Origin of the sequence: Streptococcus peroris ATCC 700780 (genome assembly GCF_000187585.1) — a bacterium.
GTDB lineage: Bacteria > Bacillota > Bacilli > Lactobacillales > Streptococcaceae > Streptococcus > Streptococcus peroris.
The window spans coordinates 890,625-946,447 of sequence record NZ_GL732463.1 but is presented as its reverse complement, the minus strand read 5'-3'; the positions used below and the strand labels follow the sequence as shown (position 1 = coordinate 946,447).

General features: G+C 38.1%; 65 protein-coding genes, 1 tRNA gene and 2 pseudogenes. 61 read left to right on the top strand and 7 right to left on the bottom strand.

Annotation, left to right across the window (positions count from 1 at the left end; genetic code table 11):
- Positions 1–21: 21 nt before the first annotated feature.
- From sufC to HMPREF9180_RS06585, 6 genes are read left to right on the top strand one after another with little or no spacing between them, the layout of a single operon-like run.
- Positions 22–792, top strand: a complete 771-nt coding sequence (sufC, locus tag HMPREF9180_RS06610) for a Fe-S cluster assembly ATPase SufC (protein ID WP_006145735.1) — start codon at positions 22–24, stop codon at positions 790–792.
- Positions 793–819: 27 nt separating this feature from the next.
- A complete protein-coding gene (gene sufD / locus HMPREF9180_RS06605) occupies positions 820–2,082 on the top strand; it encodes a Fe-S cluster assembly protein SufD (RefSeq protein ID WP_006145734.1) in 1,263 nt (420 codons plus the stop codon).
- A gap of 10 nt (positions 2,083–2,092) precedes the next feature.
- Positions 2,093–3,319, top strand: a complete 1,227-nt coding sequence (locus tag HMPREF9180_RS06600; RefSeq protein ID WP_006145733.1) for a cysteine desulfurase — start codon at positions 2,093–2,095, stop codon at positions 3,317–3,319.
- Complete coding sequence (sufU, locus tag HMPREF9180_RS06595) at positions 3,306–3,746, top strand: Fe-S cluster assembly sulfur transfer protein SufU (protein WP_006145731.1); 441 nt, start codon at positions 3,306–3,308, stop codon at positions 3,744–3,746. The genes HMPREF9180_RS06600 and sufU overlap by 14 nt, the downstream gene beginning before the upstream one ends.
- A gap of 57 nt (positions 3,747–3,803) precedes the next feature.
- Complete coding sequence (gene sufB, locus HMPREF9180_RS06590; RefSeq protein ID WP_000797046.1) at positions 3,804–5,216, top strand: Fe-S cluster assembly protein SufB; 1,413 nt, start codon at positions 3,804–3,806, stop codon at positions 5,214–5,216.
- Between the two features lie 19 nt (positions 5,217–5,235).
- On the top strand, positions 5,236–5,805 hold the full coding sequence (locus HMPREF9180_RS06585) for a hypothetical protein (RefSeq protein WP_006145728.1): 570 nt from the start codon (positions 5,236–5,238) through the stop codon (positions 5,803–5,805).
- 34 nt (positions 5,806–5,839) lie between these two features.
- Here the strand turns inward: HMPREF9180_RS06585 and pbp3 are convergent, their stop codons facing one another.
- Entirely contained in the window at positions 5,840–7,081 is a 1,242-nt protein-coding gene (gene pbp3, locus HMPREF9180_RS06580) for a D-alanyl-D-alanine carboxypeptidase PBP3 (protein WP_006145727.1), read from the bottom strand.
- Positions 7,082–7,186: 105 nt separating this feature from the next.
- Here pbp3 and HMPREF9180_RS06575 point away from each other — a divergent pair, with 105 nt between their 5' ends.
- From HMPREF9180_RS06575 to HMPREF9180_RS06515, 13 genes are all read left to right on the top strand, one after another.
- The gene (locus HMPREF9180_RS06575; protein WP_006145726.1) at positions 7,187–8,296 is read left to right on the top strand and encodes an AI-2E family transporter; all 1,110 of its coding nucleotides are present in this window, start codon (positions 7,187–7,189) and stop codon (positions 8,294–8,296) included.
- A 204-nt stretch (positions 8,297–8,500) separates the two neighbouring features.
- On the top strand, positions 8,501–9,697 hold the full coding sequence (gene tuf / locus HMPREF9180_RS06570) for an elongation factor Tu (RefSeq protein WP_006145725.1): 1,197 nt from the start codon (positions 8,501–8,503) through the stop codon (positions 9,695–9,697).
- A gap of 270 nt (positions 9,698–9,967) precedes the next feature.
- Positions 9,968–10,606, top strand: coding sequence for a dTMP kinase (tmk, locus tag HMPREF9180_RS06565; RefSeq protein ID WP_006145724.1), 639 nt, complete (start codon positions 9,968–9,970; stop codon positions 10,604–10,606).
- Complete coding sequence (locus HMPREF9180_RS06560) at positions 10,603–11,487, top strand: DNA polymerase III subunit delta' (protein ID WP_006145723.1); 885 nt, start codon at positions 10,603–10,605, stop codon at positions 11,485–11,487. The genes tmk and HMPREF9180_RS06560 overlap by 4 nt, the downstream gene beginning before the upstream one ends.
- Before the next feature lie 34 nt (positions 11,488–11,521).
- Entirely contained in the window at positions 11,522–11,839 is a 318-nt protein-coding gene (yabA, locus tag HMPREF9180_RS06555; RefSeq protein WP_006145722.1) for a DNA replication initiation control protein YabA, read from the top strand.
- A gap of 2 nt (positions 11,840–11,841) precedes the next feature.
- The gene (rsmI, locus tag HMPREF9180_RS06550) at positions 11,842–12,720 is read left to right on the top strand and encodes a 16S rRNA (cytidine(1402)-2'-O)-methyltransferase (protein WP_006145721.1); all 879 of its coding nucleotides are present in this window, start codon (positions 11,842–11,844) and stop codon (positions 12,718–12,720) included.
- Positions 12,721–12,798: 78 nt separating this feature from the next.
- Positions 12,799–13,755 carry a hypothetical protein gene (locus HMPREF9180_RS06545; RefSeq protein ID WP_006145720.1) on the top strand — a complete coding sequence of 319 codons (957 nt, stop codon included), beginning with the start codon at positions 12,799–12,801 and terminating at the stop codon, positions 13,753–13,755.
- A 156-nt stretch (positions 13,756–13,911) separates the two neighbouring features.
- Positions 13,912–15,246, top strand: a complete 1,335-nt coding sequence (gene trmFO, locus HMPREF9180_RS06540) for a methylenetetrahydrofolate--tRNA-(uracil(54)-C(5))-methyltransferase (FADH(2)-oxidizing) TrmFO (RefSeq protein ID WP_025168698.1) — start codon at positions 13,912–13,914, stop codon at positions 15,244–15,246.
- Positions 15,247–15,329: 83 nt separating this feature from the next.
- Positions 15,330–16,067 carry a UMP kinase gene (gene pyrH, locus HMPREF9180_RS06535; RefSeq protein ID WP_006145718.1) on the top strand — a complete coding sequence of 246 codons (738 nt, stop codon included), beginning with the start codon at positions 15,330–15,332 and terminating at the stop codon, positions 16,065–16,067.
- Between the two features lie 8 nt (positions 16,068–16,075).
- Positions 16,076–16,633: a ribosome recycling factor gene (gene frr / locus HMPREF9180_RS06530; protein WP_006145717.1), complete on the top strand. Its 558-nt coding sequence runs from the start codon at positions 16,076–16,078 to the stop codon at positions 16,631–16,633.
- Between the two features lie 60 nt (positions 16,634–16,693).
- A complete protein-coding gene (cvfB, locus tag HMPREF9180_RS06525) occupies positions 16,694–17,548 on the top strand; it encodes an RNA-binding virulence regulatory protein CvfB (protein WP_016465706.1) in 855 nt (284 codons plus the stop codon).
- 8 nt (positions 17,549–17,556) lie between these two features.
- Complete coding sequence (locus HMPREF9180_RS06520) at positions 17,557–17,772, top strand: YozE family protein (RefSeq protein WP_006145715.1); 216 nt, start codon at positions 17,557–17,559, stop codon at positions 17,770–17,772.
- Positions 17,773–17,856: 84 nt separating this feature from the next.
- A complete protein-coding gene (locus HMPREF9180_RS06515) occupies positions 17,857–18,843 on the top strand; it encodes a PhoH family protein (protein ID WP_025168697.1) in 987 nt (328 codons plus the stop codon).
- Positions 18,844–18,901: 58 nt separating this feature from the next.
- Here the strand turns inward: HMPREF9180_RS06515 and ald are convergent, their stop codons facing one another.
- A complete protein-coding gene (gene ald, locus HMPREF9180_RS10005) occupies positions 18,902–19,963 on the bottom strand; it encodes an alanine dehydrogenase (RefSeq protein WP_006145713.1) in 1,062 nt (353 codons plus the stop codon).
- Positions 19,964–20,240: 277 nt separating this feature from the next.
- Here ald and HMPREF9180_RS06505 point away from each other — a divergent pair, with 277 nt between their 5' ends.
- The 12 genes from HMPREF9180_RS06505 (at position 20,241) to HMPREF9180_RS06455 (ending at position 31,366) form a co-directional block, all read left to right on the top strand.
- Positions 20,241–20,882 (top strand): helix-hairpin-helix domain-containing protein, encoded by a 642-nt coding sequence (locus tag HMPREF9180_RS06505; RefSeq protein WP_006145712.1) that lies wholly within the window; start codon positions 20,241–20,243, stop codon positions 20,880–20,882.
- On the top strand, positions 20,866–23,076 hold the full coding sequence (locus HMPREF9180_RS06500) for a ComEC/Rec2 family competence protein (protein WP_006145711.1): 2,211 nt from the start codon (positions 20,866–20,868) through the stop codon (positions 23,074–23,076). Before HMPREF9180_RS06505 ends, HMPREF9180_RS06500 begins: the two co-directional genes overlap by 17 nt.
- Positions 23,077–23,199: 123 nt before the next feature.
- Complete coding sequence (locus HMPREF9180_RS06495) at positions 23,200–24,486, top strand: peptidase U32 family protein (protein WP_006145710.1); 1,287 nt, start codon at positions 23,200–23,202, stop codon at positions 24,484–24,486.
- Between the two features lie 13 nt (positions 24,487–24,499).
- On the top strand, positions 24,500–24,811 hold the full coding sequence (locus HMPREF9180_RS10165) for a CHY zinc finger protein (protein WP_006145709.1): 312 nt from the start codon (positions 24,500–24,502) through the stop codon (positions 24,809–24,811).
- A 227-nt stretch (positions 24,812–25,038) separates the two neighbouring features.
- Positions 25,039–25,239 carry a F0F1 ATP synthase subunit C gene (locus HMPREF9180_RS06490; protein WP_001054552.1) on the top strand — a complete coding sequence of 67 codons (201 nt, stop codon included), beginning with the start codon at positions 25,039–25,041 and terminating at the stop codon, positions 25,237–25,239.
- A 34-nt stretch (positions 25,240–25,273) separates the two neighbouring features.
- Positions 25,274–25,990: a F0F1 ATP synthase subunit A gene (atpB, locus tag HMPREF9180_RS06485; protein WP_006145708.1), complete on the top strand. Its 717-nt coding sequence runs from the start codon at positions 25,274–25,276 to the stop codon at positions 25,988–25,990.
- Positions 25,991–26,003: 13 nt separating this feature from the next.
- The gene (gene atpF, locus HMPREF9180_RS06480) at positions 26,004–26,498 is read left to right on the top strand and encodes a F0F1 ATP synthase subunit B (protein WP_006145707.1); all 495 of its coding nucleotides are present in this window, start codon (positions 26,004–26,006) and stop codon (positions 26,496–26,498) included.
- Entirely contained in the window at positions 26,498–27,034 is a 537-nt protein-coding gene (locus HMPREF9180_RS06475; RefSeq protein ID WP_006145706.1) for a F0F1 ATP synthase subunit delta, read from the top strand. Before atpF ends, HMPREF9180_RS06475 begins: the two co-directional genes overlap by 1 nt.
- Positions 27,035–27,048: 14 nt before the next feature.
- On the top strand, positions 27,049–28,554 hold the full coding sequence (gene atpA / locus HMPREF9180_RS06470) for a F0F1 ATP synthase subunit alpha (RefSeq protein WP_000996628.1): 1,506 nt from the start codon (positions 27,049–27,051) through the stop codon (positions 28,552–28,554).
- A gap of 15 nt (positions 28,555–28,569) precedes the next feature.
- Entirely contained in the window at positions 28,570–29,448 is an 879-nt protein-coding gene (locus HMPREF9180_RS06465; protein WP_006145705.1) for a F0F1 ATP synthase subunit gamma, read from the top strand.
- Between the two features lie 81 nt (positions 29,449–29,529).
- The gene (gene atpD, locus HMPREF9180_RS06460) at positions 29,530–30,936 is read left to right on the top strand and encodes a F0F1 ATP synthase subunit beta (protein WP_006145704.1); all 1,407 of its coding nucleotides are present in this window, start codon (positions 29,530–29,532) and stop codon (positions 30,934–30,936) included.
- Between the two features lie 10 nt (positions 30,937–30,946).
- Positions 30,947–31,366 (top strand): F0F1 ATP synthase subunit epsilon, encoded by a 420-nt coding sequence (locus HMPREF9180_RS06455; RefSeq protein ID WP_006145703.1) that lies wholly within the window; start codon positions 30,947–30,949, stop codon positions 31,364–31,366.
- A 46-nt stretch (positions 31,367–31,412) separates the two neighbouring features.
- Here HMPREF9180_RS06455 and HMPREF9180_RS06450 read toward each other — a convergent pair whose 3' ends face one another.
- Complete coding sequence (locus HMPREF9180_RS06450) at positions 31,413–32,426, bottom strand: lactonase family protein (protein WP_025168696.1); 1,014 nt, start codon at positions 32,424–32,426, stop codon at positions 31,413–31,415.
- A 188-nt stretch (positions 32,427–32,614) separates the two neighbouring features.
- Between HMPREF9180_RS06450 and HMPREF9180_RS06445 the strand changes: the two genes are divergently transcribed.
- From HMPREF9180_RS06445 to HMPREF9180_RS06430, 4 genes are all read left to right on the top strand, one after another.
- Positions 32,615–33,778, top strand: coding sequence for an AI-2E family transporter (locus tag HMPREF9180_RS06445; RefSeq protein WP_006145701.1), 1,164 nt, complete (start codon positions 32,615–32,617; stop codon positions 33,776–33,778).
- Positions 33,771–35,003 (top strand): tetratricopeptide repeat protein, encoded by a 1,233-nt coding sequence (locus HMPREF9180_RS06440; protein ID WP_006145700.1) that lies wholly within the window; start codon positions 33,771–33,773, stop codon positions 35,001–35,003. Before HMPREF9180_RS06445 ends, HMPREF9180_RS06440 begins: the two co-directional genes overlap by 8 nt.
- Before the next feature lie 180 nt (positions 35,004–35,183).
- Positions 35,184–36,020, top strand: coding sequence for a DegV family protein (locus HMPREF9180_RS06435; RefSeq protein ID WP_025168695.1), 837 nt, complete (start codon positions 35,184–35,186; stop codon positions 36,018–36,020).
- A gap of 108 nt (positions 36,021–36,128) precedes the next feature.
- On the top strand, positions 36,129–36,404 hold the full coding sequence (locus HMPREF9180_RS06430; protein ID WP_004253345.1) for an HU family DNA-binding protein: 276 nt from the start codon (positions 36,129–36,131) through the stop codon (positions 36,402–36,404).
- Between the two features lie 214 nt (positions 36,405–36,618).
- Here the strand turns inward: HMPREF9180_RS06430 and HMPREF9180_RS06425 are convergent, their stop codons facing one another.
- Positions 36,619–36,861 carry a type B 50S ribosomal protein L31 gene (locus tag HMPREF9180_RS06425; RefSeq protein WP_004253349.1) on the bottom strand — a complete coding sequence of 81 codons (243 nt, stop codon included), beginning with the start codon at positions 36,859–36,861 and terminating at the stop codon, positions 36,619–36,621.
- Between the two features lie 92 nt (positions 36,862–36,953).
- The gene (locus tag HMPREF9180_RS06420; RefSeq protein WP_006145697.1) at positions 36,954–37,892 is read right to left on the bottom strand and encodes a DHH family phosphoesterase; all 939 of its coding nucleotides are present in this window, start codon (positions 37,890–37,892) and stop codon (positions 36,954–36,956) included.
- A gap of 103 nt (positions 37,893–37,995) precedes the next feature.
- Here HMPREF9180_RS06420 and HMPREF9180_RS06415 point away from each other — a divergent pair, with 103 nt between their 5' ends.
- From HMPREF9180_RS06415 to HMPREF9180_RS06295, 25 genes and pseudogenes are all read left to right on the top strand, one after another.
- Entirely contained in the window at positions 37,996–38,439 is a 444-nt protein-coding gene (locus tag HMPREF9180_RS06415; protein ID WP_001162133.1) for a flavodoxin, read from the top strand.
- A gap of 116 nt (positions 38,440–38,555) precedes the next feature.
- On the top strand, positions 38,556–38,822 hold the full coding sequence (locus HMPREF9180_RS06410) for a chorismate mutase (RefSeq protein WP_006145696.1): 267 nt from the start codon (positions 38,556–38,558) through the stop codon (positions 38,820–38,822).
- Positions 38,819–39,193: a fluoride efflux transporter CrcB gene (gene crcB, locus HMPREF9180_RS06405; RefSeq protein ID WP_006145695.1), complete on the top strand. Its 375-nt coding sequence runs from the start codon at positions 38,819–38,821 to the stop codon at positions 39,191–39,193. Before HMPREF9180_RS06410 ends, crcB (HMPREF9180_RS06405) begins: the two co-directional genes overlap by 4 nt.
- Positions 39,187–39,516 (top strand): fluoride efflux transporter CrcB, encoded by a 330-nt coding sequence (gene crcB, locus HMPREF9180_RS06400; protein ID WP_006145694.1) that lies wholly within the window; start codon positions 39,187–39,189, stop codon positions 39,514–39,516. Before crcB (HMPREF9180_RS06405) ends, crcB (HMPREF9180_RS06400) begins: the two co-directional genes overlap by 7 nt.
- A 118-nt stretch (positions 39,517–39,634) precedes the next feature.
- Positions 39,635–39,982 (top strand): 50S ribosomal protein L19, encoded by a 348-nt coding sequence (rplS, locus tag HMPREF9180_RS06395; protein WP_001068670.1) that lies wholly within the window; start codon positions 39,635–39,637, stop codon positions 39,980–39,982.
- 42 nt (positions 39,983–40,024) lie between these two features.
- Positions 40,025–40,096 (top strand) — tRNA-Arg (locus HMPREF9180_RS06390).
- Between the two features lie 231 nt (positions 40,097–40,327).
- On the top strand, positions 40,328–40,561 hold the full coding sequence (locus HMPREF9180_RS06385; protein ID WP_006145693.1) for an Imm74 family immunity protein: 234 nt from the start codon (positions 40,328–40,330) through the stop codon (positions 40,559–40,561).
- A gap of 19 nt (positions 40,562–40,580) precedes the next feature.
- Entirely contained in the window at positions 40,581–41,027 is a 447-nt protein-coding gene (locus HMPREF9180_RS06380; RefSeq protein WP_006145692.1) for a hypothetical protein, read from the top strand.
- Between the two features lie 9 nt (positions 41,028–41,036).
- Positions 41,037–41,480 (top strand): hypothetical protein, encoded by a 444-nt coding sequence (locus HMPREF9180_RS06375; RefSeq protein ID WP_006145691.1) that lies wholly within the window; start codon positions 41,037–41,039, stop codon positions 41,478–41,480.
- Positions 41,481–41,489: 9 nt separating this feature from the next.
- Complete coding sequence (locus tag HMPREF9180_RS06370; RefSeq protein WP_025168694.1) at positions 41,490–41,936, top strand: hypothetical protein; 447 nt, start codon at positions 41,490–41,492, stop codon at positions 41,934–41,936.
- Between the two features lie 11 nt (positions 41,937–41,947).
- Positions 41,948–42,421: an SMI1/KNR4 family protein gene (locus HMPREF9180_RS06365; protein WP_006145689.1), complete on the top strand. Its 474-nt coding sequence runs from the start codon at positions 41,948–41,950 to the stop codon at positions 42,419–42,421.
- Between the two features lie 424 nt (positions 42,422–42,845).
- Positions 42,846–43,841 carry an ADP-ribosylglycohydrolase family protein gene (locus HMPREF9180_RS06360; RefSeq protein WP_006145688.1) on the top strand — a complete coding sequence of 332 codons (996 nt, stop codon included), beginning with the start codon at positions 42,846–42,848 and terminating at the stop codon, positions 43,839–43,841.
- Positions 43,842–44,152: 311 nt separating this feature from the next.
- Positions 44,153–44,812, top strand: a complete 660-nt coding sequence (locus HMPREF9180_RS06355) for a DUF6572 domain-containing protein (RefSeq protein ID WP_006145687.1) — start codon at positions 44,153–44,155, stop codon at positions 44,810–44,812.
- A 134-nt stretch (positions 44,813–44,946) separates the two neighbouring features.
- Positions 44,947–45,618 (top strand): DUF443 domain-containing protein, encoded by a 672-nt coding sequence (locus HMPREF9180_RS06350; protein ID WP_006145686.1) that lies wholly within the window; start codon positions 44,947–44,949, stop codon positions 45,616–45,618.
- 34 nt (positions 45,619–45,652) lie between these two features.
- Positions 45,653–46,309: a DUF443 domain-containing protein gene (locus HMPREF9180_RS06345; protein WP_006145685.1), complete on the top strand. Its 657-nt coding sequence runs from the start codon at positions 45,653–45,655 to the stop codon at positions 46,307–46,309.
- Between the two features lie 2 nt (positions 46,310–46,311).
- Positions 46,312–46,974 (top strand): DUF443 domain-containing protein, encoded by a 663-nt coding sequence (locus HMPREF9180_RS06340; protein ID WP_006145684.1) that lies wholly within the window; start codon positions 46,312–46,314, stop codon positions 46,972–46,974.
- Positions 46,975–47,034: 60 nt separating this feature from the next.
- Entirely contained in the window at positions 47,035–48,015 is a 981-nt protein-coding gene (locus tag HMPREF9180_RS06335; protein WP_006145683.1) for a hypothetical protein, read from the top strand.
- Between the two features lie 156 nt (positions 48,016–48,171).
- Positions 48,172–48,693 carry a hypothetical protein gene (locus HMPREF9180_RS06330; RefSeq protein ID WP_006145682.1) on the top strand — a complete coding sequence of 174 codons (522 nt, stop codon included), beginning with the start codon at positions 48,172–48,174 and terminating at the stop codon, positions 48,691–48,693.
- Positions 48,694–48,707: 14 nt separating this feature from the next.
- Positions 48,708–49,250, top strand: coding sequence for a hypothetical protein (locus HMPREF9180_RS06325; protein ID WP_006145681.1), 543 nt, complete (start codon positions 48,708–48,710; stop codon positions 49,248–49,250).
- A gap of 44 nt (positions 49,251–49,294) precedes the next feature.
- Positions 49,295–49,834 carry a DUF3592 domain-containing protein gene (locus HMPREF9180_RS06320; RefSeq protein ID WP_006145680.1) on the top strand — a complete coding sequence of 180 codons (540 nt, stop codon included), beginning with the start codon at positions 49,295–49,297 and terminating at the stop codon, positions 49,832–49,834.
- 215 nt (positions 49,835–50,049) lie between these two features.
- Complete coding sequence (locus HMPREF9180_RS06315; RefSeq protein ID WP_006145679.1) at positions 50,050–50,712, top strand: hypothetical protein; 663 nt, start codon at positions 50,050–50,052, stop codon at positions 50,710–50,712.
- Positions 50,709–51,131: a hypothetical protein gene (locus HMPREF9180_RS06310; RefSeq protein WP_006145678.1), complete on the top strand. Its 423-nt coding sequence runs from the start codon at positions 50,709–50,711 to the stop codon at positions 51,129–51,131. Before HMPREF9180_RS06315 ends, HMPREF9180_RS06310 begins: the two co-directional genes overlap by 4 nt.
- Positions 51,132–51,164: 33 nt before the next feature.
- Positions 51,165–51,809, top strand: a complete 645-nt coding sequence (locus HMPREF9180_RS06305) for a DUF6572 domain-containing protein (protein ID WP_006145677.1) — start codon at positions 51,165–51,167, stop codon at positions 51,807–51,809.
- A 64-nt stretch (positions 51,810–51,873) separates the two neighbouring features.
- Positions 51,874–52,760 (top strand): annotated as a pseudogene (locus tag HMPREF9180_RS10000) (hypothetical protein).
- A gap of 81 nt (positions 52,761–52,841) precedes the next feature.
- A complete protein-coding gene (locus HMPREF9180_RS06295) occupies positions 52,842–53,168 on the top strand; it encodes a hypothetical protein (protein WP_006145674.1) in 327 nt (108 codons plus the stop codon).
- A gap of 73 nt (positions 53,169–53,241) precedes the next feature.
- Here HMPREF9180_RS06295 and yidA read toward each other — a convergent pair whose 3' ends face one another.
- Together yidA and HMPREF9180_RS09995 are read right to left on the bottom strand one after the other, a co-directional pair.
- A complete protein-coding gene (gene yidA / locus HMPREF9180_RS06290; RefSeq protein WP_006145673.1) occupies positions 53,242–54,048 on the bottom strand; it encodes a sugar-phosphatase in 807 nt (268 codons plus the stop codon).
- A 12-nt stretch (positions 54,049–54,060) separates the two neighbouring features.
- A pseudogene (locus HMPREF9180_RS09995) lies at positions 54,061–55,366 on the bottom strand (HD domain-containing protein).
- A 72-nt stretch (positions 55,367–55,438) separates the two neighbouring features.
- Here HMPREF9180_RS09995 and HMPREF9180_RS06280 point away from each other — a divergent pair.
- Entirely contained in the window at positions 55,439–55,816 is a 378-nt protein-coding gene (locus tag HMPREF9180_RS06280) for a YwiB family protein (protein ID WP_006145670.1), read from the top strand.
- The last annotated feature ends 7 nt before the right edge of the window (positions 55,817–55,823 follow it).

Here is a 55,823-nt window from a genome sequence, read left to right as displayed (position 1 = left end):
ATTGAAAAGAAAGGAATTATCATGTCAGTATTAGAAATCAGAAATCTTCATGTTGCGATTGAAGATAAGGAAATTTTAAAAGGGGTTAATTTAACTCTTAAAACTGGAGAAATTGCTGCGATTATGGGGCCAAACGGAACGGGTAAGTCAACACTTTCTGCAGCGATTATGGGAAATCCAAACTATGAAGTCACTGAGGGTGAAATCCTATTTGATGGTGTCAATATTTTGGAATTAGAAGTAGACGAACGTGCGCGCATGGGGCTTTTTCTTGCCATGCAATATCCATCAGAAATCCCTGGGATTACCAATGCGGAATTTCTTCGTGCAGCTATGAATGCTGGGAAAGAAGATGATGAAAAAATTTCAGTTCGTGAATTCTTGAAAAAATTAGACGAAAAAATGGAATTGCTCAATATGAAAGAAGAAATGGCAGAGCGTTACCTCAATGAAGGTTTCTCCGGTGGTGAGAAAAAACGTAATGAAATTCTTCAACTCTTGATGTTGGAACCAACTTTCGCCCTACTTGATGAGATTGACTCTGGTCTTGATATCGACGCTCTTAAAGTTGTATCTAAAGGCGTCAATGCTATGCGTGGTGAAGGCTTTGGTGCTATGATTATTACTCACTACCAACGTCTCTTGAACTATATCACACCAGATGTAGTACATGTGATGATGGAAGGGCGTGTCGTTCTTTCTGGAGGTCCTGAATTGGCTGCACGTTTGGAACGTGAAGGATACGCAAAATTAGCTGAAGAACTTGGCTACGACTATAAGGAAGAACTGTAATTCGCTCGTATCTTTTAGGAGACATAAATGACTAAAGAAACTATTAAACTTTTTTCAGAATTACACGCTGAGCCAAGTTGGTTATCTGAACTCCGTCAAAAAGCTTTTGATAAAATTGAAAGTTTGGAATTACCGGCTATTGAACGTGTAAAATTTCATCGTTGGAATCTTGGTGATGGAACAATAACAGAAAGTGAACCATCAACAAATATCCCTGACTTCACTGCTTTGGACAATCATTTGAAGTTGGTGCAAGTAGGAACTCAAACTGTTTTTGAACAAACTCCAGTTGAGTTAGCTGAACAGGGTGTTGTCTTTACTGATTTCCATTCAGCACTAGAAGAAATTCCGGAAATTATTAAAGAATTCTTCATGTCATCTGTGAAATACGATGATGACAAATTGGCAGCTTACCACACAGCTTACTTTAACAGTGGTGCTGTTCTCTATATTCCAGATAACGTAGAAATCACAGAGCCAATTGAAGGGATTTTCTACCAAGATAGTGATAGCGACGTACCTTTTAACAAGCATATCCTCATTGTCGCTGGGAAGAATAGTAAGATTAGTTACCTTGAACGTCTAGAGTCACGTGGTGAAGGTAGTGCTAAAGCAACTGCCAATATCACAGTAGAAGTCATTGCACGTTCAGGTGCGCAAGTGAAATTTGCAGCTATTGACCGTCTAGGTGAAAATGTTACGGCCTACATTAGCCGTCGTGGTAAACTCGGCAACGATGCAAGCATTGACTGGGCAATTGCAGTTATGAATGAAGGAAACGTCATTGCTGATTTTGATAGTGATTTACTTGGAAATGGTAGCCATGCAGATCTTAAAGCCATTGCCTTATCAAGTGGGCGTCAGATTCAAGGGATTGATACGCGAGTGACGAACTATGGCTGCAACTCTATTGGTAATATCCTTCAACATGGAGTTATCCTTGAAAAAGCAACTTTGACTTTCAATGGTATTGGACACATCATCAAGGGCGCTAAGGGAGCAGATGCGCAACAAGAAAGCCGTGTTCTCATGCTTTCTGACCAGGCTCGTTCAGATGCTAACCCAATCCTTTTGATTGATGAAAATGATGTTACTGCAGGACACGCAGCTTCAATCGGTCAAGTGGATCCAGAAGACATGTACTATCTCATGAGCCGTGGATTGGACAAGGCAACTGCAGAACGTTTGGTTGTTCGCGGATTCCTTGGATCTGTAATCGTTGAGATTCCAGTCAAAGAAGTTCGTGATGAGATGATTGCGACGATCGAAGAAAAATTGTCAAAACGCTAAGGGGAAGCCTATGTTTGATGTAGAAGCGATTCGCAAGGATTTTCCAATTTTAGATCAGATTGTTAATGACGAACCTCTGATTTATTTGGATAATGCTGCGACGACACAAAAACCACTAGCTGTTCTGGAAGCCATTAACCGCTACTATGAGCAGGATAATGCCAATGTCCACCGAGGAGTTCATACTTTGGCAGAGCGTGCGACAGCATCTTATGAAGCTGCTCGCGAAACCATTCGCAAGTTCATCAACGCAGGTTCGACAAAGGAAGTACTCTTCACTAGAGGAACTACGACTAGTCTCAACTGGGTGGCACGTTTCGCTGAGGAAACCTTGACTGAGGGAGATCAGGTCTTGATTTCAGTCATGGAACACCATTCCAATATTATCCCATGGCAGGAAGCTTGTCGAAAGACCGGAGCTGAGCTTGTCTATGTTTATCTCAAAGATGGCGCTCTCGATATGGATGACTTGCGAGCTAAATTGACTGATAAGGTTAAATTTGTTTCACTAGCACATGCTTCCAATGTTCTTGGAGTGATCAATCCTATCAAAGAAATCACGCAAATGGCTCATAAAGTTGGAGCTATTATGGTGGTAGATGGTGCTCAGTCTACACCTCATATGAAGATTGATGTTCAGGACTTGGACGTTGACTTCTTTGCCTTTTCAGGTCACAAGATGGCTGGTCCGACTGGTATCGGTGTCCTTTATGGGAAGGAAAAGTATCTGGAACAAATGTCACCAGTTGAATTTGGTGGCGAGATGATTGATTTTGTTTATGAACAATCTGCAAGCTGGAAGGAATTACCTTGGAAATTCGAGGCTGGAACTCCCAATATGGCAGGTGCGATTGGACTGGCTGCTGCAGTAGATTATCTTGAAAATCTTGGTATGGAAGCGATTGAAGCCCATGAACAAGAATTGATCGCATACGTCTTTCCAAAATTGCAGGCAATTGAGGGTTTGACCATTTACGGTTCGCAAGATTTGGCTCAACGTTCAGGTGTCATTGCCTTTAACCTAGGTGACCTTCATCCTCATGACCTTGCGACAGCCCTGGATTATGAAGGAGTAGCAGTTCGTGCCGGTCATCATTGTGCCCAACCATTGCTCCAGTATTTGGAAGTCCCTGCAACAGCTCGCGCTAGTTTTTATATCTACAATACCAAGGCAGATTGCGACAAACTAGTCGATGCTTTACTAAAGACAAAGGAGTTTTTCAATGGCACTTTCTAAACTAGATAGCCTTTATATGGCAGTGGTAGCGGACCATTCAAAAAATCCCCATCATCAAGGGAAGTTAGAAGATGCTGAGCAAATCAGTCTCAATAATCCAACTTGTGGCGATGTCATCAATCTCTCTGTCAAGTTTGATGCAGAGGATCGTTTGGAAGATATTGCTTTTCTAAACTCAGGATGCACCATCTCAACTGCCTCTGCTAGTATGATGACAGACGTTGTTTTAGGAAAGACAAAGCAAGAAATCCTAGAGCTTGCGACCATTTTTTCTGAAATGGTTCAAGGGCAAGAGGATGAGCGTCAAGATCAACTTGGAGATGCAGCTTTTTTATCAGGAGTTGCCAAATTCCCTCAACGAATTAAATGCGCAACCCTAGCTTGGAATGCCCTGAAGAAAACAATTGAAGACCAAGAAAACCAATAAGACAAGCTTCTTTTGTCTTATGAATTATTAGAAATGAAGAATGAAAGAAAGGATATTATGGCTGAAGAAAGAGTAGAACCAAAACCAATTGATCTTGGTGAGTATAAATTTGGTTTCCATGACGATGTAGAGCCTGTCCTATCGACAGGAAAAGGATTGAATGAAGATGTCATTCGTGAACTATCAGCTGCTAAGGGAGAACCTGAGTGGATGCTGGAATTCCGTTTGAAATCTTATGAAACCTTCAAAAAAATGCCCATGCAAACTTGGGGAGCAGACTTGTCAGAGATTGACTTTGACGACTTGATCTACTACCAAAAACCATCTGATAAACCAGCCCGTTCTTGGGATGACGTTCCTGAAAAAATCAAAGAAACCTTTGAACGAATCGGGATTCCTGAAGCTGAGCGTGCCTATCTAGCTGGAGCTTCTGCCCAGTATGAGTCAGAAGTGGTTTACCATAACATGAAGGAAGAATTTGAGAAGTTAGGAATTATCTTTACAGATACAGATTCTGCCCTCAAGGAATACCCAGACTTGTTTAAACAATACTTTGCTAAGTTGGTACCGCCTACAGATAACAAGTTGGCGGCCCTCAACTCAGCAGTATGGTCTGGCGGAACCTTTATCTACGTACCAAAAGGGGTCAAAGTAGATATTCCACTTCAAACTTACTTCCGTATCAATAACGAAAATACTGGACAGTTTGAACGTACCTTGATCATCGTTGATGAGGGAGCAAGTGTCCACTACGTAGAAGGATGTACAGCGCCAACTTATTCAAGCAACAGCTTGCACGCTGCTATTGTAGAAATCTTTGCTTTGGACGGAGCTTATATGCGTTATACGACTATTCAAAACTGGTCTGACAACGTTTATAACTTGGTAACCAAACGTGCTAAAGCTTTGAAAGATGCGACTGTTGAGTGGATTGATGGAAACTTAGGTGCCAAAACAACTATGAAATATCCATCTGTTTACCTTGATGGAGAAGGTGCGCGTGGGACTATGCTTTCGATTGCCTTTGCCAATGCAGGGCAACACCAAGATACTGGTGCTAAGATGATCCACAATGCGCCGCACACAAGTTCCTCTATCGTCTCTAAATCAATCGCTAAAGGCGGTGGTAAGGTAGACTATCGTGGACAAGTGACTTTCAACAAGAACTCTAAAAAATCTGTGTCTCACATCGAGTGTGATACCATTATCATGGATGACTTGTCAGCATCAGATACTATTCCATTTAATGAAATCCACAACTCACAAGTAGCTTTGGAGCACGAAGCTAAGGTGTCTAAGATTTCTGAAGAACAACTCTACTACCTTATGAGTCGTGGTTTATCAGAATCCGAAGCAACTGAGATGATTGTCATGGGATTTGTCGAACCCTTTACCAAAGAACTTCCGATGGAATATGCGGTTGAGCTTAACCGTTTGATTAGCTACGAAATGGAAGGATCAGTCGGATAAGGACAAAAAGGAGACGCAAATGGGATTCTTAAAGCGATTGTTTGGAACGATTGAAAAAGTGAATAAGGGAGAAGCACCGATTGAAGAATTGGATCAGGCATTTGTTTTTGATCTTGAAGAAGAAGCAGATGATTATTGGAGACAAACGGAAGAGCTTCTCTTGATAAACGCTGTAAAAGCTGCTGGTGGTCCTGAGGCAGTAGAACGTGCTTTTGTCCTTGCTAATTTCAAGGAAAATCAAGAAACCTTTGAGCTCTTTTATCAGGTAGATGGTCAATTACTTTCTTGGAGAGAGATGGACGCAAGTGTTGTAGATAAAATCAGCAATCAACTTCTTCCACAAGCATCAGAAGTTGCCCAAGCAGTAAATGAGAATTATGAAGAGGCAAACGTACCGGTAATCGACTACGCTATGCTTCAGTTTGAAACTGCAACCATGGCTTGGTTTGGACGGAAAATTACAACAGCTTCTCCTGAAGTCAAATTGACTTTTGAAGAATTGGTATCTGGTTGGCGCGCTATTCTGAAACAAGAAATTTCAAATCGTCCTTTAGATAGTGACCGTCCGTTCCCATACTACGAATTCTAAACAATACAAAAAAATCGCGATTATTCGCGATTTTTTATAATTTTTCATTTATGAATCGTACAAAGTTGTTCCACCAAACTTTTAAAAAGAAAGCTTTTTCGATATTTTTATCAGAGACCATATCAAAGGTTGGTTTATCAGATGTAATATAACCTTGGCCAACCAAGTCCTTGTCATCGTATGTTAGATGTCCAACGACAGTACCTGCCTCAAGTGGAGCAGTGTGTTCAGTAGTATCCGCTGTATAGGTAACAGATGATTGAGCTCGACTTCCAAGACGTTGAACAATTTTTATATCTTCTTTAGCGACAGCTGCAACAGTATTTTGCTTTCCATCTAAGACAGGTGATTTGCTATCCTGATAACTTTCTCCTTGATTGACGATTGTTTGAAGTGCAAAATTAGAAGAGATGTAGTCTAAGAGAGCAGAGGTTGCTGTAAAACGCGCGTAAGGATTCGTATTTTGGTTATCTGCATTAAGGACAACTGTGATGATACGCATTCCTTTTTCTACGGTTGTACCTACAAAGGATGCTCCTGCTTTATCCGTTGTTCCTGTTTTAAGACCGTCAACTCCACCACGATAAGCAGGTAATCCTTCTAACATATAGTTTGTAGAATGAATGGTCATTCCTGCAAAAGTAGAAGAAGGTTTCTTCGTGATTTCTAAGACCTGAGGATATTTGAGAATCAGATTACGAGCTACAACAGCAACATCGTAGGCACTCAATTTATTTTCATCGTCTTTCTTAGAACCTGGATAGATATTGTTTCCAAGGGTTTCATTGTTGAGACCAGTTGAGTTGACGAGTGTAGCATCTTGGATTCCCCATTCAAGAAGTTTAGCCTTCATCATGTCAACAAAGTCTTTTTCAGAACCAGCAATCTTTTCTGCTAAAGCGATCGCTGCACTATTGGCACTCGATACCAGAGTTGCTTCTAGCAACTCTTCAACGGTATAGTTCCTAGCCTCCATAGGAACGTTACTTGCTTCAGAGTTGGTCGTGAGCTTGTAAGGGTAATCTGAAATTTCTACTGGGGTAGAAAGAGTGATTTTTCCTTGATCTAGGGCTTCATAGACTAGGTAAACAGTAAGTAACTTACTAATAGATGCGATTTCAACAGGTTGAGTCGCGTCTTTTTCATATAAAATTTTACCAGTAGTAGCTTCAACAGCAATGGCGTGTTTTGCAGGGACGTTAAAATCCTGAGCAAAAACAGTAGTAGTAGAAGCACACAAAATAAGTGTTAGTAATGCTAAAAATAATTTCTTCATAGTAACTTTATTCTATCATAAAGACTAAAAATATTCTTGTTTTTATGATGAAGGTTATCAATCTTTTTCGAATTATGGTAAAATAGGAAAAAGAGGAGGTGGCCTATGTTTCGGAGAAATAAATTATTCTTCTGGACAACTGAAATTTTATTTATAACCTTAATTTTATACCTATGGAGGGAAATGGGGGCTATTATAACGCCATTTGTAAGTGTTGTAAATACAATCATGATTCCTTTTTTATTAGGAGGATTTTTGTATTATCTAACCAATCCAATTGTCATCTTTTTAGAGAAAGAATGTAAAATCAACCGAATCATTGGGATTTTGTTGACTCTTTTTGTTCTCTTTGGTTCAATCGTCATTGGTGTTGTCTATCTTTTACCGATTTTAATCAATCAGTTGAGTAGCTTGATCAGTTCTAGCCAAGGTATCTATGGTCGACTCCAAGATCTAGTGATTGAGTTATCAAAATATCCTACTTTCCAAGAGATTGATATCCAGCAAACCATTCAACAATTAAACCTTTCTTATGTTGATATTTTACAGAATATCTTAAATAGTGTGACGAATAGTGTCGGTAGTGTTCTTTCAGCTTTAGTAAGTACTGTTTTAATTATTATTATGACACCGGTCTTCTTGATATATTTCCTTCTGGACGGGCATAAATTTTTACCGATGCTGGAAAGATCTGTTTTAAAAAGAGATAAGCGAAATATCTCTGGCTTATTAAAAAATCTGAATTCAACTATTTCTCGTTATATTAGTGGTGTATCAATTGATGCTCTCATCATCGGATGTTTAGCTTATATTGGTTATAGTGTTATCGGGCTTAGATATGCATTGGTTTTTGCAATTTTTTCTGGTTTAGCGAATTTGATTCCCTATGTTGGACCAAGTATCGGATTGATTCCTATGGTTATTTCAAATTTATTCACAGACCCACAAAAAATGATCATAGCTGTCATTTATATGTTGATTATCCAGCAAGTAGATGGAAATATCCTTTATCCACGTATTGTTGGTGGAGTCATGAAGGTTCATCCAATTACAATTTTAGTCTTACTGTTGTTATCAAGTAATATTTACGGTGTGGTTGGAATGATTGTAGCAGTACCTACCTACTCAATTTTAAAAGAAATTTCAAAATTTTTAGCTCGTTTGTATGAAAATCACAAGGAAGCTAAAGAAGTAGAAAAATATTTATCAGAATAAGCGAATCGGATTTTATCTGATTCGTTTTTTGATTCATAACCTTAAAAGAGTCTCCCTAAAAGCAAGTGTAAGGATGAGAATAATTCACAAAAACTTTGTAAAACACTTGCAATTTAGCTAAAATTTGATAAAATAGTAAGGAAGTTAGACTGTATTGCCTACTGTCTATCTATAAAATATATTTTATTGGAGGCTTTTACTCAAATGGCAAAAGAAAAATACGATCGTAGTAAACCACACGTTAACATTGGTACTATTGGACACGTTGACCACGGTAAAACTACCCTAACTGCAGCTATCACAACTGTTTTGGCACGTCGCTTGCCTTCAGCAGTTAACCAACCTAAAGACTATGCGTCTATCGATGCTGCACCAGAAGAACGCGAACGCGGTATCACTATCAACACTGCGCACGTTGAATATGAAACTGCAAAACGTCACTACGCTCACATCGACGCTCCAGGACACGCGGACTACGTTAAAAACATGATTACTGGTGCCGCTCAAATGGACGGAGCTATCCTTGTAGTAGCTTCAACAGACGGACCAATGCCACAAACACGTGAACACATCCTTCTTTCACGTCAAGTTGGTGTTAAACACTTGATCGTCTTCATGAACAAAGTTGACTTGGTTGATGACGAAGAATTGCTTGAATTGGTTGAAATGGAAATCCGTGACCTTCTTTCAGAATACGACTTCCCAGGTGACGAACTTCCAGTTATCCAAGGTTCTGCTCTTAAAGCTCTTGAAGGTGATTCTAAATACGAAGACATCATCATGGAATTGATGGATACTGTTGACGAATACATTCCAGAACCAGAACGTGATACTGATAAACCATTGCTTCTTCCAGTCGAAGACGTATTCTCAATCACTGGACGTGGTACTGTTGCTTCAGGACGTATCGACCGTGGTACTGTTAAAGTCAACGACGAAATCGAAATCGTTGGTATCAAAGAAGAAATTCAAAAAGCAGTTGTTACTGGTGTTGAAATGTTCCGTAAACAACTTGATGAAGGTCTTGCAGGAGATAACGTTGGTGTGCTTCTACGTGGTATCCAACGTGATGAAATCGAACGTGGACAAGTTATCGCTAAACCAGGTTCAATCCACCCACACACTAAATTCAAAGGTGAAGTTTACATCCTTACTAAAGAAGAAGGTGGACGTCATACTCCATTCTTCAACAACTACCGTCCTCAATTCTACTTCCGTACTACAGACGTTACAGGTTCAATCGAACTTCCTGCTGGTACAGAAATGGTAATGCCTGGTGATAACGTGACTATCGACGTTGAGTTGATCCACCCAATCGCCGTAGAACAAGGTACTACATTCTCAATCCGTGAAGGTGGACGTACTGTTGGTTCAGGTATGGTTACAGAAATCGAAGCTTAATTCGATTTAGTTCCCAGAAGAACAATTATTTAAGTCAGACAATCAAAGAACCTTGCTATGCAAGGTTCTTTTTTTCTAGTTATACAAAAACAAAATAAGACAGTATGGTAGTTGATTACGAATATAGAAACTTAATTAAATAATTATCTTATTTATTAACGAATGTATATCCTAGTTTTTCAGAATAAATTTTTATAAGGTTAAAAAGCTTTTCACAAATGCCTATTTTTTTGATAAAATAGAAGGAAGAAAAAAAGAAATGAGTTCGTCATGTCAAAAGGATTTTTAGTCTCTATAGAGGGGCCCGAGGGAGCTGGGAAAACAAGCGTGCTTGAAGCTATCCTTCCTGTGTTAGAAGAGAAAAATATAGAGGTTTTAACAACACGTGAACCAGGAGGCGTATTGATTGGTGAAAAGATACGAGAAGTTATTTTAGATCCAAGTCATACTCAAATGGATGCCAAAACAGAGCTTTTACTCTATATTGCTAGTCGCAGACAACACCTAGTGGAAAAGGTCTTACCAGCCCTTGCAGCAGGGAAACTGGTCATCATGGATCGTTTTATTGATAGTTCAGTTGCTTATCAAGGCTTTGGTCGTGGTTTGGATATTGAGGCTATTGATTGGCTCAATCAATTTGCGACTGATGGTCTTAAACCAGATTTGACACTTTATTTTGATATTGAGGTGGAAAAAGGCCTTGAACGAATCGCTGCAAATAGCAATCGAGAAGTCAATCGTTTAGATTTGGAAGGCCTAGACTTGCACCGTAAAGTTCGCCAGGGATATCTCTCTCTTCTTGAAAAAGAGGGTGAACGCATTGTTAAAATTGATGCCAGCTTACCACTAGATCAAGTTGTTGAAAATACTAAGCAGGTCTTATTTGACAGAATGGGGATTCAAGAATGAATCAAGAGCAATTAAAAGTCTCTCAACCTCAGCAATTTGAACGGTTTGTTCATATTTTGGAACAAAAACAGCTCAATCATGCTTATCTTTTTTCAGGATTTTTTGGAAGTATGGAGATGGCTTTATTCCTGTCAAAGAGTTTGTTCTGTACAGAAAAACAGGGTGTTTTACCCTGCGAGACTTGCAGAAATTGTAAGTTGATTGATCAAGAAGAATTTCCTGATGTCACCATTATTCGTCCGATGAATCAACTCATTAAAACGGAGAGAATTAGAGAATTAGTTGGGCAGTTTTCTCAATCAGGGATTGAAAACCAACGTCAGGTTTTTATCATTGAACAAGCAGAAAAAATGCATGTTAATGCTGCTAATTCGCTACTAAAGGTTATTGAGGAACCACAGAGTGAAATCTATATTTTCTTTTTAACCAATGATCAAGAGCAGATGTTACCAACCATTCGAAGTCGGACACAGATTTTCCAATTTCAGAAACAAGTTGCAAATCTTATGGCTGAGCTTGAAAAATCAGGCTTGGTCAAAAATAAGGCAAGACTTTTAGCTGAGTTTAGTCAATCGCAAGCAGAAGCCGAAAAGCTAACAAATCAAACAAGTTTTTGGACTTTAGTTGAAGAATGTGAGAGATTCTATACTTGGTTAGAAGCTGGGGAAAAGGAATCGTATTTGCAGGTGGCAAAGTTATCTAGTTTAGCGGACGACAAAGAAAAGCAAGATCAAGTCTTTAGAATTTTAGAAGTTTTAGCAGGCCAAGAGGTTCAAAAAAATGCAGCACGTACAATCTTACAAAATCTCCTTGAAGCTCGAAGAATGTGGAAGGCAAATGTTTCCTTCCAAAATGCTTTGGAATACCTCGCTTTACAATAATAAGAAAATGGAAAAATAAAAGAAAGGGCTGTTCATGAACAAGAAAGAATTATTTGATGCCTTAGATGATTTTTCTCAACAGTTGTTGGCAACCTTGGCTGATGTCGAAGCCATCAAAAAAAATCTCAAGAGTGTTGTAGAAGAGAATACAGCTCTTCGTTTAGAGAACGATAAACTGAGAGAGCGCTTGAGTGAGGAAGAAGAGACAGCTCCAACGAAGACCAAACATGTCAGAGAAAATGTAAGCCGAATCTATGACGACGGATTTCATGTGTGTCGCGACTTTTATGGCCAACGTCGTGAACAAGACGAAGAATGCATGTTTTGTGATGAATTGTTGTTTAGGGAGTAAGCATGCAGATTCAAAAAAGTTTTAAAGGTCAGTCACCTTATGGTAAGTTATATCTTGTCGCAACTCCAATTGGGAATCTAGAGGATATGACCTTTCGTGCTATTCAGACTTTGAAAGAAGTGGATTGGATTGCTGCAGAGGACACTCGTAATACTGGACTCTTGCTTAAGCATTTTGATATTTCGACCAAACAAATCAGTTTTCATGAGCACAATTCCAAGGAAAAGATTCCAGATTTGATTGATTTGTTGAAACAAGGTCAAAATATTGCTCAAGTATCTGATGCAGGCCTTCCTAGTATTTCAGACCCTGGTCACGATTTGGTTAAAGCAGCCATTGCAGAAGATATTGCTGTCGTCACAGTTCCAGGTGCTAGTGCAGGAATTTCTGCTCTGATTGCCAGTGGATTAGCACCACAACCTCACATATTTTATGGTTTTCTGCCTCGAAAAACAGGGCAACAAAAGCAGTTTTTCGAGGATAAAAAAGCTTATCCAGAAACCCAGATTTTCTACGAATCACCTCACCGTGTGGCAGATACGTTGGAAAATATGCTAGAAGTCTATGGTGACCGTCCAGTAGTTCTAGTTCGAGAATTGACTAAGATTTATGAAGAATACCAGCGAGGGCATATTACAGAGTTATTGGAAAACATATCTGAAACACCGCTCAAGGGCGAGTGTCTTCTCATCGTAGAAGGGGCTAGTCAAGAAGTAGAAGATAAGGATGAAGAGGATTTATTCTCTGAGATACAAGAACGTATCCAACAAGGTGTTAAGAAAAATCAAGCCATTAAGGAAGTCGCAAAGATTTACCAGTGGAACAAAAGTCAGCTCTACGCAGCTTATCATGAATGGGAAGAGAATCAATCTAATGACTAAACAGGTAAGTTTGCCTTCTTCCTGAAACAAAAATAACAATCATAAACATTCTGCTAAGATTGCTTATTTGGAGGGGAAATGAAAAGCAAAGTGTTGAAGAAAGTAATTGGGCTACTGTTGCCTACTCTCACCTTATTTATTTTATCGGCATGTAACAACTACAGAGTCGATCGTGATTTAGCTAAAACAGCTATTTCAAATATCCGTTCCGTAGTAGAAGCTGCAGAACTAGAAGCAGAAGAATACTCGACAGCTGCCATTGATTATAATAGATATCCGAATTACGTTAAAGGAACTAGACGAGTAGTTGATGTCTATGTGGATTTTGAAAAAGACTATGTTGAGAAAACTCCAGTCCTTAAATACAATCCGGAGCTTAAAGAAGTTGAAAAGAAAATTTTCTTTGTTTTTCCTAAGAAAACAGTCTATCGTTTAGAAATGAAGTATGATTCTGGTGATGACGACTATGACCGATTTAAAAAAGCTTACAATACGATACTTCAAAGTGATAGTTTGACTTTTACATATATAAAAGATGATAATCTTAGGAAGCTTTATATTAAAAACTCAGTTGAATTAGACTACTTTAACTCGATTTATTCTTTGGTTCCGAAAGAAGAATATAATGGTAATCCCAAAACTCGTCTTGAAGAACAAGAAAAAAGAGAGGCAATTTTGAAGACGGATATAGAAGAACTAACTCCCTTAATTGAGGATTTAGACCCAAGTAGAGTCAACAATCTCGATGAAGAGACGTTTATTCGCAATCGAGATACACTCTTAAAAAGAGTTGTTGATAATCGTTCGACCTTTAGTATTCACATACACACTGACATAGAACAGGTACGAAAACAAAACCTCCAAGTAACGAATGAAGATATTGACAATTGGACAGACTCTGATTTCCAATATTTACTTGCTCAAATAGTTGAAATTGAAAAACTACCTAGAAATACTGAAGTAGGATTTGGTATCAGTTATAAAGATAATAGTCATCTGTATGCTTATAAGACATTCAGTTTTGTTAAACAATAATTTTGGAAAGACATTCAGGAATACTCCTGTCTGTCTTTTTACTTAGCTTTTTGGTATAATGGACCAAGTATTAATTAGAAAGATTTGTGGGTGTCAAACAGTCTAGTGACTTGTTTTAATATGGACTTATGTTACATCCAAAGAGGTATTAGTGTCGTGTCTCAATCTTATATCAATGTTATCGGTGCTGGTTTAGCAGGTTCGGAAGCAGCTTACCAAATCGCAGAACGTGGTATTCCAGTTAAACTCTATGAAATGCGTGGTGTCAAATCAACACCTCAGCATAAAACAGATAATTTTGCAGAATTAGTGTGTTCCAACTCATTACGAGGGGATGCTCTTACAAATGCTGTCGGGCTCCTCAAGGAAGAAATGCGTCGTCTTGGTTCTGTGATTTTAGAATCAGCAGAAGCAACGCGGGTTCCTGCTGGTGGAGCGCTTGCGGTTGATCGTGACGGTTTCTCCCAAATGGTTACTGAAAAAATTGCCAATCACCCTTTAATTGAAGTGGTTCGTGATGAAATTACAGAATTGCCGACAGATGCTATTACAGTTGTAGCGACTGGTCCTTTGACTAGTGATGCCCTGGCTGAGAAAATTCATGCCCTTAATGACGGCGATGGCTTCTATTTCTACGACGCGGCAGCGCCTATTATCGACGTCAACACCATCGATATGAGTAAGGTCTATCTCAAGTCTCGGTATGACAAGGGAGAAGCTGCCTACCTCAATGCTCCCATGACCAAGCAAGAGTTTATGGATTTCCATGAAGCCTTGGTCAATGCGGAAGAAGCACCCCTTAATTCTTTTGAAAAAGAGAAGTACTTTGAAGGTTGTATGCCTATTGAAGTCATGGCCAAACGTGGTATTAAAACCATGCTTTATGGTCCTATGAAACCAGTTGGTCTGGAGTATCCAGATGACTACACAGGCCCTCGTGATGGTGACTTTAAAACACCGTATGCAGTTGTCCAGCTTCGTCAGGATAATGCTGCAGGGAGTCTTTATAACATCGTTGGTTTCCAAACTCACCTCAAATGGGGAGAGCAGAAGCGTGTCTTCCAAATGATTCCAGGTCTTGAAAATGCTGAGTTTGTTCGCTATGGGGTCATGCATCGTAATTCCTATATGGATTCGCCAAATCTTCTTGAGCAAACATACCGTTCTAAGAAACAGCCAAATCTCTTCTTTGCTGGTCAGATGACAGGTGTGGAAGGCTATGTTGAGTCAGCTGCTTCAGGATTAGTAGCAGGTATTAACGCAGCTCGACTTTTCAAGGGAGAAAGCGAAGCTATTTTCCCAGAGACAACTGCAATCGGAAGTTTAGCTCATTATATCACCCATGCTGATAGCAAACACTTCCAACCTATGAATGTCAACTTCGGTATTATCAAGGAATTAGAAGGTGAACGAATCCGTGATAAAAAGACTCGTTATGAGAAAATCGCGGAACGTGCCTTGTCTGATTTAGAGGAATTTTTATCTGTCTAATTTTTTTGAAAGAATCGCTCATCATACTATAAAAATCTTTGAAATTGTGATAAAATAGGTAGGATGAAAAAAGGAGAGAGAAAATGGTAGAACCTAAGTATAAACGTATCTTAATCAAGCTATCTGGTGAAGCCCTTGCTGGCGAACGTGGTGTCGGAATTGATATCAAAACCGTTCAAAGCATGGCCCAAGAAATCAAAGAAGTTCACGAGCTAGGAATTGAAATTGCCTTGGTTATCGGTGGTGGAAACCTTTGGCGTGGAGAACCTGCGGCAGAAGCTGGTATGGATCGTGTTCAAGCGGATTACACTGGAATGCTTGGGACAGTCATGAATGCTCTTGTGATGGCAGATTCATTGCAACAAGTAGGTGTTGATACTCGCGTACAAACAGCTATTGCTATGCAACAAGTAGCAGAGCCTTACATTCGCGGGCGTGCCCTTCGCCACCTTGAAAAAGGACGTATCGTTATCTTTGGTGCAGGAATCGGTTCACCATATTTCTCAACAGATACTACAGCAGCTCTTCGTGCAGCTGAAATTGAAGCAGATGCTATTTTGATGGCTAAGAATGGTGTAGACGGTGTCTACAATGCCGATCCTAAGAAAGATAAGACTGCTGTTAAATTTGAAGAATTGACTCACCGTGATGTCATCAATAAAGGCCTTCGTATCATGGACTCAACAGCTTCAACACTGTCAATGGATAACGACATTGACTTGGTAGTCTTTAATATGAACCAACCTGGTAATATCAAACGTGTTGTATTTGGTGAAAATATCGGTACAACAGTTTCAAACAATATCGAAGAAAAGGAATAGGAAAAATTATGGCTAACGCAATTGTAGAAAAAGCTAAAGAGAGAATGACTCAATCTCACCACTCACTTGCTCGTGAGTTTGGTGGTATCCGTGCAGGACGTGCAAACGCAAGCTTGCTTGACCGTATTACTGTTGAATACTATGGTGTCGAAACACCTCTGAACCAGATCGCTTCTATCACAATTCCTGAAGCGCGTGTCCTATTGGTAACACCATTTGATAAATCTTCATTGAAGGATATCGAGCGTGCTTTGAACGCTTCAGATCTTGGTATTACACCAGCTAACGATGGTTCTGTTATTCGCTTGGTTATCCCAGCTCTTACAGAAGAAACTCGTCGCGATCTCGCTAAAGAAGTGAAAAAAGTTGGTGAAAATGCTAAAGTAGCTATCCGTAATATCCGTCGTGATGCTATGGATGAAGCTAAAAAACAAGAAAAAGCTAAAGAAATCACTGAAGATGAGTTGAAAACTCTCGAGAAAGAGATTCAAAAAGCGACAGACGATGCTGTTAAACACATCGACGATATGACTGCCAATAAAGAAAAAGAAATCTTGGAAGTCTAAGAAATAAACAGAAAAACTCAGTTGGCATTGCTGGCTGAGTTTTATTCGAAAGAAGGAAACATGAATACAAATCTTGCAAGTTTTATCGTTGGACTTATCATCGATGAAAATGACCGTTTTTACTTTGTTCAAAAGGATGGTCAAACATACGCTCTTGCTAAGGAAGAAGGTCAGCATGCGGTTGGTGATACGGTCAAAGGTTTTGCCTACACAGATATGAAGCAAAAATTACGCTTGACAACTCTAGAAGTGACTGCAACTCAGGACCAATTTGGTTGGGGAACTGTCACAGAAGTGCGTAAGGACTTGGGTGTTTTTGTTGATACAGGGCTTCCTGATAAGGAAATCGTTGTGTCACTTGATATCCTGCCTGAACTCAAAGAGCTCTGGCCTAAGAAGGGCGATAAACTTTATATTCGTTTAGAAGTAGATAAGAAAGATCGTATCTGGGGAATCTTAGCATATCAGGAAGATTTCCAACGACTGGCACGTCCTGCTTACAATAACATGCAGAATCAAAATTGGCCTGCAATCGTTTATCGTCTTAAGCTATCAGGAACTTTTGTCTATCTACCAGAGAACAACATGCTTGGATTTATCCATCCAAGTGAGCGCTATGCAGAACCGCGTTTGGGACAAGTGTTAGATGCGCGAGTTATTGGTTTCCGTGAGGTTGACCGAACGCTTAATCTATCACTAAAACCACGCTCTTTTGAGATGTTAGAAAATGATTCCCAGATGATCTTGACTTACTTGGAAAGCAATGGTGGTTTCATGACTCTCAACGATAAGTCATCACCTGACGATATCAAGGCTACTTTTGGTATTTCAAAAGGTCAGTTCAAAAAAGCTCTCGGCGGATTAATGAAAGCTGGAAAGGTTAAGCAAGACCAGTTTGGTACAGAGTTGATTTAGGGAGGCTTATGAGAAAATCATTTTATACCTGGCTTATGACTGAACGCAATCCTAAAAGTAATAGTCCCAAAGCTATCTTGGCCGACCTAGCCTTTCAGGAATCAGCTTTTCCGAAACATACGGATGATTTTGATGAAGTCAGTCGTTTTTTAGAAGAACATGCTAGTTTTTCCTTTAACTTAGGTGATTTTGACCGTATCTGGCAAGAATATGTAGAACATTAAACCTGCTGGGGATGTTAGGGATAGCAATTTCTAAAAGCCTTTGTTATAATAAAAAGAAATTAAAGTATGAGAGAGGTTCTTTATTTGAAGGAACATTCAATAGATATTCAGCTGAGTCATCCTGATGACTTGTTTCACCTTTTTGGTTCTAATGAACGCCATCTTCGCTTGATGGAGGATGAGTTAGATGTCATCATCCATGCCCGTACAGAGATTGTTCAGGTCTTGGGAGAGGAGTCTGCGTGTGAGGAAGCCCGGCAAGTAATTCAAGCCTTGATGGTTTTGGTCAATCGTGGGATGACTGTCGGAACTCCTGACGTGGTGACAGCTATCAATATGGTTCGAAATCATGAAATTGATAAATTTGTCGCCCTTTACGAAGAAGAAATTATCAAGGATAATACTGGTAAACCAATTCGTGTGAAGACCTTGGGGCAAAAACTCTATGTCGATAGTGTGAAGCACCATGATGTAACCTTTGGAATTGGCCCTGCTGGTACAGGGAAGACCTTCCTTGCAGTGACTTTGGCTGTTACAGCTCTCAAGCGTGGACAGGTCAAGCGTATTATCTTGACTCGACCAGCAGTGGAAGCGGGCGAGAGTCTAGGATTTCTTCCAGGTGATTTGAAGGAAAAGGTAGATCCTTACCTTCGTCCTGTTTACGATGCCTTGTATCAGATTCTCGGAAAAGACCAAACAACTCGTCTCATGGAACGTGAAATCATTGAAATCGCTCCACTTGCCTATATGCGTGGGCGTACCTTGGATGATGCCTTTGTCATTCTCGATGAAGCGCAAAATACAACTATCATGCAGATGAAGATGTTTTTGACACGTTTAGGATTCAATTCTAAAATGATTGTCAATGGGGATATCAGTCAGATTGACTTGCCACGAAACGTTAAGTCAGGTTTGATTGATGCCCAGGAAAAGCTTAAGAACATTCACCAGATTGACTTTGTACACTTCTCGGCTAAGGATGTGGTTCGTCATCCGGTCGTTGCTCAGATTATTAGAGCCTATGAACCGCTAGCTGTTAAGGCTGAAGAAAACCAAGAAGAAACTGAATAAGAAAAAAGAGCAGTTGAAAAACTGCTCTTAATTTTTTTGTTCTTAAGAAAAACTAATATTAAACAAGCTCACTAATAGGTGTATAGTCACGTTCTAAACCTTCAGCAACTGGTTGACTAGTCAATTGACCTTGATAAGTTGTGACACCTTCACGTAAACCAGCATCGTCAAGGATTGCTTTCTTAAAGCCTTTTCCTGCTAAGGCTTCGATATAAGGAAGGGTCACATTTGTGAGGGCGATGGTAGATGTACGTGCAACTGCTCCAGGAATGTTGGCAACCGCATAGTGAAGGACCCCGTGTTTTTCATATACTGGCTCATCGTGAGTTGTCACACGATCAGCTGTTGCAATAACACCACCTTGGTCTACAGCAACGTCTACGATGACAGAACCAGGACGCATTTGTTGAACCATGTCATCTGTTACCAATTTTGGAGCTTTGGCACCAGGAATTAAGACAGCACCGATAACAACGTCTGCTTCACGCACACTTGCTTCAATATTAAATGGGTTAGACATCAAAGTTTGGATTTGGTGACCAAAGACGTCTTCTAGGACTGCTAGGCGTTTAGCACTGATATCAAGAATAGTTACTTGAGCTCCTAAACCAAGAGCGATACGAGCTGCGTGTGTACCAACGACACCACCACCGATAATGGTTACTTTTCCTTTTGGTACACCTGGGACACCACCTAAAAGAACTCCAGAACCACCAGCTTGTTTCGTCAAGAAGTGAGCACCGATTTGCACAGCCATACGACCTGCAACCTCACTCATTGGAACGAGAAGAGGTAATTGTCCTTCAGTATCGCGAACAGTTTCATAAGCGACACCAGTTGTTTTCGCTGCTAACATAGCATCTGCTAATTCAGGAGCAGCAGCCATGTGCAAGTATGTAAAGAGAAGTAAATCTTCACGCAAGTATTGATATTCGCTAGCAAGTGGTTCTTTCACTTTAACAACCAACTCTGCAGCCCAAGCCTCAGCAGCTGTAGCGACAATTTCAGCACCTTGTTTTTCATAGTTGGCATCTGTAAATCCTGAACCAAGCCCAGCATTTGTTTCGATGAGGACACGGTGACCACGACCCACAAGACTCTGTACACCAGCTGGTGTCAAAGCGACACGATTTTAATTATTTTTAATTTCCTTAGGAATTCCAATTAGCATAAAGATAACTCACTTTCTATCAGACGATTCAGTTTAGATATCACATTTTTGAGTTTTTGTGATGTTTTTATTGTATATGAAACCGCTTTAAATTGCAAGAAAAACTTGTAAACTTATTTTCAGAAATCGTAACCAAGATAGGCTATTTTGCAAATAAGTAAACAGTTGAAAAGATTTTCAGCTGTTTTTTTCTTTCTCTTACGAATAAGCTAAGAGAGGAGTAAATATGGAAGAACTTATTGAGAAAATTAAAGAATATAAAATCATTGTTATTTGTGTTAGTTTGGGTTTGGTCTTGGGTGGATTTTTCCTCCTAAACCCTATCACTCAAACACCTGCTAAGGAAAGTAATTTGCAGACAGAAGTTACAACTGTTTCGAAGGATTCGTTGGATGAAAAGGAGGATGGGAATCAGAAGGAAGAAGCAGTGGAGCAAGATTTAATTACTGTCGATGTCAAAGGTGCTGTCAAATCACCAGGGATTTATGACTTGCCAGTAGGTAGTCGGATCAATGATGCTATTCAAAAAGCTGGTGGATTGACAGATAATGCTGATAGTAAGTCTATCAATCTAGCCCAGAGAATTAGTGACGAAGCACTAGTCTATGTTCCGACCAAGGAAGAAGCTACTAGTCAAGAGGCGCAGTCAAATGCTTCCAGCACCAAAGAAAATAAGAAAGTCAACCTTAATAAAGCCAGTTTAGAGGAGCTTAAACAAGTTAAAGGATTAGGTGCGAAACGTGCGCAAGATATTATTGACCATCGTGAGTCTAACGGTAAGTTTAAGTCAGTTGATGATCTCAAAAAGGTTTCTGGTATTGGTGCAAAAACGATAGAAAAGTTAAAAGAGTATGTCACAGTGGATTAATAGTTTTCCCATCCCAAAAATCTATCTCAGTTTTCTGTTGCTTTGGCTTTACTATGCTATTTTTTCAGCTTCCTTTCTTGCTTTGCTAGGACTTGTTTTTCTAGTCATCTGTCTATTTTTGCAATTTCCGTGGAAGACTGTGGTCAAGGTTCTATTGGTTTGTAGCCTATTTGGGAGTTGGTTTGTATTTCAAAAATGGCAGCAAGAAGAATCGAGTCAACATCTAGTCAATACAGTTGATACAGTCCGAGTCTTACCAGATACCATCAAGGTGAATGGTGATAGTCTCTCTTTTCGTGGTAAGGCTGATGGTAGACTTTTTCAGGTCTATTATAAACTCCAGTCAGAATCTGAAAAAGAAAAATTTCAGCAGTTGTCTGAACTGCATGAGATAGTAGTAAAAGGAAAGCTAGCTATTCCTCAAGGAGCAAATAATTTTGCTGGATTTGATTATCGAAACTATCTCAAAACGCAGGGAATTTATCAGAGCTTAACTATCTCGGAAATTGTTGAATTAAAGAAAGCATCCAGCTGGGATATAGGTGAAAATCTATCCAGCTTGCGGAGAAAAGCAGTTGTCTGGATAAAAAGGAAATTTCCCGATCCCATGCGCAACTATATGACCGGTCTTTTGTTGGGACATTTAGACACAGACTTTGAGGAAATGAATGAACTCTACTCGAGTCTAGGAATTATTCATCTTTTTGCTTTGTCTGGAATACAAGTCGGATTCTTTATGGATGCTTTCAAAAAGTTACTTTTGCGTTTGGGTTTGACGCAAGAGAAGTTCAAATGGTTAGCCTATCCCTTGTCCTTTGTCTATGCAGGTTTGACAGGATTTTCAGCCTCTGTTATTCGTAGTCTCCTCCAAAAGCTATTGGCTCAGCATGGCTTTAAGTCACTGGATAATTTTGCTTTAACGATTCTTATTCTATTTCTTATCATGCCGAATTTTTTCTTAACTGCTGGGGGAATTCTTTCCTGTGCTTATGCCTTTATCCTGACAATGACTTGTGAGGAAGTAGCAGGGATAAAAGGTCTGGTTAGAGAGAGTTGCATTATTTCCTTGGGAGTTCTGCCAATTTTATCTTTTTACTTTTCTGAATTCCAACCGTGGTCCATTCTCTTGACATTTGTCTTTTCATTCTTATTTGATATGGTCCTGTTGCCGCTTTTATCGATTCTCTTTTGTCTGTCATTTATATATCCTATCACCCAGTTCAACTTTCTCTTTGAATGGCTTGAAAACATCATTCGCTATATTTCTCAGCTATCTACGAGGCCTCTTGTTTTTGGTCAGCCGAGTCTTTGGATTTTAATCCTTCTTTTGATTACTTTAGCTCTCATCTACGATTATCGAAAGAATTTGAAAAAAATATCTATGCTTGTCATAGTTGCTATCTCACTCTTTTTAGTAACCAAACATCCACTGGAGAATGAAATCACAGTCCTAGATACGGAACAGGGGCGGAGCATTTTCCTAAGAGACATGACAGGAAAGATCATACTACTGGATGTCGGAGAAAAATCTGAACGTGACAAGAAAGAAGCCTGGCAGGAGAGGCTTTCCTCTAGCAATGCCAAACGGAGTTTAATCCCTTATTTAAAAAGTCGAGGAGTTGCAAAGATTGATCAGCTTGTGCTAACGACTAGTGATACTAAGCAGTTAGATCATGTGTTAGAAATCAGTAAAGCCTTCGAGCTTGAAGAGATTCTAGTAACTGAAGAAACTTTATCTAAAAGAGAATTTATGGATAAGCTGAAGAAAAGCAAAGTCAAGGTAGCTGCTATCAAAACAGGACAGCAGTTATCTATTTTTGGGAATAGTTTGGAAGTAATTTCTAGCCAAAATAGTGATAATAAAGACTCAATGGCCTTATATGGAAAGTTACTAAATCAAACCTTTTTAGTTACCGGGAATACAGAGGAGAAGTTCTTAGCAAACTCTTATCCAAAACTCCAAGCAGATATAGTGATAACCCATCAGAAATCATCTAAGCAAAAGACAGATGTTGAGATCTTTAAAACTTTACAAGCTAAAGCCACTATCATTTCGGTAGACAAGAAGAAAAAATTCAAAGAGAAAAATGAGGAAAGTAACCAAGAACTTGGGAATTCGATTTATAAAACGGACCAAAACGGAGCCATTCGTTTCAAAGGTTGGAGTTCTTGGCAAATAGAAACAGTTCGCTGAACTCATGAACGAGAATAACATTAAAATTGTCTAAACAATCAATCAAAACTTGATTTTAGAACCTTTTTGCTATAAAATGGTAAAGATTAGTGTCAAACTTTTATATTGCAAATAGGAGAAAACATGACAAAAACTTTGAAACGTCCTGAGGTTTTATCACCTGCAGGAACTCTTGAAAAACTAAAAGTAGCTGTTCAATACGGTGCAGATGCTGTCTTTATTGGTGGTCAGGCCTATGGTCTACGTAGCCGTGCTGGTAACTTTACTTTCGAACAAATGGAAGAAGGAGTTCAGTTTGCGGCTAAGTATGGCGCTAAGGTTTATGTAGCGGCTAATATGGTTATGCACGAGGGAAATGAAGAAGGTGCTGGAGAATGGTTCCGTAAATTGCGTGATATCGGAATTGCAGCGGTTATCGTGTCTGATCCAGCCCTAATCATGATTGCAGCAACAGAAGCACCCGGACTTGAAATCCACCTTTCAACACAAGCTAGTGCGACCAACTATGAAACTCTTGAATTCTGGAAAGAACTTGGATTGACGCGTGTCGTTTTGGCGCGTGAGGTTTCTATGGAAGAATTGGCAGAGATTCGCAAACGTACAGACGTTGAGATTGAAGCTTTTGTACATGGAGCTATGTGTATCTCATACTCTGGTCGTTGTACTCTTTCAAACCACATGAGCATGCGTGATGCCAACCGTGGTGGATGTTCACAATCTTGCCGTTGGAAGTACGACCTTTATGATATGCCATTTGGTAAGGAACGTAAGAGCCTCAAGGGAGAAATTCCTGAAGAATTCTCTATGTCTGCGGTTGATATGTCTATGATTGACCATATTCCAGATATGATTGAAAATGGAGTGGACAGTTTGAAGATTGAAGGACGTATGAAATCAATCCACTATGTTTCAACAGTTACAAACTGCTACAAGGCTGCTGTTGATGCTTACCTTGAGAGCCCTGAAAAGTTTGAAGCAATCAAGCAAGACTTGATTGATGAAATGTGGAAGGTGGCCCAACGTGAATTGGCTACAGGTTTCTACTACGGAACACCATCTGAAAACGAACAACTGTTCGGTGCTCGTCGCAAGATTCCAGAATATAAGTTTGTTGCTGAAGTAGTAGCTTATGATGATACGACACAAACAGCAACTATTCGCCAACGTAACGTTATCAACGAAGGTGACCAAGTTGAGTTTTACGGTCCAGGTTTCCGTCATTTTGAAACCTACATCGAAGACCTTCATGACTCAAAAGGAAATAAAATCGACCGTGCACCAAACCCAATGGAACTCTTGACCATCAAGGTTCCTCAACCAGTACAAGCAGGTGATATGGTCCGTGCTTTGAAAGAAGGTCTGATTAACCTCTATAAAGAAGATGGAACAAGCGTTACTATTCGTGCCTAGATAAGGAAAAATCATGGTTCAAGCTCAGGGATTGCTGGTAGATGATGAAAGCAGATGTGTTCATTACCATACTGATAAAGACATCGTAGCACTTCAGTGTTATGAGTGTCAGAAATACTATGCCTGTTATCAATGCCACAATGCATTAGAAACACACACATTTACTCCTTATCCTTTAAGTCTAAAAGAGGACAGACCTATCTTATGTGGTTCCTGTAAGAAAACCTTAACTTATGAGGAATATTCAAAGAAAAGTAGCTGTCCATATTGTAATGCTGCATTTAATCCAGCTTGTCAGAGTCACCATTCCTATTATTTTAAATAAGAGACGATAAATCCGGGTTGTAAAACTCGGGTTTTCATTTTCAGAAAATAAAGAAAAAAGCGAAATAGGTCTGAAAATACGATAACATTTTCTATATGATAGTCTTGAAAATCGAAAAAATGGAAATTAGTAATGAGAAACGCTTTCAACATTAGTAAAAAGTTGACAAATCAAAATTTTAGGACTAAACTAATTAAGTAAAAATTAAATAAAAAGGAGAATTCGTCATGAATTTAACATTTTTTGGTCTATGTCTTGCCTGTATGGGGGTATCTCTTGCAGAAGGATTTTTGATGAACGGTTTGTTCAAATCTGCAGCACGCCAACCAGATATCATCCCTCAATTACGTAGCTTGATGATCATGGGGATTGCCTTTATTGAAGGAACTTTCTTTGTAACTCTTGTCTTTTCATTTATCATCAAATAAAAAGAAGTATAAATTGGAAAAGGGAGGATTCTAGATGGAAGAAAGTATCAATCCAACCATCAATATTGGTCCTGTTACCTTTGATTTAACCTTGACAGCCTTGACCTTGTTGTCTGTGGCAGTTATTTTTGGCTTTATCTATTGGGCAAGTCGCAACATGACGGTAAAACCCAAGGGAAAGCAAAATGTACTAGAGTATCTCTATGACTTTGTAGTCGGTTTTACAGAACCTAATGTAGGTTCACGGTACATGAAAGATTACTCACTCTTTTATTTGTGTTTGTTTCTTTTTATGGTCATCGCAAATAATCTTGGTTTGATGGCAAAAATTCAAACTACAGATGGGACAAACCTTTGGACATCGCCAACAGCAAATCTCCAGTTTGACTTGGCTTTGTCATTTGGAATTATCCTGATGACCCATATCGAAGGAATTCGTCGTCGTGGTGTTAAACAATATCTGAAAGGTTTTGCAACCCCAGGTTTTATGACACCGATGAATCTCCTTGAAGAAGTCACAAATTTCCTATCACTTGCTTTGCGGGTGTTCGGGAATATCTTTGCCGGAGAAGTGATGGCAAGCTTGCTAATTATTCTTTCTCATCAGGCACTGTATTGGTATCCAGTCGCATTTGTTACCAATCTTGTCTGGACGGCATTTTCTGTGTTCATCTCCTGTGTACAGGCTTATGTGTTCACAGTATTGTCTTCTATGTATTTAGGACATAAAATAAATGATGAAGAAGAGTAGAAAGGAGTAACTGATGCACGTAACAGTAGGTGAATTAATTGGTAACTTTATTTTAATTGCTGGCTCCTTTATCCTTTTGATCGTCTTAGTCAAAAAATTCGCGTGGTCAAATTTGACAAGTATCTTCGAAGAACGAGCTGAGAAAATTGCTGCTGATATTGATGGAGCTGAACAAGCCCGTCAAAAAGCGGAAACTCTTGCTCAAAAACGTGAAGATGAATTGGCTGGAAGCCGTAAGGAAGCTAAGACCATCATTGATAATGCAAAGGATACAGCTGAGAAAAGTAAAGCTGATATCTTAGCAGAAGCTAAGCTTGAAGCTGGACGCTTAAAAGATAAAGCAAACCAAGAAATTGCTCAAAATAAAGCTGAGGCTTTGCAAAGCGTTAAAGGTGAGGTAGCAGATTTAACAGTAAGTCTAGCTGGAAAAATTATCTCAAAAAACCTTGATGGTCATGCCCACAAAGAACTCATTGATCAGTATATCGATCAGCTAGGAGAAGCTTAATGGACAAAAAGACAGTAAAGGTAATTGAAAAATACAGCATGCCTTTTGTCCAATTGGTGATTGAAAAAGGAGAAGAAGACCGTATCTTTTCAGACTTGACTCAAATCAAACAAGTTGCTGAAGAAACAGACTTACCTTCTTTTTTGGCTCAGGTAGATGTTGATGAGTCTGATAAGGAAAAAACAGTCAGTTATTTCCAAGACTCTACATCACCATTAGTACAAAACTTCATTCAAGTTCTGTTGTACAATCATCGCTCAAATCTTTTTTACGATGTGATTGTAGATTGTTTAAACCGTCTTGAGAGAGAAACGAATCGTTTTGAAGTAACGATTATGTCTGCTCATCCTCTGACTGATGAACAGAAAGACCGTCTACTTCCTATTATAGAGAAAAAGATGTCTTTAAAAGTGCGTAGCATTAAAGAAGAAATCGACGATAGTTTAATCGGTGGTTTTGTCATTATCGCCAATCATAAGACAATTGATGTTAGTATTAAACAACAACTTAAAGTTGTTAAGGAAAATTTGAAATAGAAAGTGGTGTTCTTTTGGCAATTAACGCACAAGAAATCAGCGCTTTAATTAAGCAACAAATTGAAAATTTCAAACCCAATTTTGATGTGACTGAAACAGGTGTTGTAACCTATATCGGGGACGGAATTGCGCGTGCTCATGGCCTTGAAAATGCCATGAGTGGAGAGTTGTTAATCTTTGAAAACGGCTCTTATGGTATGGCGCAAAACTTAGAATCAACAGATGTTGGTATTATCATCCTTGGAGATTTTACAGATATCCGCGAAGGCGACACCATTCGTCGTACAGGAAAAATCATGGAAGTTCCAGTTGGTGATAGCTTGATTGGACGTGTCGTGGATCCACTTGGTCGTCCCGTAGATGGACTTGGTCCAATCGACACAAACAAGACTCGTCCAGTTGAAGCACCAGCACCTGGGGTAATGCAACGTAAATCAGTATCAGAACCATTGCAAACTGGTTTGAAAGCTATTGATGCCCTTGTTCCAATCGGACGTGGTCAACGTGAGTTGATTATCGGTGACCGTCAAACAGGGAAAACCACCATCGCTATCGATGCAATCTTGAACCAAAAAGGCCAAGATATGATTTGTATCTATGTAGCGATTGGTCAAAAAGAATCAACAGTTCGTACACAAGTAGAAACACTTCGCCAGTACGGAGCTTTGGATTACACAATTGTTGTGACAGCATCAGCTTCACAACCTTCTCCATTGCTTTTCCTTGCACCTTATGCAGGGGTTGCAATGGCAGAAGAATTTATGTACCAAGGTAAGCATGTCTTGATCGTTTATGATGACTTATCTAAACAAGCGGTAGCTTATCGTGAACTTTCTCTCTTGCTCCGTCGTCCACCAGGTCGTGAAGCCTTCCCAGGGGATGTCTTCTACCTTCACAGTCGTCTGCTTGAACGTTCTGCCAAAGTTTCAGATGAACTTGGTGGTGGGTCAATCACTGCATTGCCGTTTATCGAAACTCAAGCGGGAGATATCTCAGCCTATATCGCAACTAACGTAATTTCTATCACTGATGGACAAATCTTCCTTGGTGATGGTCTCTTTAATGCGGGTATTCGTCCGGCCATTGATGCGGGTTCTTCTGTATCTCGTGTTGGTGGTTCTGCTCAAATTAAAGCTATGAAGAAGGTTGCTGGTACACTTCGTATCGACCTTGCTTCATATCGTGAGTTGGAAGCCTTCACTAAATTTGGTTCAGACTTGGATGCGGCTACTCAGGCTAAATTGAACCGTGGTCGTCGTACTGTAGAAGTATTGAAACAACCCGTTCACAAACCATTACCTGTTGAGAAACAAGTTACTATTCTCTATGCTTTGACCCATGGTTTCTTGGATACAATTCCTGTAGACGATATCGTTCGTTTCGAAGAAGAGTTCCATATGTTCTTTGATGCTCAACATCCTGAGATTTTGGAAACCATTCGTGAAACAAAAGACTTGCCAGATGAAGCAGTCTTGGATGCTGCGATTACTGAGTTTCTCAATCAATCAAGCTTCCAATAAGAATAGAGGTGTCAAATGGCAGTATCTCTAAATGATATTAAAACGAAAATCGCCTCAACGAAAAATACTAGTCAAATTACAAATGCTATGCAGATGGTCTCTGCTGCCAAGTTAGGTCGTTCGGAAGAAGCTGCTCGTAACTTCCAGGTTTATGCTCAAAAGGTGCGTAAGCTAGTTACAGATATCCTTCATGGTGATGGTGCCGCTGGATCAACAAACCCTATGTTGATTAGTCGCCCTGTCAAGAAAACAGGCTATATCGTCATAACTTCTGACCGTGGTCTTGTTGGAGGATATAATTCCTCAATCTTGAAGGCTGTCATGGAACTTCAGAAGGAATACCACCCAAATGGTGATGACTTTGAAGTCATCTGTATCGGTGGTATGGGGGCTGACTTCTTTAAAGCTCGTGGAATTCAACCAATCTATGAATTACGTGGCCTTGCAAGTCAACCAAGCTTTGATGAGGTTCATAAGATTATCACTAAAACAATTGAAATGTATCAAAATGAACTTTTCGATGAGCTTTATGTTTGCTATAACCACCATGTGAATACTTTGACCAGTCAAATGCGTGTGGAACAGATGCTTCCTATCGTGGACTTGGACCCAAATGAAGCGGATGATAACTATAGCTTGACCTTTGATCTTGAAACAAGTCGAGAAGAAATCTTGGATCAATTGCTACCACAGTTTGCAGAGAGCATGATTTATGGTGCTATTATTGATGCCAAAACAGCTGAAAATGCTGCTGGTATGACAGCTATGCAAACAGCGACTGATAATGCTAAAAAAGTAATTAATGATTTGACAATCCAGTATAACCGTGCCAGACAGGCGGCGATTACACAAGAAATCACAGAAATCGTGGCGGGAGCTAGTGCTTTAGAATAAAGCCGTCCTGCTCATATCAATGAACTTAGGACCTAGCAAAACTAGGAACCGACAGTATCTTATATAGAATAGGAGAAGGAGATGAGTTCAGGTAAAATTGCTCAGGTTATCGGACCCGTTGTAGACGTTTTGTTTGCAGCAGGGGAAAAACTTCCTGAGATTAACAATGCACTTGTCGTCTACAAAAATGACGAAAAGAAAACAAAAATCGTCCTTGAAGTAGCCTTAGAGTTGGGGGATGGTATGATTCGTACTATCGCCATGGAATCAACAGATGGTTTGACTCGTGGAATGGAAGTATTGGACACAGGTCGTCCAATCTCTGTACCAGTAGGTAAAGAAACCTTGGGACGTGTCTTCAACGTTTTGGGAGATACCATTGACTTGGAAGCTCCTTTTGGAGAAGACGCAGAACGCCAGCCAATTCATAAAAAAGCACCTACTTTTGATGAGTTGTCTACCTCTTCAGAAATCCTCGAAACAGGGATTAAGGTTATCGACCTTCTTGCCCCTTATCTTAAAGGTGGTAAAGTTGGACTCTTCGGTGGTGCCGGAGTTGGTAAAACTGTCTTGATTCAAGAATTGATCCATAACATTGCCCAAGAACACGGTGGTATCTCAGTATTTACTGGTGTTGGGGAACGTACTCGTGAAGGGAACGACCTTTACTGGGAAATGAAGGAATCTGGAGTTATTGAAAAGACTGCCATGGTCTTTGGTCAGATGAATGAACCACCAGGAGCACGTATGCGTGTTGCCCTTACTGGTTTGACAATCGCTGAATACTTCCGTGATGTAGAAGGTCAAGACGTTCTTCTCTTCATTGACAACATTTTCCGTTTCACACAAGCTGGTTCAGAAGTATCTGCCCTTTTGGGTCGTATGCCATCAGCCGTTGGTTACCAACCAACACTCGCAACAGAAATGGGTCAATTGCAAGAACGTATTACTTCAACTAAGAAAGGTTCTGTAACCTCTATCCAGGCTATCTATGTGCCAGCGGATGACTATACTGACCCAGCGCCAGCAACAGCCTTCGCTCACTTGGATTCTACTACTAACTTGGAACGTAAATTGGTTCAATTGGGTATTTACCCAGCCGTTGACCCACTTGCTTCAAGTTCACGTGCCTTGGCACCTGAAATCGTTGGTGCAGAACACTATGCAGTTGCTGCTGAAGTGAAACGTGTCCTTCAACGCTACCATGAATTGCAAGATATTATTGCTATCCTTGGTATGGATGAACTTTCTGATGAAGAAAAGACTTTGGTTGCTCGTGCACGTCGTATTCAATTCTTCCTTTCACAAAACTTCAACGTTGCGGAACAATTTACTGGTCAACCAGGTTCGTATGTTCCAGTAGCGGAAACAGTTCGTGGATTTAAGGAAATTCTTGAAGGGAAATACGATCATCTCCCAGAAGACGCCTTCCGTGGAGTAGGTTCAATCGAAGATGTTATTGCTAAGGCTGAAAAAATGGGATTTTAAGAGGTGATCTATGGCTCAGTTAACTGTCCAGATCGTGACACCAGATGGCCTCGTCTATGATCACCATGCCAGCTTTGTATCAGTTCGAACTCTGGATGGTGAGATGGGGATCTTGCCACGACATCAAAATATGATTGCGGTATTAGCAGTTGATGAAGTTAAAGTCAAACGTATCGATGATGATACTCATGTGAACTGGATAGCAGTAAACGGGGGAATCATTGAGATTGCAAATGATGTCATTACTATCATTGCAGACTCAGCTGAACGAGCTCGTGATATCGATGTTAGTCGTGCAGAACGTGCGAAGCTTCGTGCTGAACGTGAAATCGAAGAAGCACAAGATAAACATTTGATTGACCAAGAGCGCCGTGCTAAGATTGCATTGCAACGTGCCATTAACCGTATCAATGTCGGAAATAAACTATAAACTAAAAAAGAACTTGATGTTTGTTCAAGTTCTTTTTTGTTATTGGTTAGTTAGTAAAGCTAATGCAGACTGCTTCAGGTACATGGAAGTCATTAGAAAGTTCTGCAAGTCGACCAGTTTCAGGATTACGCTTAAAGACAGTCGCATTATCCGAATCTTGGTGAACCGCGATGAGGAACTCTTGATCAGGAGATAAATCAAAATCACGTGGGTTTTGTCCATGAGTTGGTACAATCTCTAATAACTCCAAGCTTCCATCTGCTAAAATTCTATACACAGCAATAGAATCATGCCCACGGTTAGAAGCATAGAGGTATTTACCATCTTTTGATAGACGAATAGCAGCAGTACCATTAAAATCATTGTAGCCTTCTGGAAGTGTTGAGATAGTTTGCATTCTTTCAAATGCTCCAACTCCATCGTAAATCAACACTTCAATTGTACTATTGAGTTCGCAAATGAGATAAGCAATCTTGTAGTGATGGTGGAAAACAAGGTGACGAGCACCGGCACCAGGGTTACAGTTGTAGGTTGCTAGTGGACTTAATTTTCCTTCTGAATCAACATCATAGGTAGTGACCTCGTCAGTACCTAGATCACAAGTGACTAAGTATTGATCTGGTGTTAAATCTGTAAAGTGAACATGGGGAGAAGTTTGGTTTTCATGTGGACCATGGCCTTCATGTTGAACTTTATCAGCCAATTCGAGACTGCCATCTTCGTTTCGTTTGTATACCAAAACTTGACCTTTGTGGTAGTTGGCACCATAAACTAGGCTACGTTTCTCATCAACTGCAACGTAACAGTGGGGAGCACCTTCTTCAACTACATGATTGATAAGGCTACCATCAGTTTTGAATGCTGCAATACCACCTTTGCCATCGTGACTTCCAACAGTGTATAAATGTTGGTCTTTGTCAAATGCTAAATAGGTTGGACTTGGTTCTGCTGCAAAGAGTTCTAAATTTGCTAATTGACCTGTCTCGGTATCAAATTCAGCCTTGTAAATCCCTTGGGATATACGACGAGTATAAGTTCCAAAATAGACTGTTTTTTTCATGTACATACCTCTAAAAAAATATACTTCCATTATAACATAAAAAGGTTTACTAGATGAAAATTCTCAGGTGAAAATAGTGAGCATCCAGATTAGGAAAATATAAATTTCTCCTCAACGAAAACACTATAAAAACCCCTTATTTTTCTTAAAAAATGGTATAATGTTAGGACAAAGGAAAGGAAGAAAATATGGAACAAAAAGAGAAACAATTTCACTTATCTTGGTTTTTTACATGGTTTTTAGATAATAAAGCTATCACAGTCTTCTTAGTAACCTTATTATTAGGTCTCAATATTTTTATTCTCAGTAAGATTAGCTTTTTATTTATACCTGTTATAGACTTTTTATCTGTTGTGATGTTGCCTGTTATTTTATCAGGATTGCTTTTCTATCTCTTAAATCCATTAGTAGATTTCATGGAGAAGCACAAGATAAATCGTGTCTTAGCCATTAGTATTATTTTCGTCATTATCGCCATACTCTTGATTGTTGGTCTAGCTGTTGCAATCCCAAATCTGCAACGTCAAGTAGTCATTTTTGCGCAAAATGTGCCAAGTTATTTGGAAGATGCTGATAAAGTTATTGATGACCTTGTAACTAAGCGTTTGCCAGATGACTTTAGACCCCAATTGGAACAGGTTTTAGCTCAATTTTCAACACAAGCAACTGCTTGGGCAAGTAATATTTCTTCCAAAGCTGTTAACTGGGTGAGTGCTCTTATTAGCGGAACGTCTCAAGTAATTGTCGCTTTGATTATCATGCCTTTTATGCTCTTTTATCTTCTTAGAGATGGAAAAGGTTTAAGAAATTATATCACTCAGTTCTTACCAAATAAATTGAGAGAACCAGTAGGTAAGGTTCTATCGGAAGTAAACCAACAACTTGCTAACTACGTTAGAGGGCAAATTACTGTTGCTGTTATTGTAGCTATCATGTTCATCATCTTCTTTAAGATAATAGGGCTTCGATATGGAGTGGTGCTAGGTATTACAGCAGGATTTTTAAATCTTGTTCCTTATCTTGGAAGTTTCCTTGCCATGATTCCTGCACTTGTCCTTGGCTTAATTGCAGGACCAATCATGCTTCTAAAGGTTATTGTAGTTTTTATTGTTGAACAAACCATTGAAGGTCGTTTCGTTTCACCACTGATTTTAGGAAGCCAATTGAATATTCATCCAATTACCATACTTTTTGTTCTATTGACTTCAGGTTCTATGTTTGGTATCTGGGGAGTACTACTTGGGATTCCAATCTATGCTTCTGCAAAAGTAGTCATTTCAGCTATTTTTGATTGGTACACAGAAGTAAGTGGACTTTATGAACAACCGAAAGAGGAGTCTGATCGTGAATAATAGTCAACAGATGCTTGAGGCTTTAGAACAACAAGACTTATCAAGTGCAGATTCTTTTTTTCAAAAGGCGCTAAAAGAAGATTCAGATAATGTTCTTTTGGAACTGGCTGCATATCTAGAAGGGATCGGCTTCTATCCTCAGGCAGCACAAATCTACGAGAAACTAGCACCAAAATTTCCAGAAGTATACATCAATCTAGCTGCAATAGCTGGTGAGGATGGATTGATTGAGGAGGCTTTTGATTATTTAGAAAATATCGGTCCAGAAAGCGAATGGTATGTATCAGCACTTGCCTTAAAAGCAGATTTATATCAGATGGAAGGATTGACTGATGTTGCGCGTGAGAAGCTCTTAGAAGCTCGTAGCTACTCTGATGATCCTCTCTTGATATTTGGACTGGCTGAACTAGACAGCGAGCTAGGAAACGATATAGAAGCCATTAAGGGCTATGCTCAATTAGATAATCGAGTTATCTACGATCAAACTGGAATTTCGACCTATCAGAGAATTGGTCTTGCTTATGCACGTTTAGGTAATTTTGAATCTGCAATAGAATTTTTAGAAAAATCCCTAGAGTTAGAATATGATGACCAAACAGCATTTGAGCTTGCAAGTATCTATTTCGACCAAGAGGACTATCAAAAAGCAACCTTATACTTTAAACAGTTAGATACGATTTCTCCAGATTTTGAAGGATATGAATACGGCTATAGTCAGGCACTCCATAAAGAACATCAGACAGAAGAGGCTCTTAAAATAGCTCAACAGGGCTTGTCAAAAAATCCCTTTGAAACTCGGCTTTTACTCCTTGCATCTCAGCTATCTTATGAATTGCATCAACCGGAACAAGCAGAAGCATATCTACTACAAGCACAAGAGAATGCTGATGACCAGGAAGAAATTTTGCTACGCTTAGCTACCATCTACCAAGAACAAGAAAGATACGAAGATATTCTAGCTTTAGAAACGTATGAACCTGAAAATCTTTTAACGAAATGGATAATTGCAAGAAGCTACCAAGAGACAGAAGAGTTAGATGCAGCATACGATCTATATGAGAAACTTGTTCCTGAACTCAAGGATAATCCAGAATTTTTGGAACAATTTATCTATTTACTCAGAGAACTAGGTAAGCTAGAAGAGGCAAAAGAATACATCCAAATTTATCTTCACTTAGTACCAGACGATATGCAAATGCAGGAATTATATGATCATTTACTCTAAGATATTGATTGTAATCGCCCTTAAACAGGCGATTATTTTTTTGGGAAACACTTCGAAAGAATAATTATAGAATAAGTAATTAAAATAGATAAGTAGAGTGTGAATTTTTTATTTTTTTTGATATAATTGTTATAGTAAAGTTGAATAATTACAATATGTAAAAATAGAAAGATTTGAATGATGACAAAAGTAAAAATTGTAACGGATTCGTCTGTTACCATAGAACCAGAAGTGGTTAAAGAATTAGATATTACTATTGTTCCTCTATCTGTAATGATTGATAGTGTCCTTTATTCAGATGCAGATCTTGAAGAGGGAGAATTTCTTCGCTTGATGCAAGCAAGTAAAAATCTTCCTAAGACTAGTCAACCACCTGTGGGACTTTTTGCAGAAATTTTTGATGATTTGGGTAAAGACGGTAGTCAGATTTTAGCTATTCACATGTCTCATGCTTTGTCAGGGACTGTAGAAGCAGCTCGCCAAGGAGCAAGTCTATCAACAGCTGATGTGACTGTTTTGGATAGCTCATTTACGGATCAGGCATTAAAGTTTCAAGTAGTAGAAGCGGCTAGATTAGCTCAAGAAGGAAAAGAGTTAGAATCCATCTTGTCACGTGTAGAAGAAGTAAAAAATAATACAGAACTCTACATCGGTGTTTCTACTTTGGAAAACCTTGTTAAGGGTGGGCGCATTGGTCGTGTAACAGGTCTAATAAGCTCGTTACTCAATATTCGTGTAGTCATGCAGATGAAAAATGATGAACTTCAACCGATTGTTAAGGGACGAGGTGCCAAAACCTTTAAGAAATGGTTGGATGAGTTAGTAGAGACTCTGTCACAACGTTCGGTGGCAGAGATTGGTATTTCTTATGCCGGTACAAACGAATGGGCAAATGAGATGAAAGCTGTTCTTCAACCTTATGTTGAAAAGCCAATTTCAGTCCTTGAAACAGGATCAATTATCCAAACTCACACTGGTGAAAACGCTTGGGCTATCTTAATTCACTATAATTCCTAAAAAAATGAAGAAAAATCAAAGAAATGGAACTTTTTGACTTGACCTAAAAGGAATTTTAGGTTATGATTATAAGTGTTAATTAGAAATAATTTTGGAGGATTCATTAACATGGCAAACAAACAAGATTTGATCGCTAAAGTAGCAGAAGCTACAGAATTGACTAAGAAAGATTCAGCAGCAGCAGTTGACGCTGTATTCGCAGCTGTAACTGAATTCCTTTCAGCTGGTGAAAAAGTTCAATTGATCGGTTTTGGTAACTTTGAAGTTCGTAAACGTGCAGCTCGTAAAGGCCGCAACCCACAAACTGGTAAAGAAATCAAAATCAAAGCTTCTAAAGTTCCAGCATTCAAAGCTGGTAAAGCTCTTAAAGAAGCAGTTAAATAATGATTTTATAAAAAGCCCGTCATATCAAGCACTTGAGCTTGTGTGACAGGCTTTTTTTGTGTGTAGGGGGCAAAAAAGGGCAGGAGAAGATAAAATAGTATTTCCCGTGGGACTATACTTGAAATTGTCAGTCGATGAAACTCATGAAAGCAATAAAAAAACAACTCCGAATCGAAGTTGTTTTTGTTCAACCTTATGTATGTAATGCGGTTGATTATTTGAGACCGTATTTTTTGTTGAAACGATCCACGCGTCCATCTGCTTGAGTGAACTTTTGACGTCCAGTGTAGAATGGGTGTGAGTCTGATGAAATTTCCACACGGATCAATGGGTAAGTTTCGCCTTCGAACTCAACTGTTTCGCTAGAGCGTTTTGTTGAACCGCTAAGGAATTTGTAACCAGTAGTAGTGTCCATGAAGACAACTGGGCGATATTCTGGATGGATATCTTTTTTCATTTTGCAATATTTCCTTTCTGCCATGGTCTCTTTGCGAGCCATAGATTGTTACCTTACTAGTCTATCAGATATTAAAAGATTTGGCAAGTATTTTATGAGTTTTTTACCAAGTTTTTTAATTCTTGATAGATTTGTTCGTTTTCTTCTAAACTGTAGGAGTTGGCGCCACTTGCTAGTGGATGACCACCACCATCATGTTCTTTTGCGACACCATTGATTGGGACAAATTTACTGCGGAGACGTACGCGATAGTGGCCATCTGCTTGTTCCACAAAGATTCCCCAAAGGCTCACACTATCAATGCGACCAGGAGCACCTACAATGGCAGCTGTTTCAGCATCAGTTACATTATAAGCTTGTAATACTTCTTGAGTAAGAGTGACACGAGCAGCGCCATTTTCATCCACTTCCAAGTGATCGTAAACGTAGCCTTGCAATTTAGCGATTTTAAAGCTGATAGTATCCATTTTCCGTGTTAATTCGGAAAAATCAAAATTGTGCTCTCTCAAGCGACTAGCGATACGCAAGGTACGGACTGAGGTAGAAGGATATAGAAAACGTCCTGTATCGCCAATAATTCCAGCGCATAGTAATCTAGCAGCAAAGTCTGATAAATCAAGATTTGTAGCTTCAGCAAAAAGAGCAATCATCTCACTCGCACTACTAGAGTTTGTATCAACCCATGCGAGATCTCCGTACTGGTCGTCGTTTGGATGATGATCGATTTTGATAAGGTAATCACCTTTGTCATAGCGTTTGTCATCAATTCGTGCAGTATTTGCAGTATCACAGACAATCACGAGGGCCCCTTGGTAATCACTATCTTCAACAGTATCCATCTTAGCTAGCCAGGTAAGTGTAGGTTCATTAAAACCTACCGCCTTTATGTGTTTATCTGGAAAATGTTTTTCAAGTAAATACTTAAGTCCCATTTGACTTCCTAGAGCATCAGGGTCTGGTTTCATATGACGGTGAATAATAATCGTATCGTATGCTTTGATTTTTTCTAAAATTTGGTGACAAATTTCCATAAGTAACCTCGTTTCTTTCTCATTTCATTGTAGCATAAGAATTTTTATTTTTAAAATGAAAAAGATGTGATATAATGGAGAAAGATTAATTGAGGAGGACGATATGGCATTAGCAAAAATTGTATTTGCCAGCATGACCGGTAATACCGAAGAAATCGCAGATATTGTAGCAGATAAATTAAGAGAATTAGGTTTAGATGTCGATGTTGATGAGTGTACAACTGTGGACGCTTCTGACTTTTTAGAAGCAGATATCGCTATTGTTGCGACCTATACTTATGGTGATGGAGAATTGCCAGATGAGATGATGGACTTCTACGAAGACCTAGCAGATCTCAACTTGAATGGTAAAATCTATGGAGTAGTTGGCTCAGGTGATACCTTCTACGATGAATTTTGTAAAGCTGTTGACGACTTTGATCGTGTGTTTGTCGCAACAGGAGCTGAAAAGGGTTCAGAATGTGTCAAAGTAGATCTTTCTGCTGAAGAAGAAGATATCGAACGCTTGGAGCAATTCGCAGAAGAGTTAGCTGCTAAAGTAGGATAGACCTCTGACTGTGCTGACTGGAAAAGGTTGGCACAGTTTTTATTTTCGAGGAGTTTTGTTTTTCGGACTGTTTGAGGATTTATAGTTTTCATTACAGAAATGAAGAAGGAGACAAGATGGATTTAGATAAGATTAGACAAGAAATTGACGAAATAGATAGCCAAATCGTCCAACTGTTGGAAGAAAGAATGCATCTAGTTGAAGACGTAGTTGCTTATAAAAAGGCTACAGGAAAACCAATCTTGGATACCAAAAGAGAAGAACTTATCTTTAAAAAAGTCAGAAGTCGTATCAGCAATAAAAAATACGAAGAAACAATCGTTGAGACTTTTTCAGATATTCTCAAACGTTCGCGTGATTATCAGGATAAAAACATCAAATGAAAAAAGAACAATTCTATACACTAGGAATCTTTCTAGCTGGTATGTTAGGAGGACTCGTCCGTTATCTGATTTCCAAATGGCTACCAGCTAGTCCAGACTTCCCTTGGGGAACATTAGTTGTCAACTATCTAGGGATTTTCTGTCTTGTCTATCTCGTAAAGGGGTATCTAGTTTATAAGGGAACCAGTAAAGGCCTTGTTCTAGCTCTTGGAACAGGCTTCTGTGGCGGTTTAACGACATTTTCTAGTCTAATAGTAGACGTTGATCGATTGATGAGCACAGAGCGATATGTCAGTTTGGTTATCTATCTAGTGTTGAGTGTCGGTGGTGGGCTCGTATTGGCCTATATTTTAGGGAGGAAGAAATGGTAGTATTATATCTAATGCTTGCTTGTGGACTGGGTGCCCTTGTGCGTTATTTCTTTTCACGTTATAATCAAGGTTCAGTACTACCTCTAGGAACTCTCATAGCTAATATTCTAGGCTGTTTTTTGATTGGATTATTTTACAGTCATGTGGAGTCAAAAGAAGTCTATACTGTCCTTGCAACTGGTTTTTGTGGCGGTTTGACGACTTTTTCAACTTTGAATGATGAGCTCCAAAGGCTCCTAAGTGACAAGAAGGCGTTTTTTAGTTATTTACTAGTAACCTACTTGCTTGGTTTTCTTGCATTTTTTATAGCAAATCTGCTATAAACTTCTTTACTTTTTCAAAGAAATCTGATAAACTAGACTTTGTGTGTAATGGACGCACAAAAATACAGTTTATCCGCTGAGGAAGGTTCCTCAAGATTGACAAAGATAGGAGAATAAAATGAATCCATTAATCCAAAGCTTGACTGAAGGTCAACTTCGTACAGATATCCCTTCATTCCGTCCTGGTGACACTGTTCGTGTACACGCGAAAGTTGTCGAAGGAAACCGTGAACGTGTTCAGATCTTTGAAGGTGTTGTTATTGCACGTAAAGGTGCTGGCATCTCAGAAAACTACACAGTTCGTAAAATCTCTAACGGTGTCGGTGTTGAACGTATCTTCCCAATCCACACTCCACGTGTTGAAAAGATTGAGGTTGTTCGTTACGGTAAAGTACGTCGTGCGAAATTGTACTACTTGCGTGCTCTTCAAGGTAAGGCTGCTCGTATCAAAGAAATCCGTCGTTAATTCGACAATAAAACTCTGCTCATTCGGCAGGGTTTTTCTCTAGCTCCCTTAGTTCAATGGATATAACAACTCCCTCCTAAGGAGTAGTTGCAGGTTCGATTCCTGCAGGGAGCATTTTAAGAAGCGTAAAGAAACGTAAAGAAACAAAAGGAACACTGAAAACTCAGTGTTTTTTTTGTTAGTTTTCGTTAGCAAACCCCTCATATCAAGCGCTTGTATGGTATAATAATGGAAAACGTTAACATTGATTTTTAAGGTAGTTCTAACATCTTTGAACACTAAATAAAAAAGATTATGAGTGCTCTACAAGTTTAATCTAAAAGGGATATAAGAAAAGGAAGAAAAATGAAAATTTCTGGTACAAGGTCTATCATCACATTTGACTATGAAAATGGTTATGTTTTAAAAGCAAAGGGAGAATTGTTGACCGATGGAAGTTTTACTGTATATAGGTCAAGTATACAGAATTGGGAGCCACCATACAACCACATTCGTATCACACAGAACGAGATAGATAAACTTGTCGAGGAAGTGGATTCCATGATGACTGAGCAAACAATACAGATCGAATTTATCTGAGTTAGAGTAGGAGAGTAACATGACACAATTTGAAGATAAATTCATGGAAGTTCAGGTTAGCATGATTTCGTTAGCACTAGAATATGTCCAAAATCAAGCAGAAAAAGTATACATTTATTGCATCTCTGAAGAAGCATTGCAGTCATATAAAGTTTTTTATAAGATTAATGGTATTGTAATCGAAATGGACAAAGTTAATGAAGTTGCGACAAATAAAATAGATGATTCCGATAATATGGCATTCGCTTTATTGGAATACGGAGCTGAAGACATACAGAAATTGATTGATGTCTGCCAAGAATACAATCACGAACATCCAACTGAAATGTGGTTGATTTATGATGCCAAGAAAAACAGCCTTGACAGTCGTTATAGCTATGAAGGGCGTTACGACAAGGATGAAGAATTGCTTCCACGTCTAGAGTTTGAAAAATGGTTTGAGGAAGTAAAAGCACAGGAATTGTAGGAGTTACAAATGACACAATTTGAAGATAAATTTATGGAAGTTCAGGCTAGTATGATTTCGTTAGCGCTGGAATATGTCCATAATCACGCAGAAAAAGTATATATCTATGCCATAGCGGACAGTTTGTATAGTTTTAATGTATTTTATAAGATTAAAGGAAATATTGTACACAAACACTTAGTAAATGATTTTTTACCTACAAAATCACACATTGATACCAGTTTACAATCTCTCTTGTTGAAAGAAGGTGTCAAGGATGTAAAATTAATGCTTGATGTTTGCCAAGAATATAATCGCGAGCACCCAACTGAAATGTGGTTGATTTATGATGCTCAGAAAAACAGCCTTGACAGTCGCTATAGCTATGAAGGGCGTTACGACAAGGATGAAGAATTGCTTCCACGACTAGAGTTTGAAAAATGGTTTGAAGAAGTAAAAGACAAGCAACTGTAGGAGAAGATGATGATACAATTTGAAGATAAATTTATGGAAGTTCAAGCTAGCATGATTTCGTTAGCACTAGAATATGTCCAAAATCAGGCAGAAAAAGTATATATTTATTGCATATCTGAAGAAGCATTACTTTCTTTTGATGTTTTTTATAAAATTAATGGAACTGTGACAAAAATGTATGCGGTGAATGAAATTTTAAATAAAAAAGTAGATACTTCAAAAAATATGATGGTAGCAGTACAACGGTTTGGTCTTGAAGATATACAGAAAATGCTTGATGTTTGCCAAGAATATGACCGTGAACATCCAACTGAAATGTGGTTGATTTATGATGCCAAGAAAAACAGTCTTGATAGTCGCTATAGTTATGAAGGGCGTTATGACAAGGATGAGGAATTGATTCCACGTCTAGAGTTTGAAAAATGGTTTGAGGAAGTAAAAAACAAGCAACTATAGGAGAAGAAGCTATGCCCCAACAAGATCAATCAATCATCTATCCTTTGCCAACTGATGCGCTATTACAGGAAAGAGAAGTAGCGTGGAAAGTTCGATTACCTGACGATTATAAGAATTTTATAATGAGAAAAAATGGTTTTCGTCCTCCTAAAAATTTATTTTCTTTAAAAAATAGGTCATTTTTGATTGAAGGATTCTTGTGTGTATTAGAAAACACAAAAGACAATCCACTAGGTGTGTATGACATTGATGTTGTAATGTCCCAACTGGATGAACGTTTGTTTGTCCATGAAGATATTTTGGGGTTTGAGTTGGTCCCCATAGCAGCATTGTTCGGTGGCGACTTTCTTTGTTTAAATTATATAGAGGATTCCGAAAATCCAAGCATTTGTATCTGGTATCACGAAGAATCCTACGAGCTAGAACCTGCTATAGAGTTTGTAGCTAATAACTTTACAGAGTTTTTAGATATGCTACAGGATTAGCAGTGTGATGAAAAGATATTGATTTAACAAGAATAAGAAGAAATCATTAAAAGACTGATTAACGTAGGTATTCTCAGATGAAAGGTTGATACAATGCTAGAATATAAAAAAACATCAGCTAATAGAAAATGGTGAAATTATAAAATCTTCTACATTTGAAATCCGAAAAATATTCGTTAGTTAGAAAAATTTTTGAAGATCGAGCTTTTATTAGTACTTCAGTTGTTACGCCTTTTGATGATGACGTAAGATGAGAAATCAACGAACCAAAAGGTTCTAAAGGAGGGATGGTTACTGCTTTCAGTATGTTCCCTAATGAAAATGAGTTATTGTAGACAAGAAATTGAAATTCTTAATAAAGGGTATAGATAAAGTTGATCATAAAATTATTCTAAAAATGGATTTAATAGAATAGGAGAAGGCTATGAGATTAAGAGATAAATGGGAAGATGATTCAAATCAGTATAGAAAATATAATCTTAAACAAAAAATAAATTCGGTTATCTTTGGTCTAGCTATAGGTGATGCACTGGGAGTCCCTGTAGAGTTCAGAGATAGAGATACCTATCATGTTTCAGATATGGTGGGTTATGGAACCTATAATCAACCAGCTGGTACCTGGTCAGATGATACTTCTTTATCCTTAGCACTTATTGAACACCTGTGTGAGGATTCTGATTTGAATGGGTTGATGGATAAATTTGTAGCTTATCGTCAGGGCTACCTCACACCTTTTGGATATTGCTTTGATATTGGTGTTGCGACTAATCAGGCGATTGAACGGTATTTGGCAGGAATCTCTCCAGAGAAGTGTGGAGGAACTAGTGAGAGAGATAATGGCAATGGAGCTCTGATGAGGATATCTCCCTTAGCTCTGCTCTTATATGAAAATTTTGATTTCAGTTATAGATCAAAAATAATTGAGCAATATACTAAGCTGACTCATGCTCATCCAAGGTCTATCGTGGCATCTATTCTTTATGTCCAGCTTTTAATCGGTTTTCTTCTTAACATTCGTTTAGAAAAATTACTTTGTCAATCAAAACCTTATCTTGAAGATTATTTCAAGAAAAAACCAGAATACTGGGAAGAGTATCAGGAACATTTTAGAGAAATATTTGATAGAGAATTTTATCAAAAATCTAGGGAAGATATTGCTTCCACAGGCTATGTTGTTGATACCTTGAAGGCTTGTCTCTGGTGTTTAGGTACAACAGATAGTTTTGAAGAAGCTGTTCTAAAAGCCGTTAATCTTGGAGGGGATACCGATACCATCGGTGCCATTACAGGTACTTTAGCTGGTGCCCACTATCAACTGGATGGCATCCCAGAAAAATGGATTCAACAGCTGGCTAATAGAGAATTGATTGACGAAAAATGTCTGCAATTACTGGAACACTTATATAAACAATGTAAATAGTTCTTATTATTGGGCAATAATCAGAAGAACTCTCCCTTTTATGATAGAATAAATGAAACAAGAGTTTACCGATAAACCATTGGTAAACTCTTGCTTTAAATAGAATTCTCTTCAAAGCCAAGTGAATCAACACTACTCCAGCATCTCATCTGCGCAATCACGGATTACGACTATTGATGTGCAGTTGGAACCTCTTCAAACGGCCAAGAAGTCTGTAGGGGAAATTCACAAAAAGGTTCATGATACAAAAAATAGATTATAAAGATAAGGTATCATTAGTAGATGTTTGGTAAAAGACAAAGGAGATAAGAATGGAATCAATTTATGTAAGTCAAAAAGATATGTTGGAAATTTGTCAAGATGGTGATAAGTATTTCTTGCGTTATCCAACTTTTAATATTACTTGCCCAGAAGTGGTTCAAGAAATTCCTAAAGAAGCTGTGGATAGCTATATTTCAGGAGAGCATACTGGTAAAGAATTGATGAATTATGCAGATTATGGTTTTTGGAAATCTAAAAAACAATATACACAAGAAGAGTCGAATAAAATTTTTTTACGAAATAATCCTGATTTAATTTTTAATGATTTACCTGATAACAAAAAAATATTTTCTCCTGAAGAATTTACTCAAATTGTCACTCAAGTCATCGTCTCAAAATTGAAACCTAGCGAACTTGACGCTATTGGTATAGTTGATAATCATTTAGAGCTTCTTCTGGTGGATCCAGTTTGCTGGGAGGAAGAGATAGAAGCAGTCCATCTGGAAATTCTGCAAGAAAAAATTAATAATTACATTCACTTCCTCGAAAGTAAGCAGTATGTGGAGCGATATGGCGATAACTTTGACAAAAAAGTCATCCATATTACCTTCCAGTATTCTCCATCAGACAACGGATTGGCCTTTCTCGCTGCGGTTCAGAAGGTGTTACAACCCACAGATATGAGTTTGAAGATAGAATTACCAGAGTAATAAAGGGAGCGGAAACTCTCTCTTTTTTATGTTATAATAGGCATAGAATGTTTGGGAGAAAGAGATGAAGGAAAATAAATACTTATTTTGGGTTGTCAGTGTAATGCTAATGTTTTTGACACTTTTTGCACTGAATGGATGTAGTTTGGGTGGTAAATGTGGAAATAAATTTTAGAGGATTAGATGTTGCTTATTTTGATGTGTTAGAGATGGGAGGAAAAAAGTATGTTTTAGATTCCAACTCCACGACACCAAAGAGTTATTACTGGGGATTTTCCCCCGGAAATCTTGAAGTTGATTTGATAGAACTTGATAGCAATAATAAAAATTTTGATAAAAAAATTAAGACAGGTTCTTCAGGAATGCGTATGGTAGGTATTGGTTTTGGCCTTGTTCTGTACAAACTAGTAACGTCGATTTTTAGATATTACAATATTAGTCATTCTCCGTATTTAAAGGTATTTTTATTTCTCATATCTATTTTGATAGCTTATATTGTTTACCAAAGTATTTTAATGAAGTCGCGAAAGGAAATTTCAAGTCGTTTACCCCAAGAAAAGAAGAGATATAAAATAGTCTTTCAGAATAATAAGAAAAAAAGACAATTCCATGCCTATCTCTTTATTATTTTACATGTAATTGCTTTAGCTATTTATATGGGACTAGATGATGGAACAGAAGCTGCTGTCCTAGTGTTAAATGGTATGTTGGCATATCTATTCATTTGGATAGAATCTGGCGTTATTCCGTTGACATATGCTTATCAACAGAAATACCTACAATATAAAGAATTGAAAAAGGTATAATAGAGCCTCTGATAAAAATTCAGAGAGCATTTGGGTGGTAAATGTGGAATTAAAATTTAAATATTCGAATATAGCAGTTTTTAGAATCGTTGAGTTTAAAAATAAAAAATATATCTTAGATTCTACTACTATAAAAGGGAAGTCCTATTTTTTCGGCTTACTTCCTAAAGAGGTTTCTGCTGAAATGGTTGAGCTATCTCCATCAAACGATAGTTTTGAAATAAAACCTAAGACACCCTTGAACGCATCTACTGCTTTGGTCATCATGGTTCAACCACTTGTGGTTTTTTCTCATAGATTGATGAAAGATGCATTTATTAGTTGGGGAATTAGTGAGCAAATTTTACTGAAATTAGTGTTGTTTGCTTTCTCTGTATTTTTGTCTTATCTCATGGCTGTCTGGTATGAAAAAGTTGCAGTACGAAAGTTCGAATCAAGAATCCCGCCAAATAGTAAACGTTGTCGACTTGTTTTTGAACCAAAAGGGAAACGAATAATTGATTGGTTGTTTTTCACACTTGGAATTAACATTATATGTTTGGCATTTTTTATGGGACTTAATAGTGGATATGAAAGTGCTGTATTGGTCATAAATGGTATAATTTCGTGGTGGGCCTTTGTACTATCAAGAATGCCACAAATTCCAGATTACTATAAAACAATGACGTTGACTGAGATTGAAGAGTTGTAAATATGGAATTAAAATTTAAAGAAACAAATAAAACGTTTCATAAAATTGTAGAATTTAAAGGTGAAAAATATCTTTTGGATATGACCAGCATTAGTCCTAAGACTTATTTCTGGGGTTCTCTTCCTAGTGAAATCACAGCTAAATGCTTAAAGTTAGATAAAAGAGATACGAGTTTTGAGAGCTTAGCTCCAACTATGAGCAAATCTCTTGGTATTGGAGTAGGTGTAGCAATAGGTGGAGCTTGTTATGGGATTGTTACGAATGCCTTTAAGAGTTATGACATTAGCCATAATATTTCTTTTAAATTAGGATTGTTTTTCCTCTCTATTGTCTTAGCTTATCTTACTTTCAGGTTCATTGCTTTTGTGGTTCGTCGTAATCTTCAACAAAAGCTTTCAAGTAAAGAAACGAAGTATCAAATAGTTTTCAAACTAGCAAGCTCACAACGTCAGTTAAAACTGTATAAACTTTTGCCTATTCTTTTTGTCGCTGTTATAGGATGTTTAGGATTTTATATATTTACTGATAATGGAACAGAGGGCTCTATCCTTATCATTAACAGTATTTTATTTTTGGGTTTCTTTACGGTGATCTTAGGTATGTTACCACTCCGAGAAAGTTACGAAAAACAAGAACTCATTTTTGAAAAAATAGAAAAGTTGTAAGTTAAAAAGAAACATGAATACTATTTTATAACTGATTTTTAATGAGCATTAGGAGATATTATGTTAAAATCGAACAAGTGGATATTCCTTGCGATTTCCGTTCCCTTTATGATTCTTGCTTTGTCTTATTTGTTTATTAGGGTACCGATTGGGAACACTGGTAAGTTTATTCATGATCATGAGGATTCTATCAAGAGAGAAATTATTGCAGACATAGACAGTCAAGGGCAATATATAAAGTCAGTGACACTTTTACCAGGTTCTGCCAGAGGAGGCTTTGATAATGGTGGAGATGTAGGTGGAAATTATCATATTTCCTTTACAGCCTATGCTAATAATAATAGCAAGCAGTCAATGAAAGTAGAATTATTCTTTCCTGATGCTGGTATAGGTCCTTTTACATTTATAAAACCCAATCCTTATAAATCTCCTGAAACTATGAGGAGATGGTACTTATCAGTAGTAGAGGTATCAAGTGATCCCTCGTGGGATTGGAAGCGTGAGCAAGATAAATTGAATGAAACGATGAATAATCTTTTGAATGTTGCTGTTCGCAAAGGCAAGGATGTATCCTGGAAAGTTCAAAAAGAGATTATGATTGGTTTACTTAACAGATGGCTACAAGAACATGAGGAAAATTTCAAACTAGCTATCCAAACCAACCTGTATAGAAACGACCCAGAATTGGAACAGAAATTAGGAAAGATTCAAAGTATCAGTGTAAGTGTAAGTAAACATCAAATATACACTCCTTCGATAGATAGAGACATTCGTTTTGATGTTCGATTTGAGAAATATCCTGAAGAAGTAGCTATTATAAACTGTAGTTTGCATTCCCAAGGGAAACAAACGGTTTTTGAGGATCCGTCAGTAGCTGCAACTATTAGTTTTGATAGAGAACGTTTTTCTATAAAAACTGAAAAAACTGAGTATGACTCCAAACTATTTCCTATTTTTAATCAAAGTCGATTTGGTAATGGCAATGGAGAAATATCTTATAATCTCCCAAAAGATTATGAAAATCAATTCTTAATTCCATAACTATCAAGCAAGCTGTTAGGCTTGCTTTTTCTTTATCTTCTACCTTATAAGATGCTAATCATGTGAGATTAAAGTACATGGAAATAGATAAAGAGCGAAACCGCTCTCTTTTTGTGGTATAATAGGCATAGATTTTGTTGTTTTTGGAGGAGAGAAATGAAGAAAGTACTTTTAATAATTTTATTGCTAATACTCGGAGGGTGTTCAAACGGGAATAAAACTGGAAAAAATGAGACTAGTAAAAGTGATACAGTTGTAACTGAGGATAAAAAATTGAAATTTGTTGTAGCACCACAATATGAAGGTAAAACATCGGAATTAATAGAGTTTGGAAAGAAATTAATTGAAGAACATCCTGAAATTGGTAGCAAAGGAAATATGGCTATCTATTTTACAGGTGCAGTCTCAGATGGTAGAGCAGCGCTAATGTTGGTTAACAAGACCGATGAAGATATCAAAAAAGATTTAGAGTTTTCACTGAGTTGGTCTTATGATGGAAAAAATATTTTTGATAATCAAAAAATAAGTTATGCTATCAAGGATAGCGGAGAATTACCCTCTTATACAACCACGTTAATTTTGTTACCACTTAACTCAGAGCAATTGGAGATTGTTGACTCGATGTCAGAACCTTCCAAGATGAAACTTTCAATGTCAGATGTGAAGAGTATCGACTAAGTTAGGAGGAGAATGTGACAACAGAAACCATAATATTTTTATTTGCTACAGTTGTTATTCTTTTATCCATATTTTTATTGTCTGGCACATATTTATATCTTTATTTTAGAGATAAAAAAATGGTACGTCTTGCCAAATCGTCTGTTAAGGGAACGGTTGTGGGCTATAGTAGTTTTAAACTTGGAAATCCTCCGATTGTCGAGTATGTGGTCGACGGAACCAGTTATAGGAAATCTTTACAGTATTTTATAATCAAAACAGTTTCACTTCCTTGGGGACCATTAAGTGCATCAGATAAATTTACAAGAGAAGGCATGTTAGCAAATTCGCTAACCCTTTATCGTAATTCATTTATATCTTTTAACAACTTAATGCGTACGCATTTTCCTATCTATTCGAAAATGACAGTATGGTATGATTCAGAAAAACCTACCAGAGCCTATGTAGAACGATATTGTGGGATTAACAAGCTTTATAAATGGTTGGGCATTGGGAGTGCTGTAATATTAATTATGATGTACGTTATTTTAGTAGTTGCTTATTTGTTAGATAAATAATGAACCTAAGTATATCAGATATTCAAATGAAGTAGGGGAACTATATGTCAGATTTAAAGCTTTATTTTTTGTTGCTATTTGGAATTTTATTACTCTGTTCATCTGTACTTTTCTTTTTCCGTTATTTTTACAAAAGAGAACTAAGGATAAAAAATTTATCTACGGCATGCGTTGAGGGAATTGTAGTAGGATACAAGTATTCAAAACCAGCAGGTCCTCCAATTGTTGAATATAAAGTTGATGGGCGAACTTATCAAAGAAATTTGGACTACTATAGAGTCACTCTCATATCAGTTCCTTGGAAGAGTGTACAAGCCACTTCTAGGTCGGAGTTATTAGCTCAAAAGATAACAATTTATAGAAATTCGGTCGTTTCTGTTACACGTGTTTTGGAAGATGCTTTTCCAAAGGGCTCAAAGATGACGGTTTGGTATAATCCTGCTTGTCCCAAAGAGTCCTTTGTTGAGAGATACAGTGGTATGGAAGTAGTGTATAAGCATCAAGTATGGATATGTATGGCAGCATTAATTTTGACACCCATCTTGTTGACAATGGTATTTATATTGAATGCATTTTATAAATAGTAAATTTAAGGGGAGAAATTATGTCAAATGCTAGTCAAGAAGCTGCAATTCAATCGCAGATTAGTTCATCTCAATCAAAAAAAACGATGCAGATAATCTAATGGAGAATTTAAGGATATGATTTTGAGGGCAGGACTTACAGAGCGATAAAGAGAGCGAAAGGGGCTCTCTTTTGTGTTATAATAGACATAGATTTTGTTGTTTTGGAGAGAGAAATGAAAGAAAGATATTATGAATTTTTGAATATGGCAGTTGTGGATACTAGTCCTATAAAGCATTTTGATTATATAAGAGCTTGTGCAATGGAGGTTGTTTTTACTTTACTAATATTAATAGGTTCTATTTTTATAGAAGGTGAGAAACATGATGTGAGTATGCTTGTATTTTACATAACCATTTTTCATCTATTGGCTTTGTTATTCATGTTTTTGCTATTTCAAATGTTTTCCAAATCAAGATTATTGCAATTGATTCCAGCTAGTTCTATTTTAATTTCTCATGTTGAGTTTCTTTTCTGGAGTTCTTTATTTTTGGGGAAGAACTACTGGTCTGTCTTCATGATGTTGATTGTCCTAAGCATTATGTTTCAACTACTAACCTTTGTTTACCAGTTGTTTATTGTCCCTATAGCTAAGAAATTACCAGCTGGTGAGTATAGAAAGAATATTTTATTTCTTCCTTCGGTTGTTTACCTATTGATTTCAGCAATTGTAATAGTTATAGCATATTTATTTACGTCGCCGGCGTATGTTGTCCCTAGCCTTGTTGTAGCGAGCATAGTCTGCCTTCCCTTCTATTGGCTTGAATATGCACGAGTATTTACCGGTTGGAAAAAGAAAAGCACCAATAACTTTATTTTTAGAGGACAAATAAAATGAAACCAACAAACCTAGAATGGGAAGATGTTATCCAGTTTGAAGAGGTAAAAGGTTACGGTCAGCATATCTGGAGAGATAAGGATAAATATTATTTAGTTTCAGAAGAGGGAACTGTGGCTTCTTGGTTAGTAGTCTATGAATTACCAAATGAGTTATTTGCATTACTAGAGAGTGGGGAAAGAACGGAGTTAGAAGTATTAAATAAGCTTCAGACTGATCGTTGGCCACCGACGGAAGAAGAAAAGAAAGCTAATGAGAAACGATTCATAGAAGAGAGTCCTACATCATTAATTGATTTACCTGAAACTAGAGAGTTATTTACTCAGGAAGAGCTTGAAAGATTAATTCCAATTGCTGAGCAAATGTGGATTGACTGGAGAGGCAAACTTCCAGATGATTATGTATCACCATTGAAATAGCTTATGGGGAAAATAGAAAGGGTTTATTTTTAAATGAATCAGATAAAGGGAAATGGGTTCATTATAAGTGAAGAAAATGGCAATTATACAATGTCCTGGATGACAGGAGGTCTTCAAGATAGAGAAGTTACTTATCCAGTTAGTAAAGAATTAGTGGACAAGGCTTTAAGGTCAGAACAGGATGCTTATGAGGTTGAGTTATTCTTACAAACTGGGGAATGGGTGACTAAAGAAAGTAAAGAAGTAGCCAGACAAAATTATTTTAGATCCTCACCAGTTCGGATTTTGGTAAATCCATCATCTATTAAACGATTGTTTTCCAATCAAGAATTCGAAGAACTTTTACAAAAAGCAATTTCCTCAGAGCTCAAACCAACTGAACTTGATGCAATTGGTATAGTTGATAATCATTTAGAGCTTCTTCTGGTGGATCCAGTCGGCTGGCAGGAAGAGATAGAAGCAGTCCATTTGGAAATTCTGCAAGAAAAAATCAACAATTACATTCATTTCCTCGAAAGTAAGCAGTATGTAGAACGATATGGCGATAGTTTTGACAAAAAAGTCATCCATATTACCTTCCAGTATTCTCCATCGGATAAAGGACTAGCCTTTCTTGCAGCAGTTCAGAAGGTGTTACAACCGACGGATATGAGCTTGAAAGTGGAATTGCCGGAGTGATAAAGGGAGCGAAACCGCTCTCTTTTTTATGATATAATAGGCATAGAATGTTTAGGAGAAAGAGATGAAAAAAGGCTTATTAATCGGCTGTTTATCCATAGTTATACTATTTGCAATGTTCATAGTACTTAGTCCTATTATTGCTATGATGGATATGTGGGGTCTATTTGCCCATGCAAGTCGGAATGAACTTGAGCAAGCAGTGCATCGCTCTTATGAGAACTACGGTCTTACAGGTCAGTTTGAGTTAGAAAAATATGAGAAAAACTATACAAGTGTAGGAGGATATCTAATCCATGGTACTTACAGTGAAAATATAGATGGTAAAACCTATCAGGCTAAGACTCGTTTTGAATACTATACTCGTCCTTCGGAAAAAGAAACGTATAGAAAGACTGATGCGGAAGTAGATTATAAACAAAACAAAAAAATTTATCAAGCTTTTCCAGAATTAGCTTATTTAGGAATTGAGATTAGTCCAGGCACTAGCGAATTTTTAAAAAAATTGGATACTTCAATAACAGATCCTAAAATGACTGCTTTGAAGTACGAAGGGATTGATTTTCAATTTAATAGTAAATCTGGCAACATGTATCTTTATGATGAAATCTTAGAGGAAAATAAAAAAATGGACAAGCATTACAAGGGATGTATCCTATGGATGCTCAATATCTTTTCCAAAAAGATATTTTTATACCAGAATTTCAATTTCGATACTACACTCCAGAAGACAAGAAGGATCAGTTATATGATGCTTATCTTAAAGACCTTGAATCGCAATTGAAAGAGTTTTTTAACAATCAACCCTTACCTAGTGGTCTTTATGCTGTAAAGATTGATAGATATGAAGGGGATAAACTTGTTAATAATAGCGGTAGATATTATGTGAAGATTGAGAATCATCAAGTTGTGGAGTTTATCAAAGATTTACAACAGGAGTCACTGGACTAATGCTGCTTATAAAGACCTATAAGATACTGATATGAGATTGAAGGTAGAACATACAAAAAAGTGAGTAAAGGAGTACGGACGATGTTAGCCATTTGTATTGATACTATAGGCGACAAGTCAATGACCTATAAGTTGTTAAGAAACTATTCATCCTTGTCTCTTTCTCTAATCCAATCAAGAATAAAAAATCATGATACAGTTATGGAAGTGGATATTCTAGATTTGGACGAATTAAAAAAAGTAAGAGCCCTTATTCATGACTTAAGTAGCATTGGAACCATGGTTACAATGAATGATTCGACTGGTGTCATCACATTAGAAATATTAAATAATATTATTACGACCTATGAAGAGATTGCAGCTGAAAGAGAAGAACTGGATGCGCTTATGTTTGATGAGGAAGAGTAATCTGTAATTAAAACACCCCAGGAGTTAGTTTTTAATATCTAACTTCTGAGGTGTTTTTTATATTCTAATAATGTTACAAGACCCAAGTACGGATAGCATGGGCAACGCCTGATTCATCATTTGTTTTGGTGATGTATTTGGCAATTTTTTTGAGTTCTGGGTTCCCGTTTTCCATAACAACGGGGTTTCCAACGACTGCTAGCATGGCGCGGTCATTTTCTTCGTCACCGATCGCCATAGTTTCATCTTTGCTTAGTCCAAGTTTCTCAGCTAGGTGCGTAATGGCTGAACCCTTGTCTACATCCTTTTTAAGGAGTTCTAGGTAAAATGGAGCAGATTTGTTGATAGAGTATCGCTCGTAAAATTCTGCTGGAATCTTTTCAATAGAAGCATCGAGAATCTCAGGTTCGTCGATAAACATACATTTGACGATTTCTTTATCAGCCATCTCTTCAGGTGTACGGTAAAAAATTGGCATGCTGACGAGAGTTGACTCGTGTACGGTGTATTTTCCGATATTGCGATTGGCAGTGTAAATGCCGTCTTTGGTAATAGCATGCATATGGACTCCCAGTTTACGGCTGAGAAATTCCATATCTAGATAATCTTCGTAGGTCAAGGATTCACTGATAATCTCTTGTCCTGTGGCAGTTTCTTGGACAAGGGCACCGTTGAAGGTCACAACATAGTCTCCTTCATCTCTCAACTGCAATTCGTCAAGGAGTTTGGCAACACCAGCGATGGGGCGTCCTGTTGCAATCACAACCTTGACTCCAGCTGCTTTGGCATCTTGGATAGCTGCAAAAACTTCTGGAGTAATTTCTTTTTTGCTATTGACTAGGGTACCATCGATATCGACGGCGATAAGTTTTATACTCATAAATTTCCTCTGTTATTTCTTGTCTGGAGTAAAATGATCATTCTCAATCAAATGTGAAAATTGTTGAATGATATTTGTGAAAATACTGTTTTGATTTAGCATTTCTTTAGGGAAGTAGAAACGGTTGTCACCATGACGGCTTCCTGCAAGAGATTGAACGATAGGAGACAGACTAGAAAGTTCTGCTAGTTCACCATTCTTTTGAACAATCTCAATCTGTGTTCTAGGATTTTCAGACTCAGGTCGATAAATATCGTATGGAAGGTCAAAATTCTTGTGGATAGCTGTGTAGTAGTTGGGGTCAAATCCTATTTTTTCTACTAAGTTCCGCATGATTTCAAGTTTGTCTTGGTCTTTCTCAGAAAAAGTGATGGACTTAAAGACTTTACGGTTGATAAAACGTTGCGATAGATCAGCTAGAATCTTATCTGTACTTGTCATCCAGAGTTGGAAATAAGTATTCATAACCCCATCGTCTAGTGCTAGATAGTCAGACAAGCTTACATTTTTCTCAAAAAAATGGTAGTAGATGTGGTGAAGTAAGGGCAAAGAAGTCTTTATTTTCAGGATAGAGTTCCTTGGCACGTTTGAGAAGATTTTGCAAAAGGACTTCCATGGCGCGTGTGGCTGGGTGGAAATAAACCTGCATGTACATCTGGTAACGGCTGAGGACATAGTCCTCGATGGCATGCATCCCATTACGCTGAAAGGCGATACCATTTTCAACAGGTCGGATGACACGAAGAATACGTGTCAGGTCAAATTGCCCATAAAAAGCGCCAGTGAAGTAGGAGTCACGAAGAAGATAGTCCATGCGGTCAGCATCAATCTGGCTGGAAATTAGCTGAACGACTTGCTTGTTCGGATAGCTGTGGTCGATGACGCTGGCTACTTTTTCAGGAAAGTCAGGAGCTACTTGGAGTAAAACTTGATGAATTTCTGTTTCAGGACTTTGGATAATTGCTCTTGTAATAGCCTCATGGTCCGTGTCAAAGAGATGTTCAAAAGTGTGTGAGTAGGCACCGTGTCCAAGGTCGTGTAGAAGGGCTGCAGTCATGGTCAACAAAGATTCATTTGGATTCCATTCGTCAGAATATTTTCTATCAAAAATTTCAGTGATTTGACGTGCAATTTCATAAACTCCTAGACAGTGAGAAAAACGACTATGCTCTCCACCGTGGAAAGTATAGCTAGATGTCCCAAGCTGTTTGATGCGACGTAGCCGTTGAAATTCTTTTGTATTGATCAGGTCATAAATAACTTGATTATTAACATGGATATAGTTGTGAACAGGGTCACGAAATACTTTTTCATTCATAAGACCATTATAGCAAATTCCTTGCCTTTTTGGTAAAATAGTAGGGATAAGTGAGAAGAAAGAGGAAGACTTGTGAAGATTAGAATGAGAAATACCATCCAGTTCGATGAGCAGTTGGAAGTAGTGGACCAACTTTATGATGTTGAATTACGTGAAAAGGGCGACTATGGATACCTGCTTTTTTATAATGAGGAGAAAGAAAAAGTAGTCCTCAAGTTTGATGATAAAGAGCTGATTATGACGCGTTTCTCAACTCCAAAGACCATCATGCGTTTTCTAAAGGGAACTGATAGTTTAGCCTATATTCCAACACCTATGGGCTTGCAGGAGTTTATTATCCAAACAAGCCACTATGAAGTTGGTGGAGAGAAGATTGAACTAGCTTATCAATTACAAAACAAAGAAGGAGTTCCATTTGCGAACTACCGCTTAGAAATTACCTGGGGATAAGAAAAAG

Excerpts from the sequence above, each read along its gene's own strand:
- sufC (WP_006145735.1), top strand. The coding sequence starts at position 22 with ATGTCAGTATTAGAAATCAGAAATCTTCATGTTGCGATTGAAGATAAG.
- sufD (WP_006145734.1), top strand. The coding sequence starts at position 820 with ATGACTAAAGAAACTATTAAACTTTTTTCAGAATTACACGCTGAGCCA.
- HMPREF9180_RS06600 (WP_006145733.1), top strand. The coding sequence starts at position 2,093 with ATGTTTGATGTAGAAGCGATTCGCAAGGATTTTCCAATTTTAGATCAG.
- sufU (WP_006145731.1), top strand. The coding sequence starts at position 3,306 with ATGGCACTTTCTAAACTAGATAGCCTTTATATGGCAGTGGTAGCGGAC.
- sufB (WP_000797046.1), top strand. The coding sequence starts at position 3,804 with ATGGCTGAAGAAAGAGTAGAACCAAAACCAATTGATCTTGGTGAGTAT.
- HMPREF9180_RS06585 (WP_006145728.1), top strand. The coding sequence starts at position 5,236 with ATGGGATTCTTAAAGCGATTGTTTGGAACGATTGAAAAAGTGAATAAG.
- pbp3 (WP_006145727.1), bottom strand. The coding sequence starts at position 7,081 with ATGAAGAAATTATTTTTAGCATTACTAACACTTATTTTGTGTGCTTCT.
- HMPREF9180_RS06575 (WP_006145726.1), top strand. The coding sequence starts at position 7,187 with ATGTTTCGGAGAAATAAATTATTCTTCTGGACAACTGAAATTTTATTT.
- tuf (WP_006145725.1), top strand. The coding sequence starts at position 8,501 with ATGGCAAAAGAAAAATACGATCGTAGTAAACCACACGTTAACATTGGT.
- tmk (WP_006145724.1), top strand. The coding sequence starts at position 9,968 with ATGTCAAAAGGATTTTTAGTCTCTATAGAGGGGCCCGAGGGAGCTGGG.
- HMPREF9180_RS06560 (WP_006145723.1), top strand. The coding sequence starts at position 10,603 with ATGAATCAAGAGCAATTAAAAGTCTCTCAACCTCAGCAATTTGAACGG.
- yabA (WP_006145722.1), top strand. The coding sequence starts at position 11,522 with ATGAACAAGAAAGAATTATTTGATGCCTTAGATGATTTTTCTCAACAG.
- rsmI (WP_006145721.1), top strand. The coding sequence starts at position 11,842 with ATGCAGATTCAAAAAAGTTTTAAAGGTCAGTCACCTTATGGTAAGTTA.
- HMPREF9180_RS06545 (WP_006145720.1), top strand. The coding sequence starts at position 12,799 with ATGAAAAGCAAAGTGTTGAAGAAAGTAATTGGGCTACTGTTGCCTACT.
- pyrH (WP_006145718.1), top strand. The coding sequence starts at position 15,330 with ATGGTAGAACCTAAGTATAAACGTATCTTAATCAAGCTATCTGGTGAA.
- frr (WP_006145717.1), top strand. The coding sequence starts at position 16,076 with ATGGCTAACGCAATTGTAGAAAAAGCTAAAGAGAGAATGACTCAATCT.
- cvfB (WP_016465706.1), top strand. The coding sequence starts at position 16,694 with ATGAATACAAATCTTGCAAGTTTTATCGTTGGACTTATCATCGATGAA.
- HMPREF9180_RS06520 (WP_006145715.1), top strand. The coding sequence starts at position 17,557 with ATGAGAAAATCATTTTATACCTGGCTTATGACTGAACGCAATCCTAAA.
- HMPREF9180_RS06505 (WP_006145712.1), top strand. The coding sequence starts at position 20,241 with ATGGAAGAACTTATTGAGAAAATTAAAGAATATAAAATCATTGTTATT.
- HMPREF9180_RS06500 (WP_006145711.1), top strand. The coding sequence starts at position 20,866 with ATGTCACAGTGGATTAATAGTTTTCCCATCCCAAAAATCTATCTCAGT.
- HMPREF9180_RS06495 (WP_006145710.1), top strand. The coding sequence starts at position 23,200 with ATGACAAAAACTTTGAAACGTCCTGAGGTTTTATCACCTGCAGGAACT.
- HMPREF9180_RS10165 (WP_006145709.1), top strand. The coding sequence starts at position 24,500 with ATGGTTCAAGCTCAGGGATTGCTGGTAGATGATGAAAGCAGATGTGTT.
- HMPREF9180_RS06490 (WP_001054552.1), top strand. The coding sequence starts at position 25,039 with ATGAATTTAACATTTTTTGGTCTATGTCTTGCCTGTATGGGGGTATCT.
- atpB (WP_006145708.1), top strand. The coding sequence starts at position 25,274 with ATGGAAGAAAGTATCAATCCAACCATCAATATTGGTCCTGTTACCTTT.
- atpF (WP_006145707.1), top strand. The coding sequence starts at position 26,004 with ATGCACGTAACAGTAGGTGAATTAATTGGTAACTTTATTTTAATTGCT.
- HMPREF9180_RS06475 (WP_006145706.1), top strand. The coding sequence starts at position 26,498 with ATGGACAAAAAGACAGTAAAGGTAATTGAAAAATACAGCATGCCTTTT.
- HMPREF9180_RS06465 (WP_006145705.1), top strand. The coding sequence starts at position 28,570 with ATGGCAGTATCTCTAAATGATATTAAAACGAAAATCGCCTCAACGAAA.
- atpD (WP_006145704.1), top strand. The coding sequence starts at position 29,530 with ATGAGTTCAGGTAAAATTGCTCAGGTTATCGGACCCGTTGTAGACGTT.
- HMPREF9180_RS06455 (WP_006145703.1), top strand. The coding sequence starts at position 30,947 with ATGGCTCAGTTAACTGTCCAGATCGTGACACCAGATGGCCTCGTCTAT.
- HMPREF9180_RS06450 (WP_025168696.1), bottom strand. The coding sequence starts at position 32,426 with ATGAAAAAAACAGTCTATTTTGGAACTTATACTCGTCGTATATCCCAA.
- HMPREF9180_RS06445 (WP_006145701.1), top strand. The coding sequence starts at position 32,615 with ATGGAACAAAAAGAGAAACAATTTCACTTATCTTGGTTTTTTACATGG.
- HMPREF9180_RS06435 (WP_025168695.1), top strand. The coding sequence starts at position 35,184 with ATGACAAAAGTAAAAATTGTAACGGATTCGTCTGTTACCATAGAACCA.
- HMPREF9180_RS06430 (WP_004253345.1), top strand. The coding sequence starts at position 36,129 with ATGGCAAACAAACAAGATTTGATCGCTAAAGTAGCAGAAGCTACAGAA.
- HMPREF9180_RS06425 (WP_004253349.1), bottom strand. The coding sequence starts at position 36,861 with ATGAAAAAAGATATCCATCCAGAATATCGCCCAGTTGTCTTCATGGAC.
- HMPREF9180_RS06420 (WP_006145697.1), bottom strand. The coding sequence starts at position 37,892 with ATGGAAATTTGTCACCAAATTTTAGAAAAAATCAAAGCATACGATACG.
- HMPREF9180_RS06415 (WP_001162133.1), top strand. The coding sequence starts at position 37,996 with ATGGCATTAGCAAAAATTGTATTTGCCAGCATGACCGGTAATACCGAA.
- HMPREF9180_RS06410 (WP_006145696.1), top strand. The coding sequence starts at position 38,556 with ATGGATTTAGATAAGATTAGACAAGAAATTGACGAAATAGATAGCCAA.
- crcB (WP_006145695.1), top strand. The coding sequence starts at position 38,819 with ATGAAAAAAGAACAATTCTATACACTAGGAATCTTTCTAGCTGGTATG.
- crcB (WP_006145694.1), top strand. The coding sequence starts at position 39,187 with ATGGTAGTATTATATCTAATGCTTGCTTGTGGACTGGGTGCCCTTGTG.
- rplS (WP_001068670.1), top strand. The coding sequence starts at position 39,635 with ATGAATCCATTAATCCAAAGCTTGACTGAAGGTCAACTTCGTACAGAT.
- HMPREF9180_RS06385 (WP_006145693.1), top strand. The coding sequence starts at position 40,328 with ATGAAAATTTCTGGTACAAGGTCTATCATCACATTTGACTATGAAAAT.
- HMPREF9180_RS06380 (WP_006145692.1), top strand. The coding sequence starts at position 40,581 with ATGACACAATTTGAAGATAAATTCATGGAAGTTCAGGTTAGCATGATT.
- HMPREF9180_RS06375 (WP_006145691.1), top strand. The coding sequence starts at position 41,037 with ATGACACAATTTGAAGATAAATTTATGGAAGTTCAGGCTAGTATGATT.
- HMPREF9180_RS06370 (WP_025168694.1), top strand. The coding sequence starts at position 41,490 with ATGATACAATTTGAAGATAAATTTATGGAAGTTCAAGCTAGCATGATT.
- HMPREF9180_RS06365 (WP_006145689.1), top strand. The coding sequence starts at position 41,948 with ATGCCCCAACAAGATCAATCAATCATCTATCCTTTGCCAACTGATGCG.
- HMPREF9180_RS06360 (WP_006145688.1), top strand. The coding sequence starts at position 42,846 with ATGAGATTAAGAGATAAATGGGAAGATGATTCAAATCAGTATAGAAAA.
- HMPREF9180_RS06355 (WP_006145687.1), top strand. The coding sequence starts at position 44,153 with ATGGAATCAATTTATGTAAGTCAAAAAGATATGTTGGAAATTTGTCAA.
- HMPREF9180_RS06350 (WP_006145686.1), top strand. The coding sequence starts at position 44,947 with ATGGATGTAGTTTGGGTGGTAAATGTGGAAATAAATTTTAGAGGATTA.
- HMPREF9180_RS06340 (WP_006145684.1), top strand. The coding sequence starts at position 46,312 with ATGGAATTAAAATTTAAAGAAACAAATAAAACGTTTCATAAAATTGTA.
- HMPREF9180_RS06335 (WP_006145683.1), top strand. The coding sequence starts at position 47,035 with ATGTTAAAATCGAACAAGTGGATATTCCTTGCGATTTCCGTTCCCTTT.
- HMPREF9180_RS06330 (WP_006145682.1), top strand. The coding sequence starts at position 48,172 with ATGAAGAAAGTACTTTTAATAATTTTATTGCTAATACTCGGAGGGTGT.
- HMPREF9180_RS06320 (WP_006145680.1), top strand. The coding sequence starts at position 49,295 with ATGTCAGATTTAAAGCTTTATTTTTTGTTGCTATTTGGAATTTTATTA.
- HMPREF9180_RS06315 (WP_006145679.1), top strand. The coding sequence starts at position 50,050 with ATGAAAGAAAGATATTATGAATTTTTGAATATGGCAGTTGTGGATACT.
- HMPREF9180_RS06310 (WP_006145678.1), top strand. The coding sequence starts at position 50,709 with ATGAAACCAACAAACCTAGAATGGGAAGATGTTATCCAGTTTGAAGAG.
- HMPREF9180_RS06305 (WP_006145677.1), top strand. The coding sequence starts at position 51,165 with ATGAATCAGATAAAGGGAAATGGGTTCATTATAAGTGAAGAAAATGGC.
- HMPREF9180_RS06295 (WP_006145674.1), top strand. The coding sequence starts at position 52,842 with ATGTTAGCCATTTGTATTGATACTATAGGCGACAAGTCAATGACCTAT.
- yidA (WP_006145673.1), bottom strand. The coding sequence starts at position 54,048 with ATGAGTATAAAACTTATCGCCGTCGATATCGATGGTACCCTAGTCAAT.